Raw genomic sequence first — 57,671 nt, forward strand, 5'->3', positions numbered from 1 at the left:
AAATAAAAGGCTCAGCGGTACCAGCGCTTATTACTGTATCAACTAAATTAGCTACTGATTGGCTCAATGAATCTCAGCATGCCACAAAAGGACAATTGCGTTTAGTAACGCCTGATGCTGGCGCTACCAAACGAACAAAAGAGCTCGTTTTACATTTACAAAATATTTTAGGTAAAAAATTATGTGAATCACGCATATTAGGAGAAAAGCAACGAGATTCTCATCAAGATGATAGCGCATTGATTAGCAATCTAAATTCAGGCGATATTGGCATTAATGCTTATGATAAATATTTAATTACCGATGATGAAACAGCAACTGGAAATACGCTTTGCCAAGCTATTACAAATCTTAAGGAAAATGGTGCTAAGGATATTTCAGTTATTGTTGTACATAATAATATGCCTTTGAACTGGTTGTTACGACAACTTTGTTTAGCAAGGTTTTTGTATTTGGGAGTAAATGATTTACATTTTAGTGATACTCAAGAGATGGGTAGTTTAGCAAAAAACTATGATGATTTAATCCAAACTTATTCTCAAAAGTCTTCGTTACCCACTTCGGCTGTTGAAGAACAGGTATTTTCTTGGTTTAAGGAAAATATTAGTAAAGATTTTTCTAACCAAACATCTGACTATTTAAGTCAAGAATTTACTCGATTTAAATTCATATTTAATCAGCTAACAGATAAAATAACTGTTCATTCATTAGCCGAGGAATTTGCCAGTAAAGTCAGCAAAAAGCCTGTTAAAATATATGCCTTGGAAAAGATAGTAAATTTGCCTGCTAACGCTAGAAATTTCTATATCAATGATAGAGGGATGCTATTATTTTCTAAACCTCAACCTGGAATTCAAAAAGAAGAATCAAATAATACTACATTGCAAAGTAATTTAGGATAAAGAATTGCCCAAACTTATTTGTTCAAAGATAACATTTAATAAACCTCATTCATTTCTCTTTAAATTAAGGATATTTTAAAGAGAAATGAAAAACAAATAACTCCTATTGTTTAACTTTTTAAAAATAAAAAATAACAATGTGAACCTATTTAAAGCTTACTTTTTTAAGAAATAATAAAACTACAAATTACCCACAAGACAGATTTTGGGATAAGAACTATCCAAGCTTATTAAAATTCTAGAGTGCATATGGAGTGCAAATTCATTATAAAGACTAGCATATCTATATACATTAATGTATTTGTTTTTTTTATAACTTATTGAAATAAAAATCTATTTTGTTCATAGATGTACATGGAAATACATTATAAAAGAATTTGAATCGGTTTTTTAAGAGGTCGGTGACTCGAGTCCATCCATAACCACTTTTAAAATCGGATGATTATGAAATCTCCCCAGTTGAATTCTAGCTCTAAGTGCTACTTTATTTAGCTTTAGCTGTCGCACTTCTAGTGTTTATCTAAACTGCCACTCCCTTCCTAGAGTGCGCATAGGACACAATTTTAATCTATCTTAGCTAATTGAAGTAATAGTAACCTTAATTTTTTTGTTTTTTTATAGATCAAAATAACAATATTTTAATCTAAAAGTGCTATTATTATCTTATTGATTATGATGTAGTAGCCTCTATGCTTCCTCTAACGCCAGAAACTATTGAAGAAATCGCTAAGAAAGCCTGTAAGTATGCCCAAGGCTTTATTATTAAGGGCTCAACTCAACTTGTTAATAATACCTATGATGCTTTACAAAGGAACCATATTGCGAGGGGTTTAGAAGAAGTTAGAGATTTGTTCGAAGATTCCAAATACTCGGTTGAAGTAGATAAAATAATTTCTAAATTTTATAATATTATTACATTATGCAAAAAATTTTCTCTCGGCTCATGTACTGAATTATCGTTTATCGCTCTTGATTATGTGATTAATAATGCGCCATCAAATGTAAATGCAGAGATTTTTCAGTTAAACAATGGCGATCATCTCTTTTTAGTCATAGGTAGGAAAGAAGGAAGTGATCCGACAAAGCCTGAAAGTTGGGGAGAATGCGCCTACATTTGTGACCCTTGGTCTAATAAAGTATATCCTGCCTCTCAATATTTAACGAATTTAAAAGGCTTTTTTTCTCTAACAGAAAGAGAAGCGGATGTTGTTTCTTATAAAAACTATATAAAAGATTTTGATAAAAGCACTCATAGCGTGGAACCCTGTAAAAATTATAATGCCCATTATATTAGAGCTGCTCAGTCAAATGCACATATTCAAGAAATATCAAGTCTTTTCAAAGCTAAAGCGGAGGGGTTACTTAAGGCTGCTAGTGATTTCGAAGAAGAGCTTGTAAAATTATCTAAAGAACTAAAAGAATATGATGAGTACAGTGATGAATATAATGTTATTTTTGATTTAATAGTTAATATTCAAACTGCTAGAAGAGAAATGGAACAACGTTTTAAAATTACTAATTATGGAGAAGATTATTTAGCATTTCGTGCCAAATTAGAAAGTACATTAAAAGCTGGGCTGCAAGTTTATGCGAAATCTCTTCAGGTTATTGAAAAAAATAAAACAAAACTTGATCATAATCCAAAACCAAGTTCTCTAATAAAGGGAGTACAATATTTTTTTAAACCTCCACCGGATCCTATTGCTAGGCTAAATAGAGCATTAGAAGAAAATAAAACAAAAATAGACCAAATTCTCAAACCTTAATTAATAAATAAGGTAGAGTTATTTTTATATGACTCTTTTGATCTAACCGAGATAATAATAAAGTCGACTATATACCACATCCAGCATTGTTATTTAAATTTTAGCTGTAATAGATTAAAAACATATTTTTGACTTAATTTAACTTTACTGAATTAAAGTATCCAAGTAACTTTCTTCACTGCCGTATTTTATAATTCGGCTCGAAAGGGGCATAATGTAAAATTATTTTAACTATCACTTCATAAAAGAAACAGATTTATTTTAAATAATATCTATTTTCAAAACCTTGCTTATTAAAGACCGTACTAAATCCAGGCTATGGTAGACTAGTAATTCAGTAAACAACTGATAAGAAAAACAATACTCTAACTTACTGATTCAGAGTCAGAGAGTTCATAAACCTTACGCTGCGCTTCATCAAGGCTTGCTAAATACTTTTACTATATCTAATATATAATTAGACAGTTAGGTTAATTATATGACAATTGCACTTAAATTAATACATGTTAGTAAGAAAGAGCAAACCTCTGAGTTATTTGAAAAAGAGCAACCAAAGTTAACGATTCGTCGTCTTCAACCGCGTAAATCACAATTTTAAATCTTATTAAACTAGTTCTTACATTATTAACTCAGCTAGGATTAATATACCTACCACTTATGTTGATTTGAAGTAACTCACAATATTCATTAGGCAGGCTATGATAAAATTTAGAGTTTCCTGACCAGAATTAACTATAGACGAAGAATTATCTGGTTCTGAGATTTCTTTAATTTATAAAATTTATTTCTCCTTTATATTTCTGGAAAAATAATTGAATCTCTTAAATATTATCAAAGTACTAGAGTGCAAATTCATTATATATAGGTATATAAGGATACATACCAGTGTATTAAATATTTTCTTAAGTTATTGAAAAAAATTATTATTTTGTTCATAGATATATATGGAGGTACATTATTAAAGAATTAGAATTGCTCTCATAATGCTGAGGTGGGTAGTTCGAGTCTACCCATAGCCACCATTAATCAAGCACTTACCTTATTATTATAAATTGCAACATCCTTTTAGGGGTGGATGAAAAGCGATAGGATTGCCAAGCGCATCACAAACAGGATGAATTTTAGTACTTAGTCCGCCTTTACTTCTTCCAATAGCTTGATCTTGCCCTTCTTTTTTTGAGCACCAGTGCTATGTTGATGCGCATGAACAATAGTTGAATCAATCATGGCATATTCATTATCTGCATCTTCTGCAACAATTTGAAAACTCGCTCCCAAACGCCTATCTTATTCCAACGACTATGGCGAGTATGGATAACTCGAAAATCACCCAAGCGCTCGGGCAAATCACGCCAGGCAATCCCTGCTCTATAGCGATATAAGATGGCTTTAACAAAAGACAATTATCTTTTGCTATTACTTCAACTGTCTCTTTACGACCAGGTAACCTCTTTTATTCGTTCCCACTGTTCATGCCTTAAGCCTATCTTCGAATCATAAATCCCATTTACAAATAAGGTAGAATATCGTTTTATGAAGCAAATTAAAATCAATTTAATTGATGACACGTCCTAATATTAGATATCTATATTTTCTGTCACAAGTTATAAGTAATCTATAATTAAGCTTGATTGAGATTCATACACCGATAACAAAGAGAGGCTGATATGACATATAAGAAGATTATGCTAGCCGTTGATGGTAGCGAGGTTGGACAGGCGGCTGTAAAGGAAATTATCAAAATTGCCCATGATAAAAATGTTATTGTACGTCTTATTTATGTTGTTGATGAAACTTTTATTTACCATGGCAGTACTATTGACTATGGTGCTCTTGTTTCAGCCTATAGAGAAGAGGGAGAGAAAATACTGGATAACATTGAAAAGTTAATTACAAGCCAATCTTCAATAAAAGTTGAAAAGGTAATTGTTGAACTAAAAAAAATTCAAGTAAGAATTGCTGAGATCATTATGAAAGAGGCGCAAAAATGGTCTGCTGATTTACTGGTCATCGGCACACATGGTAGGCGAGGATTTAATCGTTTCTTTTTAGGCAGTGTGGCTGAAAGTATTATTCGAATTGCTACTGTCCCTATCCTACTTGTACGTGATCTTAGTTAATGTTAATTCAGGAACTAGGAAAGAACTACTTAAATTTTCCTAGTGACTAGTGCGGTTACAATAAAATCGACTTTTGAAACAGCATTATCCTTTCTATTAATAGCTAGTATTTTACAGAATATAAAAAATTCATCATGTACTTAACCAACGTGTTAGCTGTTTTATTAGGTTTACGTCTGTTATTTTTTATGGCTACTATGTAACGGCTCTTATGTTCACGTAGCGTAATTAAATGCTGATGATGCGTCGCGAACATGAGTAAATCACCTTCCCATGACCAAAGCGTTGCCTTTGGTTTACTTCGTCACCGTCACCGCGTTGTGCAATCCTTGCTTTTTTAACTTCTGAAGTGGGTCATTCTCGTTTACGTCGAACAGGCGGATAACGAAAACGTCTTTTCTTATGCAAGAGTTGATAGAGTTTCTGGGCTTTACCTGGCTGAACGTTTAAGTCTACCTGCAATTTGTTGAGGTGGCCCGCCTTCTTTTAAGCGCTCAATGACCAATGCTCTTAGCGAGAGTGGAGCCTAATTTATTTTACCTAACAGTCGAGTAGTAATTGTATAAAGTGAATGAAATAGTTAACTCTTTGATTTATCAGGTCTCCTTAGCGGCATAAATGACTAGAGTCGAGCTATCTCTAGTTGGCTCTTTCAGCTTAAATTTCGCCAGCACAAATTTTGTTTTCTTATAATAATTTTGTTAATTTTTTAATCATTTTGTATAAACTATAATATGTACATAGTCCATATTTAAACGCAGAAGACAGTGCATGCCGGCCCACGAAGCTCTAATAGATTTATATGAAGCTTTAAATTATCAGCAAGATTTAGAAGGATTGTGCTATGGCTTTGCTATACGTTGGTTAGAAGCTAGTCTCTTAAGTGAGGAAGAGCAACAGCGCTTTGAGAATCGAATCCAATTGATTGAATTTACTCCACTTAACATGTTGCTCAAGCAAATTGCAGAGGCAAAGGCCAAAAAAGGAAAGAATCTTACTCAATCTGATAAGGAAAATCTTGAAATACTTAGCTTTTATGACAGTTTAGAATTATTTCATAATTTAAGTAAATGGTTTTTCTTGGTAAACGAGACTAGGCAAAGTCAGGAGCGATGCGAAAATATTTCAATTATCGCCTCATCAGAGGCTATAAAAGAACGTGGCGGTTTAAAAAGGCTTTATTCTGCACCTTTTATTTTTACTAAGGAAGAACTTGAAAATTACTTAAATCAATTGGGCCAACAGCTTGAACCATTATCAATTTTTTCTAATGCTCCTATTGGTTTTTTGCTAACTAGTGATGTGCATACTGTTGCTCTGATTTATAAACCAGGACAAGGCTGGACTTATCGAGACAGTAATCGAGATGCACCCATGCGAGACAGTACTAAGTCGATAGCAGAAGCTATTTTGAAAGATATGCAAATTGCTGGAGAAAGTCCATACGTAGCCTTTAATGCAAATCTGATACTTACTGCTTCTGACCCACGTTGTACGCCTTTAGAAGAAAAACTGGCACAATTTAAACCACTGTATACTGTTACTGACGATATTGCGCGTCGCAAGACTAACACAGTAAATTTAGTATATATAGCAGCTCAGAATAACCACATTGACGACATTGAGTCTCTAGCAAGACATGGCGCTGATTTAAACCAAGAAGATGAAGTTGGTACAACACCTGTCTATATTGCCGCTCAAAATGGTCATGCTGAAACCATTAAAATTTTAGGAAGATATGGTGCTAATTTAGATCAAAAAACCCACTACGGTGTAACAGCTGCTTATATTGCAGCTCAACATGGCGATAAAGAAACGCAAAATATCTTAAAAGCTATAATAGAAGTATTCACGCCGAGTACCTGATTTTATTATTTCTTATATAGAGCTAGTTAATATGGAACCTATAAGAAAGAGCATTGATAGTTCATCTCTTTCTTTCACATATTGGTAATATCTGATTAAATAAGAATAAAATTTTTCATATAACAACCTCTTGAGCTACTTCTACAGTTAAAGAAAGCTTAATTACTCGTTGGATGTATAAAACTATTTAAATTGCTTTGCTAACATTGCTATAATGCCAATCTTCTATACAGAAGCTCTTGTACTAGTTAGATTACTTATCACTTGTTATCAATAAAACAAGTCATTATGTTTAATCATCGGTTTAATTTTCAGGACGATGCACATGCGTATATTTGTTTTCTTACTCGTATCATTTTTTTTCTTACCACTTGCAGCAAAACCTCATTGGAATCGTCATTTAATTCCTCAGGAATCAGAGTTTTCTCATGAACGTTATGTTTCGGAGAACACAATTAAATCTATCAAGCAAGAATCTAAAATTTCGGTATTACGTGTGCAAATAGACTGGCTTGCGAATAAAGAATCTTATCAATTAAATCGTGCAATCATAGAAAAATCCGGCACGACTGCACTGTTAGCTAGAAGTAAGCACAGACCTAAATGGGGAAGTTATTTAGGCATATTAAAAGATAAAAATGGCAAGCATTTATACTATGATTCCATTGGTACAGGCAAAGAATATCGCAAACTATCGCGAGCTATTAATCTACGATTTCCAGTCCCCAAAGATAACGTAATTTTTGAATTGATTGCAGAAAATCCTCAATCTGGAGTCATGGAAACAGTATTAGAACAAGAAATTATTGTAAGTGAATTATCAACAGATAATACAAGCTATCCTGAGCTCGAAGTAAAACAGTTATTAATATCCCAAAAACCTCAGTCTCTCAGAATCAATATTTATGCTGAAGGCTATCAGCTACAAGACAAAAAACGTTTTTGGCAAGATGCAATTAAAACAGTTAATGCTTTGCATAATAATCATTTTCCAGGTGTTGAGTATTTTAGTTTTTATGCTGTATTTCATCCATCAAATAAAACATTGGGTGAGCCAATAGATTTAGGGTTTCCTATTCCTAATTTTGATTCGTTTCTAGGCTTATATTATCCCTATTGGAATGGTTTTGAACGTTGGTATCATGCAGTCTATCCAACACGGGAAAATAAATTCCGTAAGGCATTGGCATCTGCACCTTATGACTATGCCTTAATTTTAATCAAGCAAGACGGCTATTGGGGCGTAGGTAATTATATGTCTCACACAGCTTTACCCGCTGGCAATAAAAAGTACTTTACCTACTTATTACTTCATGAATTTGGCCATTTTTTTGGACTTAACGAAGAATATGAAGGCGGTGGGCGTACAGAATTAGAGTTTGCCCCAGACATGGACGAACCGTGGTCGCAAAACATGACCTTTTTATCAGATCCTTCCTACAATGGTTTAAAATGGCATGCTTTGGTATCTCCACAAACCGCCATACCCACACCTACAAGCGACTGGCAACCTAATCCACCTGTCTATGGCGCCTACAAAGGCGGCTATGGTGATTCAATCAGCACAAAAGGAGCTAATCACAAACCTGGGTTACAATGCATTATGGAGGCGAGCCCTACCTTTTGTGAGATATGTAAACAAGGGATAATAAGTGTAATTTTATATAGCATAGGAAATTATAAGTAGTAGCCTGGGTGCAAGCCCATAGGGCCGAAACCCGGGTTTCATTTCGTTTCACCCAGGCTACTATTCTCTGTAACTACTTTTTCTTAGCCACGCAACAATGCCGCACAGGGATGATAATACATTTGTTGGCTAATCGATATTCACTTTCGATGACTGTTTCAGCTACTAAAATGCAGTAGTAGCCTGGGTGCAGGCCCATAGGGCCGAAACCTGGGTTTCATTTCGTTTCACCCAGGCTACTATTCTCTGTAACTACTTTTTCTTTGCCACGCAACAATGCCGCGGGGATGATAATACATTTGTTGGCTTAATCGATATTCACTTTCGATGACTGTTTCAGCTACTAAAATGCAGTTGTTATAGCTTGTAGAAAGTAAACGACAACCGGAAGAGAAATAAAAGAGCAAACTGTGCTCAACATAACCAACCCGGAACTTTCAGCCTGGTATGTATTGAATTCGACAGCCAATATTGATTGCATAACGGCAGTAGGAAGAGAAGCAATAATAACACCCATTGTTAAGAGATTCGGATCCACATCAAACAAATAAAATAAATAAAAAGCGACAAGTGGATGCAGAATTAATTTAATAGCAATTGGAGCTATAAGATTAGATAAGTTTTTAATTTTAAATATGACAAGCATCTGTCCAATGCCTAATATCGCACAAGGGATTCCTGCATCGCCAATTAGCTCTGTAGTTTTTAGTATAAAGCTTGGTACGTGCAAACTATAATAAGACGTTAAAATTCCTATTATAGCTCCACAAAGTAAAGGGTTCTTAGCAAGTGTTTGCAAGACTTGTAAAAGAGCCCTATGCAAGCCCTCTTTTCTTGCCTCTAAAATAATAATCGCTAAAGAAAACGGAGCTAAAGTTAATATAGTTGTCAAAGCTGCAGTAATCACCCCAACTTGTCCGAACAGAATGTATAAAACGGGGATGCCTATAAAGCCACTATTTGGGAATACTGAACCTAAACTTGCTAAAGCAGCTAAATTAACATTGTGCGTTTTATAATAAAGGTAACTATAAATTGGAATATATAGTACCAACATAGATAAAATGAATGCAAAAGAATAGTACTCATAACGATTAAAAGTAATAGGTGCTGAAGCAAAAGAAGAAAATAAAAGCGAAGGTACTCCTAAATAATAGGCAAATCTATTGAGTACTTTATACCCTTCATTACCTAATACCCTACTTTTTTCTAAAATCAAGCCAACTAAAATAGTAAGAATAAAAGGCAATAATTCTAAAATAATAGAATACATACTTTCCTTTTTAGACGCATATTAACTCTAGCTATACTAATAGTATTATTACTATAAACTTTCTTCTATGAATATTGCTGAGCATATTTGTAATTATTTAGCACTATATCAAGTTCGCCATATTTTTGGATACCCAGGCGCTGCAATTTTACCGCTCATGGAGGCGATTAATAAACATCCTACACTTGATTGGATTTTGATGCGAAGTGAATCAACTGCTGCCTTAGCTGCTTCGGCACAAGGCAAATTAACTAAAAGCTTAAGTGTATGTGCATCTACCTGCGGGCCAGGAGTAACTAATTTATTGACAGGCTTGCTTGATGCTCAACTGGATCATTCGCCCGTCTTGGTCATTTCAGGGTTACCTATTACAAATAAGCATAGTTTAGGACATTTTCAGAGCGTTGATCAGATAAAATTAACAGACGCCTGCTGTGGTTTTAATGCTATTTGTGAACATCCTGCCCAAGTTCCTCAATTATTACAAGCTGCAGTGGGTTATATCATCCGTTATCACCGTCCTGCACATTTAGCCATTGCACCTGATCTACAACTTACTAAATTTACTCGGCAAGAATTAAAGTCTGCTCGTCTTCATTATCAGCACTTGCACCGTAATATACAGCTTTATCGTCCACCAGAAGCTGCTCTTGAAATAGTTGCCAACACAATAAATTCTTTTAGAAAAATAGTGATTGGCGTAGGCTCCCGAGCCTATGGTGCAGGTGATGCTATCGAATACTTTGCAGAGAAAATTTCTGCACCAATAATCAGTACGTTTGCTGGTAAAGGAGTAATTCGTGAAAATCATCCCCTTTACCTAGGAATTCTGGGCTTATTTGGCGCGCCTGCAAATAGATTAGCTCTAGAAGGTATAAGAGAAGCTGAAGTCATTATTACCTTTGGCGTTGACGATCTTATCTATTTACTAACTGATAAAGATGTTGATCAAACTCGCGAATTAATACAATGTGAGTCTAATTTTTCCTTATTAGATTATCAATTCATTAAAAAAAGAATGTTGCTAGGTGATCTAGCTGAGATTGCTACAGGACTAGCAAGTAGAGTAAAGTCTCGTTCTATTATCAATAAAAAAAGCGAACATTCTCAGGAATCCTATAAGCTAAAGAAAAAATCATCTTATGTTTCACCTGAACTGTTTTTTAATAAGTTTAACCATTTTATTGATTCGCAAAAAACAATTCTAGCGCTTGATATCGGCGATTCTACTGTCTGGGCTACAAAGTACCTAGAGCTGAAACAGCGTCAATCCATTTTAGTAAGTAGTCGATTAGGCGTTATGGGCTTTTGCTTACCTGCTTTAATTGCTGCAAAATTAACCAAACCTGATTCAAGGGTTGTAGGAATTATTGGGGATGGCGCATTGCAAATGGTACTAGCTGATTTGCTTACTGCTGCCCAATGTCAATTAAATATTATAATCATTGTTTTCTGCAATAATGTATTACAACGAGTGGCAGCACAACAAAAGGAAAAATATGGTGTCGATTTAATTAATCCTGATTATTGTTCTTTAGCTAAGAGCTGCCATATTACTGGTATAGACATTAATAATAATAATGAAATAGAAGAAAAATTAAATCAGGCTTTTTCTATTTCTCAAGGCCCTATACTTGTGGCTGTTTATTCAGATCCAACTGTCTTTGCTCCAATGAGCCAATGGAATAATTAAGAAGATATAACAGCTACATATAGTATAATCACTCAGTTCTTACCTTATGCTAAAAATTTCATAAAGATAAAATAATAATACGCTATTTGGACATGCGTGTTTATTGATTGAAACTGCTTCTCTAACTTTATTAATCGAGCCGGTTGTCTCCTATCAATATAGAAGCAATATAGAACAGTATACTTATAATGATATGTAACTCTTAATTAGGAGAAACTCTGGCTGAATATATACAACTAGCCCTCAGAACTGTTCAAATCAGTAACCTTTATCTACTGCAAGTTAAGAAAGGATAACAGTTAAGCTCTGAAAGTAGTTTTCTAAGCTCATCACTTAATATCAATCAATCTTTATAACATTTTTACTTTAATCAAATAAATATTTATCTATTAAATACTTTAAATTTAATAATTCCTATCCATTACAAAAAATAGATTTTATAGAATTGTCCTTATTATAAATCACAGAACAAATTTTAGTTTTCTTTGGTAATCGTTGAATTAATTGAATAGCTGTACCTCTATAGTTACAAGCTACCCAAAAATTATTACCTTGAAAACGCCATATCATCATGTTTATTTTTATATTTTGATTATTAGGCGCAAGACTAGCATTTTCGCTAGGGTGACCAGCATAAAAGGTAATATGGCTAAATGGGTGCTCAGTTTGACTAACATCTAAATAGGCTTCCCAACCATCTAGTTTATCTTTTAAGGTTTGAGTACTTTTAATAATTTTTGGGCAATTTATAGTATGAGCTAGACTATTAGAAGACAGTATTATCCCTCCTATTAAAAGGATAGTAATCCACGCTAATTCCTTCACTTGAATCTCTTTCTTCAATATTGCAATTGCGTTTCATTATAGCATGTTATGATTGTAATTTATCAAATCAATTATTAGCTCATTTAATATCAATGAAATCTATATTTTCGACTTTAAGCTTATAAATATCTATTGATAGATATTCACCAAATAAAATAATCCTAGCCCTGTTAATCCCACTTAAAATGATAACTTTGCTTGGATTCAATGCGTTTTCTTAACCGCTCTTTTATCATAGGCCATTCGGTTTTTAACATACTAAATAAAATGGTGTCAGTAAGTTGGCCACTATGATTTATCATATGCTCACGTAAATAACCCTCTTCTTTAGCGCCTAAAGCCAAGATAGCATAATAGGAGCGCTTGTTTTTAGGATCAGTGCTAATCTCAACACGATTAATAGAGCACGTCTCAAAAGCTTGCTCTAGCATCAGCATTTTTGCTTCAGGATTAATTACGGCGCCCCATACGGCTTTAATATACCAGCTATACCCTAATGCTAAACGTCGGTGACACAAATTAATATCATAATAAGCTGTGCAACCTAATATAGTATTTTTATCTTTTTCCCGTACAACATAAGTTATTTGTTGACCTTGTTCTTGTTTTGCTAAACAGTCATCAAACCACCGATAAAAATTAGAACCAGTAGCAGAGATAGGCATAAACTGCCAAATTAACTTATCATTTGCTGCGCGTTGTAAGCCCTGCTGATGAAGGGCAGAGATAGGTTCTAAATAAATAACGGTCCCTGTTAAAGTGTTTTGATTTAACATACCAATTGCATCCTAGAATTAACCTCGTTATTGCTCAATAAATAATTCTTTTTAAACTAAATAATGTAAATTTTGTATCAGTATCATAAATATCGAGCTTTTCATAGGTTTTTAATTTTTGCACCAGATATAATGAAAAAGAAATACCTAAGCATTCTATGCTTTATGAGATCATTAAAATGTACTGGAATTAGGTGCCGGTGAAGTTAGGATTCAAATTTACCTATAACCATTATTAAGATTTGGCTCCTCTATTTAGAATTTACCCTACCAAACTTTTGATTCTCTTATTTAGGAGGGCTTTTCTAAGATATAATTCATTTTTAATGCACACTTCTTTTACTTTTAACTTAATTAATGATTTTTTAATCAATTTGTTATATAATAAGCCGATAAATCGTATTTTAGAAGAAAGATTTAGCCTATGGCACCAGAATTAAGGACTATAACTATTTTAAATTATCTATCTATTAATACTTATTAATTTAACTGCAAAGATCCGATAGGCTTTAGCTAAATTGTTAGCCAGTTTAAGCGCAGTTGTTACAAGGCCTACTAGATGAAACAGCACTCAGAGTTGTTTAATGAATTAACTAAAGAAGAGAAAACGATTACAATTCCTAATAAGGAAATTCAACTCGATCCTAAAAAAGTTCAAGAGAAGTTAAGAAATAGTCAATCAGATCATCAAGCTATTTATAGAGATATGAGCGATCTTCTGCGCGAAACGAATGACGCGCAGTATGGTATTGTCTCAACCTATGATCAAGACAAAAATGAGTGGATTAGAGACGCTACAAAAGCCATACCTCTTGATAAGCGCATGTCCCCTGACGCGCCGGTTATTACTGCTAATAATATGCTCTTACGTTGCTTATCGCGTTTGCGCCCTATTGATTATGCAATTGGTAAAAAATATAAGGATAACCATGAAGTAGCGCAACCGCTAAGAGAGGAAATTAGAGAAAACTTTAGCAAATTAGCTTTTGAGGTATTACAAATTGCTCAAAGCAAAGATAACGATCAAGTTAAACAAAAGAAAATCGCTAGGAAAGAAGAAGAATTTAACACCTTTTTAGTACAGCAACTTCATAATGCCAATTTAACAGCTGGCTGTGAAAGCAGAAAGGATGCCGAAAAACTACTTTTTCATTATCGTAATTTATCTAGCGTCCTCTATCCCGCTCGCACGATGGTTACCTTAACCTATGATGATGAAGCAAGGATTTTGCAACGTGAAACTCAATACCCCGTGACTAAAAAAACAGATCAACAAAAAGAGGAACTTGAAAAATTAGAATCTATAATACCCTACCCAGATAAAGAGCAAAAAAATTCACATACCCATCATAATCTCGCTATCCAGGAAGCAGATAAACTGTTTAAAGACTTAATCGCCAGCGATGAGACAGCCCTGCCGGCTCAAGCACGTAAAACCCATCTTGTGGGGGTAAAAAATGGTTTTATTGTTAAAGTTGAATTAACTGAAATGGAGCGAAGTCAACTTGACAATCCAGAGCCGCTCTCTCAATTACAAACTGAAGAGAAAAAAGAACATGTACTTTGGCTTGCGCGAATGGGTTCGCCGGTTTTTGTTGGTTTAGGAGAAAATGACGATAACCTGCAAACTCATACCCGTGAAAATCTAGAACAGATTCGTACGGCCGCAGCAGAAAAAATGGGTAAAGATGTAAGTTCATTGAATATTCACGTTACCACATTAAATACATATACTTTCTCTGAAGATCAGCATATCATCATTAATCACGTTTATAAGGCAACACGCGAACGCGCAGATGAAGATAAACATGATAATGTGTCCTATGTCCCCACTAATTTTGATGGCACAAACCGCGCTCTTGATATTGCCCCTGGGTTAAATTTTGATAAAGAAGAACCACAACCGAAAGGAACCTCTCCCACACAAAAGGCAACACGTGTTGAAAGTGCAGCAACAATAATATTAGCTGCAAGCAATACTCCCAACACAATTAGCCTAGTACATTGTGCAAGTGGTCAAGATAGAACAGGAACTGCAATAGAGAGAGCTATTCAAAAATGGATGCATAAAGTATATCGAGGTATGGGCTTAAAAACCGACAATATCGAGTTAACCCGAGCAGTTGGAGGTAATGCTGCGGAAATCACCTCGCATCTCGTGCATGGTTCCCCTGGCATGAAGAGCGACTCTATTGCTAATAACTTTCTTGGCAGAACAATATTCTCTCCAAAGGTTCAAGCAAGATTTTACCTAAAGAGTGCAGAAACTAATAAGCGAAACAAAGTAGGAAATGTCGATTTCCTTAAAAAGCCAAGTGATCTTGCTCTAGTTGAATACAATAAGTGGCTTAGGGAGTTTTCTGATAAATTACAGGAAGTAGCAAGACTGGAAGACTGGCAGAAAGAGAAAAACAAGAAAAACTTAGTTGTACAAGGCGATAATATTATAAAACAAGTCAAGGCATTAGCAAAAAACAACCCAGAAAAGTTAGATTCACGAAACCTTCATGATTTAACGCTAGTGCTATCTACTGCCCACGCAGCCTTAACCGATTTAAAAGATAAAAATAAAACACAAAGCCATGCTCGAGAATTAGCTAATTTAGCCCAACATGTATCTGGAAAAAAATCTTCAGGTTGGAGGACTTTGGGTATTGTCTTATTAGCTTTTTCCTGTTTAACGCTAGCAGTTATTGGCATAGCCGCAATTGGATTCTTTACTGGCGGCATTGGTTTTTTGCCAGCTGCACTTGCTGTCGCGGGGTTAGCAGGTACAATTGGCGCAGGCGTAGGCGCGACTGTAGGTGCTGGAGTAATAGGCGCTGTTGGTGCGACGTTGATTTATAAGAACCGCGAAAAGGGAGTAGCAAAATCAGTAAGTCAGTTCAAAGAGGCATTATCTGAAATTAAAGATGAATTACCAGAAGAACAAGGTGCCCAAAATTCTCATTTAAATCCAGTTATATAATTTTAACAAATCCTATCTTGTTTAAATAAAATACCTATTTTACAACCCTAAATTGCAATTTCTTTAAACTATTGGTATAAACAGCAATAAAATTTATGCTGTTTTTACATTAAGGTTGTTATAAATCTTTATTATTCTTAAGGGTAAGTTTTTTTAAGGGCTTTAATTCTTTGGTATAAAATTGTCCTTGATTTTCATCGCTCACAAATAATTGAATTTTAATTCATCGCTTATACTTCCCGCAATTCCTAGCAAAAAGGTTCTTTACATGCAAAAACTCTCGGAGCTCAACCTATGAATTGCCTTTTATCTAATCAGAAAAAAAATAATATATTTTTATACTGTATGCCCAAATGACGCGCCTATGTCATGCATGCTGTAGTATAAGCTTGCTTAATTGAATTAACTAAGCTTATAAGAAATTTATGATAGAGATATAAATAATCTTAAGATTATTTATATCAAATTTTTCTTACAAGTAAGCGATTTATTTGGAAATTAAATAGATGTATTTTTCACTTAATTAATATCGACCGCCAGAACGGTTTTGATTCATTCGATTTTGGGCCATTGTAACTTTTAATGTTCTTCCTACCCACTGCTTCCCATTCATTTCTAACGAGTTTTCTGCCTCATGCTGAGTGCTAAAGGTAATAAAGCCAAAGCCCTTCGATTGGCCCGTAAAACGATCTTTAATTAATAATAGCTCTTCAATCTTGCCATATTTACCAAATCCGTTCTCTAAAGATACTTCTGTAGTATCAAAAGGTAAGTTCCCTACATATATTTTATTTTGTTTCATTGCCGTCTCCTTAAGTTGTACGAACAATGATCTAGAGGATAGTAAGCAAGGTATAACTAAACGATCTTAGAGAATATTGTGCGCATTTATTGAAGTAGATAAGCACCTTAGCATGCCAACAGTTAATTGGCAAATTGAAATTATTTCATACTATATTAAATTCTCTGCTATGCTGCCTGTTTATTCTATGCTCCTAACGAGAATTTAAATAAGACAGATTGCAAAATCTATTGCAATAATCCTCCAATAGGGCAAAGAACTTTATATAATCTAGAGCTATGTTTACCCAGACAAAACGACTCAGCAAAAAAATTGATAATTCAAAGGGTTAACTTATTAATAATTAATCATTTTTAATTGAAAGAGAATTTACAGCTTGATTTTATAACTAGTTTTGCATAAAAAAAACTCAATTGTATTGCTATAATTAATTATGTCACTACTTATATAATAGGTAAGCAATGAAGGAAGCAATGAGCTTAAATGAGGCCCGTACACGCTTAAAAGAAGAACTCGAAGCATATAGAGATGATACTTCATCTTCCAAGCCTGGAAAAAGAGGTCGTAATAAGGCTAACTACTTTATTGAAAAAATTGATAAAGGTGATTATCGCGAAACCTTGGATTTGGTTAGGGCAATTTATGAGGATCCTCGCTATAAAGAAGGCGAAACTATGAGAGCCCGACTAAGACCGGTCATGCTCGCTGTTTTAGGTTTTGAACAAAATGATTATGATCAGTGTGCTCAACATTATACCGATATAAGTCCTAGGTTTTTGAAAGCCTCGCCAGGGGATTTTCTAGAAATGGCTAAAAAAGATTTACTTAAAGTCGCCATAGAGGGGGCGCCAAGTAAAAAATCCCTTAAAAAAAAGGAGCGAAGTGATGAAATGGAAATGGGTGAAAAGCCACCTCCACGACCTTAAAAAGTAAAATACGGTTTTTGTCTTTCAGATTGACAGCGGGCAATACTACTACCAGTCCCTAAACAATTTAGTTGTATTGATTTTTTTACTAATATTCTAACTTTAACTAATTTAATAGAACTTAATTTTTCCTTAATATTTAAAATTTATAATTTAGCCCTTTTTCTGTTTTATAAATATATTTATGATTACATTGTCTTTTGGGCAAGCAGTTTTACTCTTAATTGATTGTTACAAAAACGAGTTCATTGTTGATAGGCTTAAGAAACTATATCTTAAAGGCATTGCATCACAGAATGATTTTCAATTCGTTATAAATTTATTTAAGAAAAATCGATTAGATGAAAAATATGAAATTTCAACTAGCGCAGAAGTCATTAATGAAGATCCAACCCGGAGATATTTTGAAACTCATTTAGCTTTTGAAACTCTTTTAATTACTCTTGATCAAGTTGATTTGGCCGATCTTAAGGCTCATTACGAAGCATTATATCAGCTACTTCCTGCCAATGAACAAGCCAAATTTGATCATTATCTTAATAAAACAATTTCAGCAAGAGAAGATTACATCGTTGAAGAATATATGGATATTCTTTCTAAAATAGAATCAAATAAAAGCTATTGGGCTTTTTCTGAAGTTCAAAAAGAGAAGTTAGCATTAATGTGTAAATGCTCGTGGCTAGGTACCCTAATCGTTAAGCTAACTGACCCTGACCTACCTCTTAATAACGTCTATGGCGTAGGCTTTTTTTCTGAACAACAGCGTGGCCGTATAGTAAAATACCTTAAAGCATCTGCTGAAACGCATGGAGCTCGATTTCAAGAAGGCAGCTATTCGAACCACTTTGGGTTAATGAAAAGTTACATGCCTGTTCCAAGAAACGATCTAATCTTTACAAAAAAAGGGTTTTCTTTCATTAGACCTCCTGATAGAGTCAATTTCAATTTATCCGCGGCATGGCCAAAAGAAAATTTTTCATCCTTGGTTCACCCCTTTTCCTGTTCTGTCTCTGGAACAATGCTATGTCAAATTCGCTGTATAAAAAAATTACAGGAAGACACTCAATTATCTTTTAATGATTTAGAAAAATTCACTTCCTTTTTAAAGTGTTTTACCTCTAGTTTACTTTTTAGTAGTGGAGGTCATAGTTATAATGAATTTTTAGCTATGTTAAAAACACCTGAAATTATTGAAGCTTTTAAGTTTATTGACCATTTTGAAGAAATAGATGCAACTACTTTATTATTTCATGGCAACGAACCTCAATTTAATCAGGCCTTAAATAAAACAGTTGCTTATACAAAAGTTTTTCTTGCAAAACAGCAAGTTCATAACAGTTTGTTGGAAAAGCACAAGTAAAGTGTTTGAAGTAATTAGAATGATTGATTTTCGACAGTTGACATAGCTGTATGTGATTCTTCATTTTTATCTTGATCAGGAATATTTTTATCAAAAAAACCATAAACAGATTGTTGATTAGCTTCTGAGGGTATGTTTTTTTCAGAATGTGTTAGTTGGGTTACCTGATCGGATGTTGTTAGTACCTCGTCAAAATTAAGTGTGTCTAAGAAGTTAGCTATTTCATTTTTCTCATCTAGACTTAATTCTACCGGAGGAGTTATAGACATCGCTTTCTTGAATATATATGACTTCACACTTTCTGGAAGCCTATTCCAAACATGACTTGAGATAGTTATGCCATTATTTAATAAGTAAGACTTTACATTTTCTGGAATCTTATTCCAAAAATACCTTGATGTTTTTTTAAAAAGAGCCAGCATTAACTATACCCTTAAAAATTGAAATTTTCTGTATTATATATTTACAATCTTAAGAAGATATTAAGACAATGCAGTCAAGAAATAACTTTTAACTCACCTTGCCTATTTTCTTTATCATATATGGAAGCTTGATTGCCTCCTCCTAAATTTAGCAAATTTATTCCTTTTACAAACTCGGCCTTATATCTTCTTAAGATACGCTATTTACTTTAAATCAAACTTATCTTCATCTTTTTCTGAAATTTTCATCTTTTTTGCTAAATTAGATTTTGAATCTTGACTCCTATCAAAAAAGCCCGAATAACTGATTTGATTTTTGGTTATTCCTTCCTCATAATTATCGCTATCATTAAACTTTCTTTTACTTGCCCGTCTTTCTGGATTAGAGCTAAAAAAAGTATATTCAAAGGTAAACTCCTGAGGGATATCTGATTCATTTTGATTTATTGATGATTTTAACTCATCTACCAAAAAATCGGGTAAGGGTTCAAATTCGGTCAGCAATTTTCCCTCTTCATCTAATAAAGTAGATGTAGGTTCCATACTATTATTGTTACTATTATTATCTAAGAGGTAATAGCTATCTTCTTCAATCTCATCAGTGGTAGAATAAGTAGTTGATATTGGCTCAAGTTCAGGATTTGCTAATGGCGAATTTTTAGCCCGTAGCCGCTGAACGTCCTTGGTAATGTATTCTAACTTTTGACCATTTAAGTAACCAGTTACTATGATGCCATTTTTTTCCGTGGTATTGGTTAGCGCCTGGACATCCACAGCGCCCCCATAGCCAATGCCTGTCCCAGAATAAACCCATACGCCTTCTCGTTTTTTCTGGGCGGCTTTGGTAATGTATTCTAACTTGCGGTCATTTAAGTCGCCGGTAACTATGATGCCATTTTTTTCCGTGGTATTGGTTAGCGCTTGGACATCCACAACACCCTCATAGCAGCTGCCTGTTCCAAAATAAACCCATACGCCTTCCCGTAGACGCTGGGCAGTTTTGGTAATGTATTCTAACTTGCAGTCATTTAAGTCGCCGGTTACTATGATGCCATTTTTTTTGGTAGTATTGGTAAGCGCCTGGACATCCACAACGCCCTTATAGCTGATACCTGTCCCAAAATAAACCCATACGCCTTCTCTTTCTCGACTTTTCTGAGCCGCCTTGGTAATGTATTCTAACTTGTGGCCATTTAAGTCGCCAGTTACTATGATGCCATTTTTTTCCGTGATGTTAGTTAGCGCTTGAATATCCACAACATCCTCATAGCAGCTGCCTGTTCCAAAATAAACCCAAACACCCTTCCGTTTTTGTTGGGTGGATTTGGTAATGTACTCTAACTTGTGGCCATTTAAGTCGCCAGTTACTATGATGCCTTTTTCTTCCGTGGTATTGGTAAGCGCTTGGACATCCACAACGCCCTCATAGCTGATACCTGTCCCAAAATAAACCCATGCTGCACCTTCCCGATTTTTCTGATTGGCCTTGGTAATGTATTCTAACTTGTGACCATTTAAGTCGCCGGTAACTATGATGCCATTTTTTTCCGTGATATTGGTAAGTGCTTGAATATCCACAACACCCTCATAACCGATACCTGTCCCAAAATAAACCCAAACACCCTTCCGTTTTTGTTGGGTGGATTTGGTAATGTACTCTAACTTGTGGCCATTTAAGTCGCCAGTTACTATGATGCCTTTTTTTTCAGTGATGTTAGTTAGCGCTTGAATATCCACAACGCCCTCATAGCAAAAACCTGTCCCAAAATAAACCCAAACACCCTTCCTTTTTTGTTGGGCGGCTTTGGTAATGTATTCTAACTTGCGGTCATTTAAGTCGCCAGTTACTATGATGCCATTTTTTTCCGTGGTATTGGTAAGCGCTTGAACATCCACAACACCCTCATAACCGATACCTGTCCCAAAATAAACCCATACGCCTTCTCGATTTTTCTGAGCCGCCTTGGTAATGTATTCTAACTTGTGGCCATTTAAGTCGCCAGTTACTATGATGCCATTTTTTTCCGTGGTATTGGTAAGCGCTTGAATATCCACAACACCCTCATAACCGATACCTGTCCCAAAATAAACCCATACGCCTTCTCGTTTTTTCTGGGCGGCTTTGGTAATGTATTCTAACTTGTGGCCATTTAAATCGCCGGTAACTATGATGCCATTTTTTTCCGTGATATTGGTAAGCGCCTGGACATCCACAACGCCCTCATAGCTGATACCTGTCCCAAAATAAACCCAAACGCCTTTACGATTTTTCAGAGCATTCTTGGTAATGTATTCTAACTTGTGGCCATTTAAGTCGCCGGTTACTATGATGCCATTTTTTTTGGTAGTATTGGTAAGCGCCTGGACATCCACAACGCCCTCATAGCTGATACCTGTCCCAAAATAAACCCATACGCCTTCCCGACTTTTCAGAGCGTTCTTGGTAATGTATTCTAACTTGCAGTCATCTAAGTCGCCGGTAACTATGATGCCATTTTTTTCCGTGATATTGGTAAGCGCCTGGACATCCACAACGCCCTTATAGCTGACACCTGTCCCAAAATAAACCCAAACGCCTTCCCGACTTTTCTGATTGGCCTTGGTAATGTATTCTAACTTTTGACCATTTAAGTCGCCGGTAACTATGATGCCATTTTTTTCCGTGATATTGGTAAGCGCCTGGACATCCACAGCGCCCTCATAGCAAAAACCTGTCCCAAAATAAACCCAAACGCCTTCCCGTTTTTGCTGGGCGGCTTTGGTAATGTATTCTAACTTTTGACCATTTAAATAACCGGTTACTATCATTCCTTTTTTTTCGGTAGTATTGGTAAGCGCCTCGACATCCACAACGCTCTCATAGCAAAAGCCTGTCCCAAAATAAACCCAAACTTTGTCACCCATCTATTCTTAACCAAAAAGATCATTTTGTTCTATTATTTCACATTTTAATTAACAAATTATTAAATTAGACTATATTGTAACAACAGCTCTAAGCTTAATTTTATTATTATCTGAGAACTATAGACTAGTGCTTTCAGTATTTTCAACGAAATGTGTGATGCTTACTATCCTCTTTTTCAAGGCATGCGATAGATAAGTCTCGCGCATTATTGAGCTTTGGTTCTACAATTAGCAACTATCTTTTTAAGTTTATCTTGTATGTTGCTAGTTCGTTTTTATTATGGGGTAACGGTTCGTGGCGGATTGTGTCTTTTGCTTTTTGATAAGAGCGATTTTTATTAAGTAAAAAGCGGTTCAAGTGCTTAAAGACCTTATTCTGCCGTTTAGGACAGCCTTTTTCTAAACTTGGGTTTGCATCATTTTCTACATTAACCTTAGCAATATGGCTCAAATTATGGTTAAAAAAACGGAAGATTGGGTTTCTTGATGGGATCTTAATAATCTCATTCAGATGCGCCTTACGAAGGAGAAAAACCTCTTGGGCTAACTCGATGCCGAGGGCTTTCTTTTGTAAATATTTGGGTAATAAAGTGATAACCCGTGCTATTTCGTTCTGCTCCCTGCTGTCAATGATGATAACCTCTAAGCTTGGACAATTAATAAAGGCATTATCACTGATCCTGGTAACACTAGTTGGTAAAGTAAGAGCTCGTAAGTTGCGGCAACCGCTAAAGGCCCAAAGACCAATCTTGGTAACACTATTAGGAAGGACAAGGGTTTGTAAGCGAGTACATCCGATATACATGCCGTCACCAATTGTATCAATAGTCTCTGGAATATCAAAAGAGCCGTTTGGCTTAATATCGCTATTAAAAAACCTTAAAAGCACCTTATCGTTTTTACTTATAAGCATTGTTTTTCCTTGTTATTAGCGATTTGTTGAACTCACTCATCGCGCTATTTTTCCATTAGCAATGTTAAGTCAGGTATTTATTATGTTGATTTAGGTCGATTACCTGTATGCCATCTAAAACAATTTCTTACAATAAAACAGTTGAAGCATTTGCTCAATACTCCTTTAACTTTGGCTATTCTTTTAGATTCAACATTAACACAGCGTTGTTGCATAATCATCATCATGAATTGAGAATTTGTATAGATAGATTAAGTTCGCAATCTAACTTATTAAAAATTAAATTATTCCATCTTTTAAAAATTCAAGAAATTTAATAGACGAATTAGTAAGACCAGAATAATGCACTAAAAATATCTGATGAGTTGTTTTTAATGTATTAACACATGGTCTATATTTATACAAAGTCACTTTGTTAATTTTATAATGCCTAACGTTCATCAATCATTATTAACCTTACATAAAGCATTAGAGTATCGAACTGATTCAGATGGAGTGTGTAATGGTTATTCAGTACGATGGTTAGAAGCAGCGCTCTTAGGTGAAGAAGAGATGCAGCGCTTTGATGAACGTATGAATCTTATTAGCCAAACTCCCGCCGATCAATTAGTAAAAAGTATTAGACAAGCACAAGGCAAAAATGGTGAAAACCTGACAGAAGAAGACCGGAAGCTTCTTGATATTCTAGCTTTTTATGATTCACTAGAAATTTTTCAGTTGCCGCATCTTTATGCACATTTAGCTGAACAAAACTATATTGGCCAACAACAACTTGAACGTCTATCAGAGTTTGCTTCTTCAAAAGCTATTGAAGACCTCGGCGGCTTAACTCAACTCTATTCTTCTCCTTTCATTTTTACTAAAAATGAGTTAGAAGCCTATTTAACAACTCTAAGCCGATTACTTGATCAATCAAGTGGTAGGATTACAGAACCTATTGGATTTTTGTTGAAAAATGAAAATCATACTGTGGCCTTGATTTATAAACCTACAGTAGGATTTATTTATCGAGACGTCAATCAAAAACTACAAATTGATAAGTTAGATAGCCAGAATACTGCTGCTGCCATTGCACACGGATTTAGCAATAATAGCCCTTATATTGCTTTTAATATTCAAGCTATTCTAACCAGTAATGATAAACGTTGTGACTTTCTAGAAACAAATTTGAGCTCATTTAAGAAACAGTCACGCTTCCATCTTATCAATGAAAAAATAGCTCAACGTAAAACAGAAACCGTTAATTTAGCACATATTGCAGCACAAAATGGGCACGGTACCGTTATTGAAAAGTTGGGCGAGTGTGGATGTAATTTGAATCTGCAAGCAGGAGAAACGTACGTAACGCCAGCCTATCTTGCAGCAGAGAAGGGAAATACGGTCGCCCTGAAAGCTTTACATAAGCATAAGGCAGATATATCACAGCCTATAATAGGAAGTAATTCACCCGCTCATATTGCTGCTTTTAACGGGCATGTTGCCGTAATTAAACTATTAGGTGACCTTGGTGTCAAAGTTAATGAAACCAATGAGCAAGGCTATACTCCTGCTTGCTTTGCTGCCCAGCAAGGTCATAAGGGGGTAATTGAAGAATTACAAAGACTGGAAGTCGATTTGAAACAAGTTAATACCCATGATGAAAGCTTAGCCTATATCGCTGCAGAAAATGGGCATGATCATTTACTTGAAGTTTTAAAAAAATGGGGAGTAGACTTAGATTTTGCTACAAAACAGGGAATAACGCCTGCTATCATTGCTGCTATTAGAGGACATTCTGCTGTTATTAAAAAACTCGGTTTATTAGGTGCAAATTTAAATAAAGCCCACGATGGAATGACTCCAGCCTTTATAGCTGCAGCAAAAGGCCATCTGGACGTACTTACGGAATTGAAAAACTTAGGCGTTGATTTAAGTCAGATTTCAGAAAATGGCTTTACACCCGCATATATAGCTGCCCTTAATGGACAGGAGCTAGCAATTGCAAAATTAGCTCAATTAGGCGTTGAATTGAATCAAACTAGTCGAAATGATATATCGCCAATCTTTATTGCCGCTCAACAAGGCCATAAGAAAGTGGTACAAGAATTACTTAATAGAGGGGCTGATGATAAAAAGGCTGCTATCTTTTCTAAAACAGAATTAGAGAGGTTTGCTGGGAGCCAACAAACAGAGGTTAGGACACGTGTGTTAACTATTTTAAGTCAGTTAGATCCTGGCGAGGAGAGCGTTAAGCTAACCCCCTATCAAATTGCTACTATTATGGGACATGATGAGATCGTGAGCCTATTTAACACTCATTATCAAAAATCAAACGATTCTAAGTCTAAAGATTATGGTTTCTTTCCTAGAGAAGGTGAGACTAATAATTCTAATTTAATAGAAAATGAGAGTTTTTCATCTTCCAGTAACTATAGCAATTCGTAAATTAAATAATTATAGATTGATCCGGCCAAGATAAAACTTGCGCTAATAGCAGCTTAATTACATTTAAACTTATAATGTCTTCTTCCACCCATTATTTATACCAATTAAGGGTAGAATATTTTCTTTCTGGAAATGACTATGACTAAACATGTCGATATTTTAATTGTTGGAGCAGGGATTGGCGGGCTAACTACTGCGATTGCTTGTAATCAAGCTGGCTTTTCAACTCTAATTTTAGAAAAAGAGCCGCAATCTTCAGAAATTGGAGCAGGTATTTGGCTTGCTCCTAATGCATTGGAAGTATTTCGTGAGCTTAAGATAGTAAATAATCTCTTTGACTTAGGATTTGAAATTAAACAAATTAGGTTAGATTCCATCTCTTCAGGAAAACTACAAACCTTAACTTTTGATAGATATAGGTTTAATATTTTAGCTATTCATCGAGCTAGACTGCAAAAATATTTAACCGAGCAAATCTTACCTGAGGGCGTCTATTTTGGAAGTCATATTAATAGCATCGAGCAAAATGAAATCGGTGTAAGCGTTCAGCTTAATACAGGCAAGAGTTTTTATAGCAAAATTCTAGTGGGAGCAGATGGGTTGCGTTCCCAAGTCCGCGATTTGTTTTTTAAAAAAGATGTAATTAGGTATTCTGGCTCCAGTAGCTTTCGAGGTATTATTAACTTATCAACTGACCCAAACCCTATTGATCACACCAGTTATGAAATTTGGGCGCCTGGATGTAAACTTGGCTATTCCTTTATTAGCAACAATGAAAAATACTGGTATATCAGTTTTAAATCTAAGCCTGAAAGTTATTTTCAAAAAAATGAGGTGCACTCAGCTGCATTGGCAATCGCATCTAAATATTTTGTTAATCATCTTGAATTAATTGAGGAAACTTCGCCAAATAAGGTAATTCAAACCGATATCTCTGATTTGCTACCACTTAAAGCCTGGAGTAATAACCGAGTATGTTTACTTGGTGATGCAGCACATGCCACTACACCTCATCTTGGCCAAGGAGCAGCTCAAGCAATTGAAGATGCAATGGCTTTGGCATTTTCTTTAAAGAAATTTGGATTAAATTCTCAAGCATTAAAAAATTATCATCTAATTCGGTATAAAAGAGCGGAGTACCTTGTTAGAAAAGCAAGAACCTACGGTAAAATATCAGAATGGCGCTCTCCTATCTTACAAGCAATGAGGGATTTTATAATAATGAAAACGCCCAAGTTCCTCATTAATCAAAATACGGATAAGATTTATTTAATCTGATAAAATCAAGCTTCGTTTTAAATGATTGTAGCAGTTGCTCTTAGAAAGAAAATCTATAATCCACTTATGCCCTAGTAATAAAAGATTCTATTTAATTAGAACACTTCAGCTACGTTTTCTCTTTTTGAAAAGATTTAGGAGCCAATCATAAAGAAATAAATGGTAATTAGCCAAATTCCTTTTTATCAACCCCTATAATAAAACCTTTTATTTAATTATTAACTAAGGTATTAATATACGCCTCAGCAAATTCTTCACGTTCCTTAAGATTATATAGGTTATTTTTAAGTTGGTTGCCTCGCTTCTCTGAATAGTAAAATTTGCCATTCAAATCAACTTTAGCACTTTCTTGAAAAAATACGTAGGGACGTAATGTGCTTGCTTTTATTTTATTAATCAATTCATTAAGGGAATGCTGATGCTCTGGATAGGTACTTGAGATAGCCTGCAGTGCATTTACAATCTCATTTTCGAAAAATCCTGGATCTTTAGCAACAATTGAACGTTCTAAAATAAATTGATGATCAGTATTATAATGAGAAGTTTGAACAGTGCCATGTGTAAAGCGTTGTACCTGCACTGAATGAAAAGTTTGGGAAATGATTAAAAAAAATTGATCTTGATAGTCTGCAAATGGAGCATGGCCGCCTTCACTAGCTAATTGATTTAAAGACTTTAGGCAATTTCTTGCTGCTTCTTCTAATTTATAGGTTAAAGCAGTATTCGTTAATCGTTTTTTACATTGGTTTAAAAACCAAAATTCGTACCAGCGTGATTGCCTTTGTTGGTTGCTATTAAGATATCGAAAATTATTTTGAAATTCCTTAATGACTTCAGATAACAGAGCCATTCTTTTCCCCTCTAATTAAAAACACGCATCATAACTTGGTAGAAAAAGAATTCCTATCATAATGTATATATTTATAGTTAACCTTGAGTACAAAAAGCAGAATTGAAATCATCCTGTATTGGCATGTAAATATTGGCATTTATTGTAGATATAACTATGAAGAAAGGAATAAATTCAAGAAGCTAGCACTTAATTTTATTAATCTGAATTTTAATATAGTAAAGAGAAAGTTATATAGGCCTAACCAGTATATATGAATCATATTTATAGGTAAAAAATAATTAACCAGGTTGAGCAAATTTTCTCAACTATACTTATATTATTTAAATATTTGTGGTTTAAATATATGACTAAATCTAAGCAGGAGAGTTCCTGTGATTATCTCATTGTTGGTATGGGACCACTGGGTCTTGCTGCAGCTTATGAGCTGGCAAGAAAAAATCATACTGTCCGAATAATTGATAAGCGCTCAGAAGAAGACGTCGCTGTCAGGCCACAGCCCTTACTTATTACGCCCTCAGTAAAAAGGCAGCTCCTAGAAATGATAAGAGATGATGAACAGTTAAATGATAAAGATCTTAAATTTATAGATAATCTTTTAGTTTCATCAGAAGTTAAAATATCTAGTATACAAAAATTTATTTTACGCCGAATTGAGTCATTAAATAGCTACCAAAATAAAGATGATTTACCTCGAATAATTTTATATTTTAGTACTGAACTTGAGCATGTTAATTTAGAGATTGGTACAGCTACTTATAAAAAGAAGAGTAATGCAAGTACCTCCCATCAAATTACCATGCAAAATGCTACAGTCGAGTACTCACAAATTCTTACAGTCCTTGATGATGAAGTCTCTATTCCTCACAGTATCGTTGCTCAGGAAGATAATGTAGAGACATCGCGCCCTTCTACAACTTATGACGCTGAAATCGATACTCATCAAATTATTATAGATCAAGAAGATGAAGTAAAAAACTTACAAATTTTGGCAACCCGAGATAATGAAGCCGATATTGCCCAAAGTTCTCTGAAAGAAGAAGAACCTCAATTTTTTCATTTTAAACATCTTATTGCTGCCGATGGCGCCTCAGCGCCTACGTTAGAGCTAGTACGTAAGAATTCTAATGTGAAAATAGAACGAAAAACACCAAGTAATAAGCAATACGTAGCATCTCAGTATCATTTTGGGGCTTATTTAACTATTAAAAGTAAACATCCTTTTGCCCTTCCGGAAAGAGATCATTTAACCATTTTTTTAGATGGTAAGTTATGTTTGATACGCCTTTATCATAAAAGTCATCTAATAAACAATAAAACCTCAGTTAAACTAGGCTTTGTTGGGCAAATTCCTAGCCTTATTTATAACGAACCAAACGAAACTGAGCGTAGAACAAAAGCAATAGCATATGCAAAAATAGCGATAGCCCAGCGCCTAAAATTATCAGCACATGAATTAGATATAGAAATTACCCAAAGCCAGAAATACAAAGGCTCAAAGGAAAGAGTGAAACTGTTATTTTTTCAGGGACAAAGCCTGCAAGCGACAAGAGCTTTTGAAAATCAAGGAGGTCATTACTTTTGTTTGTTAGGTGATGCTTATTTTACACCACATTATCCCGTGGGTCATGGCTTTAATGACGGCATGGAATCTGTAAATTTGTTAGCGAAGATGCCTAAAGACAGTACAGAGTTAGTTAACTTTATGATTAGCTATCAAAAACTAGCTGAGGAAAATGCCAAAGAAGCTCAAACACAAATGGCATTTCTTAGATATGTAAGCCCTCTTCCCTTTATAGGCAGTAAGCTACTACCTGAATATTTAGAAAATTCCGTAGCAAAACGCGATGACGAGAATAAGATTAATATAACGTCTATTAACAAATCAAAACATATTAACGTCCCTGTTCAGGCCATTGAAAAAATATTTGCTGAAATAATGCTCTCCTTTTCATTAATTTATAAGGGCTCCCCACGATATGGCATTGCCTTTATATCTGCTAACAATTTAACAGAGCCTGTTAGAATAACATTAACTGATCTATCAACTATTAACGGAGGCATTCCCTTTATTATTGTCGACCAAAGAGAAAATAAAGAGATAAAAATTCAGTCTTTTACGAAAAAAGGCGCACAAAACTATTCATTAAAAGAGGAATATAGTATAGATTTTTTTCAAAACATCTATCAAAAACAATTAAAGGATACACCGATTATACAAGACTCTTTAGAGGAGTTATCTATTGTTAAAGATTCTTTAGACACTGAAGCTACTGCCAAACAACCTTTAGAAGAAATTTTTACTACCCAAGGTCATATCATAATCTATCTAGAAGAAGATTGCGCTGACTATCCTATACCGGATCATTACCAATCTTTATCCAATAACGTGATAGAGAATATAAAATCAAAATTTGTAGCAATGCAAAGTTTCGTTAAACAATATCCTAATATTGTTGTGCAATATAGTGAGCAAATAATAAATGGATTTGTTAAAACAAAAGAACTTTTAATTAAATATCCTGACCTTGTTACTCTTTATGGCGAGGAAGTTTTTCACGAAATGCGAAAAGCCACAACCTCATTTTTGTTCACTATTTTACAATCAGAAATACCCTTTGATAGGGCTAATATGCAATATTTTTTAAAAGCTGCTATCGTACTTGATATTCCTGAAGTAATTCCACTCTTAATCTTAAGAGGCGCCTCGCCTTTTGTTCCTTTAAGTCCTACCAATAAAACCCTTCTGTTTAATTTATTAAACTTACAGCCTCAAGAGGCAGGCTATCTAGCAATCTATGCAAATCAAGCCATCACTTTAGAATTTCTTATGCTCATGGCTGACCCTTCCAGTGAATTAAATAAAGCAGCTGTAAAGAATTTATCTTTAAATCTGATTGAAAAATTAATTACCCAAATTACTAATGAGGAGATATTTGACAATTTAAGTTCAGAAAATCTCTTATCTTTAGCTACACGTTATCAATTAGATATGAATGATGCGAAAAAATCCATAAGGAGTCATTTGGTTAAGTATTTAATTGATGACTTAAGACCTAAACTTATCTCAGATCAAATTAAATCATCAGCTCAAGCAAAAAACAAAGGAAGTAGCTTAACCTTTATGTCTGGTTTTAGTGAAAGTGATCTCCAAACTGAAACCAGTAGATTTTACAAACTTAAGGAATTACTTGATGCCACTTATTCTAGTATCCAACATAAAGCACCTTTAACCTGCAAAAATATCTGCGCGCAATTGTTAAACTTCTTATTAAGCTCACGCGATAACTTGCAAGAAAGCGATACTAAATTAGATGATCAAGCCATTAAACTATTAAATGAACCACGATTTAAGGATTATCGTGAGACTATATTAAAAAATTTATCTAAGCAATTATCCCAGCACATCCAAGAATCCCATCAATCACTGGATGACTTAATCAATATCTATTATTTATGCCAAAAATTGAATTTATTAAACAAAAATTATAAACCAGGGCTTTTTGACACAGCATCTAAAAATTTTTCTAATAACTTTATTGCTATACGACAATATATAAATAGGTTAGTAAATCAGGATAAACTTGCCTCAGGATTTTATACAAATGCTCAAGAAGAAGCTATTAACGAAATACTCAGTTCGTCCCCTTACCATCCTGGAAAAACATCTCTAGATGACCTGTCAAAGTCAGAATTTAGATATTTATAACTCAATAACAATAAAAAAATCTTAATAGCTAAAGGCTTAATCTAAATAAAGAAAAACTTTTGCCTGCGAAATTAACAAGTTAATTTTCAGATTCAAGTTCATATCCAGGCTTTGCATCAAGTACAACAGCCAATTGAACACAAGGCTGCTCAGTTCGGTTACTCCAAGCATGATTAGTTCCACACTGAATAACAATATTGCCAGGCTTTAATAATGTTTCTGTATCTTCCATAATAAGATAAATCTGCCCAGTTAATATAACAATATAATCGAGTGTTGGTGTTTGATGCATTAATGGATGTGGCAAACCCGGTACATCTGGAAAATGTTTCCTGGTAACGGAATCAGGTGGGATATAGACATAACGAAATAAAGTGCCATTTTTATTTAATTTTGGTAAAAGTTCATCAAATATCTGTGCGCTTTGTGTTGACTCGACAGGCATTGTATCAGTTGCCCATGGATCTGAAATAATAAACCCTGCTTCATGGCTTATAACATGCTCTACCTGCTTATCTTCTATAATAGTGGCAATCCCATTACGATAACCTGTAACAACTCGCCTTGGAATTTTTGGAACGTTTGACATATTTTTCCTTATTACTTTAAGCAACAAATCTATTAAAGCTAGTTAAATTACAGTAAAAGCTAAAAGCTATAATTAAGAGTTAAAATAAAGCTAGCAATTAGGTAAATAACTAGCTGAAGAGTAAGCTTACTTTTTAAGAAAATTTTAATTGCCATCCCTGGCTCATTATTCCACAACTAAGCATTAATTTATTTATAATTAATAGAATAATTAACTTTATCTGATTGGCTGGTTCGCGTAATAATATAATCACTCGCAGGTGAGGTATCTGTGTGTTTACAAGCTTGTTGATCGTTAACTAAATTAAATTTAATTGTAACGGTTCTTGAAGGTAAGCTAATAGTATGAAATACAATTTCTCCCTTCATTGTACCTGCTATAGAACTTTTATTAACAGTTAGCACTTGCTCAGTGTGGCTAGCTAACTTTTGCATACCACCTGGATTTAACTTGCCACCTTCTAGTTTAATAGTGGTTATTAATAAATCATCTATTAAATTATTTCTTAATTTTACTTCATATCCATCACAAGGATGCGCAGAAGCTATAAAAGGCAGAAAGGCCGCAATTAAACCGACTAATTTTACTCTTTTCATTCTTATTTTTTCCTTAAAACAATTTAACAAAGTTAAAAACAATCTGTTAAACAATAAATTAATCATTTAATAGACAAGTCATTATCATGAAAAATGGTACTTTGTTCAATAGATGAGGTTTTAATTATTTAAGGGATTAAGATGAAAAATGATAATATATTAGTTTAAATGAGAAGCTATAAATAGCCTGTTAATAACCATAGTTATATGCAAATATTAAAAGTTTAAGTTTTTATTAAATTAAACATAAAAGTCATATTTTATCAATTTATTACAAATTTTATATATGTTTACTTCATCTACTGTTAATAAAATTAAGTGCCTAGTTACTTTTTAAAAGTATAAATTTCGGATTAATTGACCTCATTATGCTCTGCTATTTCAGTAAAGTTTAATAACAGGCATTGACGGCAATCCTTATTTAATTCATCTTAATGAATTGCATTTATTCTCTTAACAATTAATAGAATAGAGGCTTAAAAAGTGAGGTAATCTTTTATAAATTAGGAGAAGATTAACAATGATGTTAAATAAGATAGCACGAACAATTAATAAAAATAAATTAGTTCCATTAATGCTCTTAAGCCTGTCATCGGCAAACTTATTTGCTTCTGTCACAGAAGGTAATGGTACTTGGGTTTATGACACGCTCTATAATAATGAGGGAAAAAGAATTGGCCACTCGCCTGGCCTTTTTGCTAATGAAATTAATAACTATAATCTATCAGCAACAGCTGATCATAATATCACTAAGTTATATAGTTATGGTGGTAGCCTTGAATTATATTGCCGAGGATCCGGTGGCACATCAACAAGTACACCATGCACCACTAGTAACATGTTTGTTTATTATGATACTGGAAAGCTCTCTACTGATGCCTACTATAATGTTTTAGGTAATGGATGCAGACCTGTATCAATTATCCCTGTGGTCGATGGTAGGCTTGATCAAACAGGTGAAGATGATTATTTAAGCGCGCTTAATAATTTAGATCAACCAACCGCCGCACTCTTCGCTGATAAAGTAGCTCGCACCCTTTGTAGTGATCCAAATGTTTCAGGTGTACAATTTGATATTGAGCCCTTTGATATCAGTAAACCAGGACAAGCTTATTTTTATCAACAAATAGCAAAAGATTTTGCAAGTCCTATGTGTATTGATAGTAACCATCCAAAAGGAAGGACATTTTCAGTTTTTACTTTCTCCGGTCGCGTGAATAGCACCCTTGCTCAGATTTTAAATAAGTATAATAATGGCTATGTTATTGATTCGCTCTATGATCTTGGTTCTAAGCCTGGCGGTAGTGTTAATTCACCAGCAGAATATCGTCAATATATTACTACTGAAATTCGTAATATGCTTGCCAAAGCTAAACAATATAATGTTAAATTTCAATTCGCTATTCCTGCTGCAGCGTCTGCACACGAATTTGAGACTAAAGATGGACGCTCTACAGGCTATGCTCAGCTAGACTATATTAAAGCGTCTTATGATGTCTTTAAACAACTTAATGTCAAAGCTGATCCAAATTATATTGGTGTAGCATTATGGGTTTGGCTTGATCAAATGTGGTGGGGAGGTTACCGATTAACACCTTCTACTCCTAATGAAGAAACTAGAGCATTTCTTGCTAATAATCTTTAAAAGCTAGGTTATTAAACGCTATCAGTAAATTGAGTCGAATAGACTCAATTTACTGATACTAAATTTTTATCTTACAATTGTTAAATAATAACGTTATATAAGCTCCGTCTTCGGAATTAATTATTTTCCATATCAACTTGATACTCAATAATATCGCCCGGCTGGCAATTCAAGTAGGAACAAATAGCATTAAGAGTCGATAAACGAATCGCTTTAGCTTTTCCATTTTTTAGTATGGATAAATTAGCTTCAGTAATACCTATTGCTTCAGCTAATTCTTTTAAGCGGCATTTCCGTTTTGCCATCATGACATCCAAATTAATAATAATTGTCATATATACTCTCTAAATTGTTAATTGCATATCTAACTTCAGTTGATTTGCTTCCTTAATAATCCAAGAAGCAACTAAGATGATCATGGCTGTAATTAGTGTTGATAAATTAGCCGAACCTAAAGTAACACTTGCTATGCGCTGCCCTGGAGGATTTGCAAAAGTAAGGGCAGCGGTTATGAGGGGTTGATAAATTAATTGTACGGCCTGTCCTACTATCATATACATACTAATCCTTTTGATTAATCTTATATTTATCTGCTCAAATAATATTCCCTCTGCATAAAGCTGAAAAAGCTTAGCTAATTTGTAGCAAATCATGACTTTTATCGATAAGGGTAATGACTGGATAGTTAAAATAACGAAACGATGGAGCAATGAAAAATGGACTGAGTCGTGAATAGACACAGTAGGCATCATTAGCATAAATGTACTCACATTTAATGATTTTGGTAAATTAAATAGAATCAAATAGATAGTAATTAATGGTATAAACCAACACAGAAATTTAAAAAAGAAAGAAAGCATACGGCTAGCTAATTGTATTTTGTTCATTAAAGCTCCTAATTTATTAATTTACTGCATTATAAAAATAAATTATCGAATTGCAACAATTTTTTATTAAATTTTGAATTTTATTAGATTTCTATATAAGAATAGATATTGGCCAAATATCTTAGTAAATAAACATATGTGAGAATTTTAAATATTGAATTCAAAGCTAAATAATAACTTTCTGTTGCAGATCAAACCTAAAAATTTTATTTTTGTAAAAAAAAATTATTTAAAGCTATGAAAAAATTCATATTTATTACTATTATTAAAGAAAAAATAATGCTGTAAGTGGTTATTTATATTTTCATCAAAGCAAGGGAATGAGTTAATGAAAATTATATCAACTCGAGTATTAAGCGGGCCCAATTACTGGTCAAATTATAGACAAAAATTAATAGAAGTACGACTTGACCTAGAAAGTTATGAGTATTCTCCAAGCAACACTCTAGAAGGTTTTAATGAACGATTAAAAAAATTAATACCAACCTTATATAATCATTATTGTTCCCCCGGTATCGCAGGTGGCTTTTTTATCAGACTTGATGACGGCACTTGGCTTGGTCATATTATGGAACATATTGCTTTGGAATTACAAAATCTTGCTGGTATGGACTGTGGCTTTGGTCGAACCTATGGAACAGAGACTGAGGGCGTTTACGATGTTATATTTACCTATGAAGCCGAAGAAGCAGGGTTATATGCGGCTACAGCTGCTTTTAAGATTATTGATTGTCTTGCCAAGGGCGAAGATTATTTAAATTTACAACAAGACATTGCTCATTTAAGAAAGATAGCAATGCATGAAAAAATAGGCCCTAGTACTGAAGCAATCCTTTTAGAAGCTAGAAAAAAAAATATTCCTATTACGCGATTTAAAGATACATCATTAATTACTTTAGGCTATGGAAAGTATCAAAAACGGGTTTGGGCTACTATTTCTTCGCAAACAAGCTCTATTGCAGTTGATATTGCTACCCATAAAGACATGACTAAACAGCTATTATTAGCAAGCTCTATTCCTGTCCCAGAAGGGCTAACTATCCATTCATTAGATGAGTTAGATGATGCTATTGATTACCTCGAATTTCCTGTTGTTATTAAACCGTTAAATGGCAATCACGGGCGCGGCGTTATTACTAACATTCAAACGAAAGAAAAGGCAATTCTAGCTTTTAATTTAGCCCAGAAAGTTTCTAAAGAAATTATTGTTGAGCAATTTATTGAAGGCCATGATTTTCGCTTTTTAGTTATTAATTATAAACTGGTTGCTGTAGCTAAAAGAACACCTGCAAAAGTTATTGGTGATGGTATAAAAACTATTCAACAACTGATTGATGAAGTTAATGAAGATCCTAAACGCGGGTTAGCGCATGAGAATTGCTTAACAGCGATTAAAATTGATGAAGAAACACATTCAATTTTAGCAGAGAGTAATCTTACCCTTCATAGCATTTTAAAACCTGGTGAAATTTTATACTTAAAATGTACAGCTAATTTAAGCTCAGGCGGCACAGCTTCTAATGTTACCCATCAAGTACATCCTGATAATATTGCGCTCGCTGAACGAGTAGCGCGTTTAATACAGCTAGATGTATGTGGTATTGATATCGTTTGCAAAAATGTTCGAGTTCCTATTAATAAACAACGAGGCGCTGTCATTGAAGTAAACGCCAGCCCTGGTTTTCGCATGCATGTTGCGCCTAATGAAGGTGATCCTATTAATGTTGGCGCGCCATTTATTGATATGTTATTTCCAACGGGAAAACCCTCCCGCATACCCATTGTTGCTGTAACGGGCACCAATGGCAAAACAACAGTTGTTCGCTTAATTGCCCTTTTTGCGAAGCAAGCAAATCATTGCGTAGGCTATACAACTACAGAGGGAATTTATTTAAATAATAAATTAGTTTATCGAGGTGACTGCAGTGGTCCTTTAAGTGCGCGGACAATTCTTTTGGAACCTTTGGTAGATTTCGCTGTGTTAGAATGCGCACGCGGAGGCATTATCCGCTCAGGCTTAGGTTTTGATCAATGCGATATTAGCATTATTACCAATATTACAGCCGATCATTTAGGTATTGACGGTATTGACACCATAGAAAAACTTGTTGACGTTAAATCAGTAGTCGCTCGTAGCACCCATAAAAATGGCTACGCTTTATTAAATGCTGAAAATGATTTGGTCTATGATTTAAAAAATGCATTAGATTGTAATATTGCTTTATTTGCTTTTGCTGAAAACGAACGAATTAAACAGCATTGTCAAGCTGGCGGCTTAGCAGCTTTTACAGAAGATGACATGATCATCGTACAAAGAGGAAGGGAAAAACTTGCAATCGCTAAAATAAAAGATATTCCACTAACTTTTAATGGTACAGCGGCCTTCATGGCTTGTAATATTTTACCCGCTGTACTAGTGGGTATTATTCGTGGCTTTTCTATTAAGATGATGGCGCAAAGTTTGTATAGCTTTCAACCTACGGTTGAAAACACACCTGGTCGCATGAATTTATTTAATCTTGACCATTGTCAAGTCATGATTGATTATGCTCACAATGAAGATGCCTATATTCAACTTAAGAAATTCCTTGACAATAAAGACTATACTAAAAAAGTAGGTATTATTGCTGCAAGCGGGGATCGCCGCGAAGAAGACATTCAAAGACTAGGCTATTATGCTGCTCAAATGTTTGATGAAATTATCATCCGACACAATAAAAATGGACGCGGAAAAACAAATGAACAATTAACTAATTTAATCATTAAAGGAATTAAATCAGTTAATCCAGCAACAAAAATACAAGTAATTTCAGAAGAATTTGAAGCCTTAAACTATGCGATGAGCCATGCTGAGAAAGATAGTTTAATTTACTGTTCAGTAGATGATGTTTTTGATTCGGTTGAATTTATGCTTGGTCAAGAGCATGTTCAGCCAGCGATGCAACTTAATGAGAACATTTTTCTATGATGAAACCCAAAGGCAAACTACTGATTATTGGCGGAGCTGAAGATAAGGCAGATGAGCCACCTGATATTTACGAACATCGGGAAGAAATGTCTCGCTATGAAATCTTAAGTGAACTTCTATCTGACTGTAGAACCAAACAAGTTGAGGTGGTGACTACGGGTTCTGAAGTTCAAGAAGAAGTAAAACGATCTTATAAGCGTGTTTTTCAGGAAATGGGATACAATAAAGTTGGTTTTCTCCAGATAACAGAACGACACGAGGCTCGAAAAAAAGAATATTTAGATCGTGTACTTAAAGCCCGCGCAATTTTCTTTACTGGTGGCGATCAATTTCGAATTTCTACCATTTTAGGTGGTACACCTATCGTTGAAATTATTAAACAACGCTACTTAGAGGATGATGACTTTATTGTCGCAGGAACCAGTGCTGGTGCTATGGTAATGTCTTCGGTGATGATAACCTCTGGCGGCTTAACCGAGGCTCTTTTGTATAGAAATTTGGCTACTTCCTCTGGCCTAGGGTTTTTACCGACTTGTATTATTGATACTCACTTTATTAAGCGAGGTCGCTTTGGCCGCCTTGCGCATGCCATTATCATGAATCCAGAACAATTAGGCATCGGCCTAGGTGAAGATACTGCTTTAATTATTAAAAATGGTACGGATGCTGAATGCCGTGGCTCAGGCATGGTTGTTATTATTGATGGTCGAAATATTAATCAAACTAACATTACTAAAGTTAAGGAAGGACAAGCTGTTTATGTAGAAAATTTAAAAGTTCACCTTTTAGTAAAGGGATGTCATTTCTCTCTAACAAAGCGTCGATTAGCAAACCCCGCAACTTCAACAAATTTCGATTAATAATATATGGATAGACTATGAAAATAGCAATTGCAGTGCATGGCGGTGCAGGTGAAAGTTCTTCTTTTCTTAAAAAAAATAGAGAGTCAATCAAAGAGGATTTAGCGAAGGCTTGCCAAAAAGGATATAAAATTTTAAAAGAAGGTGGAAGCGCGCTTGATGCAGTTGAAGAGGCTGTTAAAATACTTGAAGATAGTCCTTATTTTAATGCAGGTCGAGGTTCTGCTTTAAATTGCTGCGGCGAAGTTGAAATGGACGCTTCTATTATGGATGGTAAAGAAGTAAAAGCAGGCGCGGTTTCCATGGTTCGCGATGTTAAAAATCCTATTTCACTTGCCCGTTTAATTATGAATAAAACAAAACATGTTTTTTTATCAGGTTATGGCGCATTGGAATTTGCAAAAAAAGAAAATGTACCCTTAAAACCTCAATCTTATTTTATTACCACACATCAATATGAAGAATATGAACGCCTAAATGCTGAAGAAACCTATAAAGAATTATTAAATAAAAAAGAAACAGGTACGGTTGGTGCAGTTGCTTTAGACTCCTATGGTAATCTTGCGGCTGGCACATCAACAGGCGGCACCAGCAATAGTTTACCAGGACGCATCGGTGATAGCTGCGTAATTGGCGCCGGCTGCTATGCAAATAATAAAACCTGCGCAGTCTCTGGAACTGGCGAAGGAGAATATCTAATAACAGGTGTTATTGCTCACACCATTTCCATGCTGACAGAATTAAATTTCTCTCTTCAAGAAATATGTGAGCAGGTGCTTTATGAGCGTAATAAAAATCGAGGTGAAATTGGCGTTATCTCGGTAAATCATCGAGGTGATATTGGTATGTCATTTAACACTGAAATCATGAAACGAGCTTGGATTGGCTTAGATGGCAAACTTCATGTGAAAATTAAATAATAATTACAGCCAATAGCTACTCAATGCTTTTGGTTAAGGTTTTTCTTAACTGTTTAAATAGTAATACTATTTGTTTCTGGTTATTTTTACTATAACTCTCAGTCTGCTGGAGCCTTATCTGCTCATAGCTTAACAAGAAAGAGGAAATCTCCTCTGCAAGATGAGGTAATTTATTTACCAACATTCTACATTGTTTGCTAAGAGTCATTGCGGGGCTAAGTGGAATATTAAATCGCTTAAATTCTTTCTGTAACTTTTGATAAGCTTTTGTTACGGGGTCAACTCGCTTATACTGACTCCTAACATAAATCAATCCAGTTAATACCATGAAGATTAAAAAAGCGGCAATAGCAACTCTTAATAAATCTGTTGTGCCCCATTGCTCTAGACCTAATTTTTTTAGTAAGTCTTTTTGTGTATCTTGATTATAAAAGAGCAACCAACGCTCAGCAAAAAATCGAAGTGTCTCCATAAAAAACTGTGAGCGTTGTAACCAAGTCAAACCAGCAGAATAGTTACTATTTTGTTGTGATAAATGAGATAATTGGAAATCACGAATAGCCTTATCAATTCGCTCTGGGGCTATAAAGCTTGTTGGATCGACCAGTTGCCAGCCTAGGTTTTCTTGCCAGTATTCAATCCAAGCATGGGCATTATTTTGCTGAATATCTAAATACTGCCCAACACTATTCCATATGCCGCCTTGATACCCTATGACTACGCGTGTAGGTATTCCGACCGCCCGTAATATAATTGCCACAGCACTCGCATAATGCTCACAATAACCCCGCCTTGATTGAAACCAAAACTCATCCATTTGGTTTCTAGAGATCAATTGATTGGGTGCTAGTGTATAGTAAAAGGGTTGCTGCCTAATATATTCAGAAAGTTTCTTAATAATTTGTTCTGGATTATTTTTAAGATTTATAAAGTTTTCTCTCGCCCAGCCAATTAATTGATTATTAACATTAGGCGGCAACTGTAAATTCTGCTGCAATTCTTGTGCGCTTAAAGGATGATAAAGTTCTTTCCCTATTTGTAAGCCATAAATTAACCGCTGCTGGATTTTATCTTGATTAGCCATGACAAGGCCACTATTGGTTATAAACAGTAATTTAGGCCGAGCTGCTACGGGAAATCCTAAATAAAATAACCACTTTTTTTGATGGGGTTCTAACATGACTTCATAATCAACTTTCTGATTGGCACTTAGTTCTTTAAGTGGTCGTAAATCGTTTTGCCCTATTCTTACAGCACTCCAGCTAACACCATTATAAAAATTAAGTATCAGCCCCTGCCAATAGCCATTTAGAATAGGTTTATCACTAAATGTGACCCGCAAAGCGGTACGATCATCAGTAAATAATTGCGTAATTGAACCAGGATTCATTTTTTCGCTAAAACCTATTTGATTTGAAGAATGAGCAGGAACCTGCCAAAGCGGTTTGGCAATCCGCGGAAAAACATAAAAGAGCAACAAACTAAAAGGAACTGCTATGAGTAAATATTTTAAACTTCGAGAGCTTAAGTTTCTTAAAGAAACTTGTTGGGAATTAAGTTTTAACATTAACAGTACGTTCGCTAAAATAGCGACAAACAAATAAACAATGATCCAAAGACTTTGATCAATTATTAAAGAAGCAAGAATAAGATAAAAATTACAAATAATTAAAAACTTAATATCACGAATATTATGAATTTCAAGGCATTTTAAGCCAATAAAAGATGCTAGAAACCCTATAAAAAATCCGCTATTTATAATATTGCCATAATGAATTTTTAATAAGATTACAGTACTTATTACAAAAACTAATTTAACCCACCCAGGCAATGGCGAAAAACTAAAATAACCAGCAATAAGCTTATAAATTATAGCGCCAAGGAGTAAGAGTGTTATCCAATAAGGTGATTGAAAAAAGTGAGGTAAATAACATATTAATACGACAACTAATATATAACGGGTTAACCATAATAAATGAGAATGTTTGCTCATTGTTTTCATGAATACGTAGCCAATTGACGCAAGCATTGTTGAAGATGTAATTTGCCATGGGAAAATTTTGTCGTTAGCATCCCTAATTTAAGGCTATACAAATCATTATTAGCTTCAGCAGCTTGCAGCCAATAACTTAAGTAACGAAGTTTTCCCTCTAGGTCCATTGCGGGTAAATCCTGTAACTGAAAAAGCCAATAATCTCCTTTAGTGCTATCCATTGTTTTAATATACCAACCTTGCTCTTTGGCAACAATTTTCCAGGCAATTAAATTAGGTTGTGCCCAGGGATTTTCGACTTGTCTTAAATCATAGACTTCATTATCCCCTGCTAATGCCACTTGATTTTTATCTAAAACACTAACCGGCGTAGGCCAAAATCCTGGAAAAACCGGTTTAGGATAAACATAGAACTGCTCATCAAAATAAGCATAGCTCCAAACTTTAAACAACCCCAATGGATAAAAACTTGTAATTTTTATGCTTGGTAATTTAAAACAGCCTCTTTGTCTCGTTTTTAGAGGTAATATAAATTTAAAGGCATCTAATTGGGCTTCTTCTATAGCAATCGGCTCTTGTTGACGGCATTGTAATGACAGACAATAACGCATTTTTTTATTAGGTTGGATTGAGAGATGGATGCGAGCTAAACTTTCCTCTTCAGTATCATCAATTGCTAGTAATTTAAGTGCTAAGCCTTTAAGGTTAGCATGGGCTTCCCAAGCACTTCCCATACCGATTAAAGATAATAAAAATACCATTAAAAAAATTAAACTGATTTGATAATTAATTGCTGCGGTAAATAAAGTGATTAATACAAAAGCATAAGCCCACCCAAAGGCAGAAGGAACAATATAGATATTTTTAGAGCCAAACTCCTGCGGATTGCCCTTTTGGTTACGCGCTTTAAACCATTTATCTATTTTGTTAAGTAGCTTCTTATTCATAGGTAATTAAACAGGAACTTGCACACTATCCGTTAAGAGTTCTGCTGCTGATAAATTATTAGGCGCTTTCTTAAGCACTAATCGATGATTAACAACGGCTGGTAAAATAGCTTGTATATCATCAGGGCGAATAAAAGTGCGCCCTTCAACCAATGCATAAGCTTGTGCTGCACGAATGATGCCCTTCCCAGCTCTAGGACTAAGCCCATGATTAAACCAGTCTTGATTACGGCTCGCTGTAAGCAGTGACTGAACATAATCTAATATTAAATCAGAAATAACGATTTTCTCACATTGTTTCTGTAGCGCAATTAATTGAGAAGGCTCAATGACTGGCTCTAATGTTACTAATTTTCTATTATCTACAGGGGATTTCAAAATCTCTCGCTCGGCATCTGGAGGAGGATATCCAATGGCCAAACGCATTAAAAAACGATCTAATTGTGACTCTGGCAACAAATAAGTGCCAATATGATAAGAAGGATTTTGCGTTGCAATGACAAAAAAAGGCTCGGGTAATAATTCTGTTCCAGCATCGGTTGTTATTTGCTTTTCTTCCATCGCCTCAAGTAGAGCGCTCTGTGTTTTAGGAGGCGCACGATTAATTTCATCAGCTAAAATTAATTGTGCAAAAATGGGCCCTCGATGAAAAGTAAATGTCCTTGTTTGCGGATCAAAAATCGACACACCTAAAAGATCGCTGGGTAATAAATCGCTGGTAAATTGAATCCTTCTATATTGCATACCGGTTAATTGCGCCAGGCCATGACTGAACGTTGTTTTTCCCATGCCTGGGCTGTCTTCTAGCAGCAAGTTTCCATTAGCTATTAAACAGGTAATACCCAATTTAATAACTTCCTCTTTTCCTAAAAGAACATTGCTTAGCGCATCCTGCAAGTATTTAATCATATAAAATAAGCAATTTTGGGTAGCTATTCATTAGTATAGAACGATAAATTGGTTGTTGCTTATCATTACTAGCCCGTTGATTAATTTTTCTTTAAAAGAATGCTATGCTAAATCTTAAATCATCTGTAATTTTAAAAATATAAAACAGCATATAAGTTAAGGATAAATATGATTGATCTCTATTATTGGCCGACACCTAATGGGCATAAAATAACCATCTTTTTAGAAGAATGTGGCTTACCTTATCAAATTATTCCTATTGATATTACGAAAGGCGATCAGTTTAAGGATGAATTTTTAAAAATTTCACCTAATAACAGAATGCCGGCAATCATTGACCAAGATCCTAATCTCAGCAAACCTATTGCTATCTTTGAATCAGGCGCAATTTTAATGTATCTTGCTGAAAAAACTGGAAGATTTTTGCCCCATGATATAGCATCCCGCTCTGAATGTTTACAATGGTTGTTTTGGCAGGTAGGAGGCCTTGGCCCTATGGCCGGGCAAAATCATCATTTTACTAATTATGCTTCTGAGAAAGTCCCTTATGCTATTGAACGATATGTACGAGAAACATCAAGACTATATGGTGTTCTTAATAAGCAATTAGCAAATCGCGATTTTATTGCCACTGACTACTCCATCGCAGATATGGCTTGTTATCCTTGGATAGTTCCTTATGAAAAACAGCAACAAGATCTAAATAATTTCCCTCACTTAAAACGCTGGTTTTTAATGATGCAAGACCGTCCAGCAGTTAAGCAAGCCTATGATAAGGGAAATGAAATTAAAACAGATCCAGTTATGAGCGAGGAAGCGAAGCGTATTCTTTTCCATCGAGGAGTCGATAATCGCTCTGTGTAAATCATCTCTTTTATTTTAAATAATTGGTTTAAATTTACTTACAGGCGACTCAGAATAAGTAATTTTCTACTAACCCTTTATTAGAGCTCTATTGATTTAATTTTAATATTAAAGTTGCTCTTTAATTATAAAATTCGCTATTTTAATTAGCATTTTTTTTCTTCTTTAAAGCGAATTAATAAAAAGTCTATGGTATCTAATCAAATTTAGTTATGATGTAGCATTGCTTCTTTAATGGTTGGTTAATGCGTAGATTTGTTTTAATTCTTTTAATTGGGATTTGCTTTTCTTCTGTACAAGCTGATGATTTTAAAATCAAAAAAGTTAAGGTAGATAACAAAACAGTTTACATGGTTGATGCTGGCACTTTTCCCTATGAAAGTAATGCCCAACAGCTTAAAGTAAAGCTGTCTTCAACTTTTAAACAGCCGGTAGATATCGTTTTCGATAAAGCCAAAAAGCTTTATGTGGTAACTGTTGGCCCCATTGCAGATCTTAAATTAGCAAAAACTATTCAAAAAGAAGTCAGTGGCAGTAATACTCCACTAGCACCTCTGACTTCCGTTACCACGTCAAATGTTCCTCTTCCTTCTCTCATACCGCCTATTAGTACAATCGTAGAAAAGAAACTATGGAATTTAAGAAATGCTGATATCCGTGCTGTTATAGCTGAAGTATCGCGAGTAACAGGTAAGAACTTTATTATTGATCCTCGCGTACAAGGAAAGATATCAATAGTTTCCTCTACGCCAATCTCTGATAAAGAATTGTATCAAGTTTTCTTATCTGTTTTACAAGTATCAGGCTATGCTGCTATTCCAAGTGGCCAAGTCATTAAAATTGTACCTAATATAGATGCCAAAACAGTGTCCGCTGATTTATTAGATGACTTACGTAACCCACCTCGTGGCGATGACATGATGGTTGAAGTGGTGCCTGTGCGTTTTGTACCTGCCGAACAGCTCATTCCAGTATTAAGACCACTCATGCCTCAGTGGAGTAACGTATCTGCTTATGGCCCATCTAATATGTTAATTTTATCAGGGCGCGCAAGTAATATTCATCAACTCGCCAATATTATTAGACAGGTTGATACTTCTTCAGCAAACGGCATAGACATGGTACCTTTAAGATATGCTCTTGCTATGGATATTGCGAGTACCCTTAAAGATTTGATTAAAACGCAACCTGGCATGGCAGGTCATAGCCAAGTTATGCTTGCAGCAGACGATCGCAGCAATTCTATTTTAATTAGTGGTAGCCGAACTGAGCGTCTACGATTAAGAATGCTCATTGCTCAGTTAGATCGACAAAATTCAAATGGCCTAAACAGTAATACTCAGGTTGTTTACTTAAACTATTTAAGAGCGGAAGACTTGGTTCCTATTTTAGCAGGTATTGCACAAGCGAATTTTAGCGGTAATGTAGGAACAACAATCGGTACGATTACTAGACCCGAATTAGATAGCACCAACCCCGCCTCTAACCTAGTTAATAATAACAATCCTAACACGCAAACTACAACAACAACGACGACTCAAACTACGCCTTTTGCAGCGAACCCATCTGCAACGCCTAATACCACTGGCGCTACTACGCAAAATGAAGGGACAACTAAGCCTACAGTACAAATTATTGCTGAACCTAATACCAATTCCATCATTATTAATGCCCCCGTTAGTTTAATTCGAATTTTGAAAAACGTTATTAGTCAATTAGACATCAGACCTGCCCAATTATTAATCGAAGCTTTAGTGGCAGAAGTTGATGCAGCAGATATCAATAGTTTAGGTATTGAATGGGGAGCTAATCTTTCAACGGGTGATATCACTGAACTTACAGCCTTTAGACCAGGCTTTGCTATTATCAATTCACAAATTAGCATTGATAATTTTCAAGCACAATTATATGGCTTAGTACAAAGGCGGAAAGCTAACGTCTTATCTACGCCTTCAGTCGTTGTACTGGATAACCGCCAAGCTAAAATTCTAGTTGGTAAACAAATTTCTGTAGCAAGCACGACTTATCCTAATAATGCAGGTGGTACAACAGTGGCCAGCCCATATACTACTTTTGAGCGAGTCAATGTAGCGTTACATTTATATGTAAGGCCTCAGATTACCCGAGGTAATGGTATTCATTTACAAATTGATCAAGGCAACGACACCATTGATCCAGCAACTGCTTTGGATACCAGTAATCCTATTTTCAAAATCAGTAGCATTGTCACATCAGTACATGTTGAAAGTGGTGATGTTGTTGTTTTGGGGGGCTTAACTCAGGATAGCTTAGGGACTGATAACAACGGCATTCCAATTATTGGTGATATTCCAGGCCTAGGCAGATTTTTTCAACATAATATTCGTTCGCGTGAAAAACGCGTTTTAATGGTCTTTATTCGGCCTATTATTTTAAGAACCCCTCGGGATGCTGTACATGTAACAGGCGCAAAATATAATGATTTAAGACAAGATCAGCTTGCATTTTTACGTTCGCAGGACTATGACATAAATAATAGGAAAATGATTTTACCGCCGCTTAAAGAAACCGACTTACCAAGACCATTTAGTCGTTCTGTGCAGCAAACCGTAATTATGACCAAATGATAGAGCCAGAAACCTTAGTAGAGTTACCAAGAAAACAGTTGCCTTACGCCTTTGCTAAAGCAAATGGCGTCATAGCCACTGTAGATGAAAATGATAACGGAATTTTATTGCACTTACCTAATCCATCTTTAGCTGTATTGGCTGAAGTTTCGCGTTTTTTACAGTGCGACCTTAAGTTAAGAGAAGTGACAGAAAGTGAGTTCCAACAGCATTTAACTAACAGTTATCAATCTAAATCGTCTATTTTAGATGCTGCAGAAGGCATGGAAGGTGATATTGACTTATCATTGCTCGCAGGCCAATTACCTACTAGCGAAGACCTATTAGATAACCAAGATGATGCCCCTATTATTCGCTTATTAAATGCCCTCTTTACTCAAGCTATTAAGCAAAAAGCCTCCGATATTCATATTGAAACCTATGAAAATCGTGTATTAGTACGTAATAGAATTGATGGAGTTTTGCATGAAGTTTTAGAAATTCAGCGTGCTATCGCGCCATTGGTCATTTCTCGCGTTAAGGTTATGGCCAAATTAGATATTGCGGAGAAACGAATACCCCAGGATGGCCGAATTGCTTTGCGCATTGGTGGTCATAACGTTGATGTAAGGGTATCGACACTGCCGTCAAATCATGGTGAAAGGATAGTGCTGCGTATTTTGGATAAGCAGGCTGCACAACTTGATTTAGGTTTATTAGGTATGGCGCCAGATGCTTTAAGGATTATACGCAGTCTCATTTCACAACCTCATGGCATTATTTTAGTAACAGGTCCCACAGGCTCTGGTAAAACCACGTCATTATATGCAATGCTTACAGAATTAAATGAAGTAAGCCGTAATATTCTCACCATTGAAGATCCTATTGAGTATGATTTACCGGGTATTGGCCAAACGCAAGTCAATACGAAAGTCCAGATGACCTTTGCAAAAGGCTTAAGGGCTATTCTCCGCCAAGACCCTGATGTTGTCATGATTGGAGAAATTCGGGATTTAGAAACGGCTGAGATTGCTGTACAAGCAAGTTTAACAGGCCACTTGGTTTTATCTACATTACACACTAACAGTGCCCTCGGCGCTTTAACGCGTTTAATAGATATGGGGGTGGAGTCCTTTCTTCTTTCCTCAAGTATAATAGGTTTGATAGCTCAAAGACTTGTTAGAAAACTCTGTCCAGCATGCAAAACGCCTCATGCCTTACGTGATGATGAAAAGGAGTTAATGGGTATCACCCATGCAACAGATATCTCGAACGTATTTGAACCCAAAGGTTGTGATTTTTGTAATCAACTTGGTTATCGTGGCAGAACCGGTATTTACGAGATAATCATTATTGATGAAAATTTGCGCGGTATGATTCATAGAAATGATAGTTTACAGACAATTGATAACTATTTACGTCCGCGAATCCCAACAATCCGACAAGATGGCTTTAAACGAGTATTAGCGGGTGATACCTCCCTGGCCGAAATTTTACGCGTTACAAGCCAAAATTAATCAATATTTATACAATTTGCTATTTTTAGTTAGTCTTAGTAGTATTAAAGATAACTTTAATTAACCTGAGTTTGCATAACAGGGCAAGACGCTGTTATAGCGCTTAACGACTATTATCCCGCCAATGCAAAATAAGTAGTTTTATAGCAATGATATAATATGCATTTATATAAAACCTACGTTTAATTAATTTCTTTAGCCTTAAAATAAGAGGAATAATTATGGAAAATGAGCAAAACCCTAAAGATAAAGAGCCACATCCATCTAATAAAAAAGAAAAAAAGGAACAGACTAAGCGTGAAAATAGAAAACAGGATGAAAGACTAAAAGATTCTTTTCCTGCAAGTGATCCACCATCAACTTATTAATTTTTGGTAATCCCTTTTGTCCCTTTAAGCTGTAATTAAAATTAAACGGGACAAAATGATTACCCATACTTGCTCCATTCCTACTTCCTACGTGCCGCGAACAAGTCACAGCACATGGAGTTAGATTAGAAGATAAAAGTGAAAGCGTAAACTACAAGCACGAGCGTTTATATTCTTAAATAACCAATTTTTTACGCCAGGTAGTGCCATTGGGCCCATCTTCTAGTTCTATGTTGTGATTAAGCAAAGTTGCTCTTATTTCATCAGCCTGCTGCCAATTTTTAGCAGCGCGGGCTTCGCGACGCTTTTCAATTAAATTTTCAATAAATTCTTTATCAACTTCAGCGGACTTCGCTTGTAAAAATTCCGCAGGAGAACTTTGTAGCAAGCCTAATAGGCTGGCTAATTTTTTTAAAGTATTGGCTAGTGCAGGTTTTTTAGTTTTATTAAATTCATGACTTAACTGAAATAAAATAGACAAAGCAATAGGCGTGTTAAAATCGTCATTCATCGCCTTATTAAATTCACTTACCCATTCATCAGCCAGATCGTTCTCATTTATCTCTGTGACCTCTTTTAAAGTTTGATAAAGTCTAGATAGTCCCTTAGCTGCATTATGAAGATTGTCCTCTGAATAATTAAGCGGGCTACGATAATGGCTGCTTAAAAGGAAATAGCGAATGACTTCTGGATGATGGTGCTTTAAAACATCCTGGATAGTAAAAAAATTACCTGCTGATTTTGCCATTTTTTCATTATTGACTTGTAGCATGCCTACATGCAGCCAATAATTAGCAAAAGGTTTACCACTGGCAGCCTCACTTTGCGCAATCTCATTTTCATGATGAGGAAATTGTAAATCAAGGCCTCCGCCGTGGATATCAAACTGCTCGCCTAAAGCCTCCATAGCCATAGCTGAACATTCAATATGCCAACCAGGACGCCCTTCTCCCCAAGGCGATGGCCAACTAGGTTCTTCGGGTTTAGCTTTTTTCCATAGAACAAAATCAAGTGGTGAGTGCTTTTCTTTAACTACTTCAATACGAGCGCCTGCAACAAGGCCTTCTAAGTCTTTATGAGATAACTTACCATAATCTTTAAAATGCTCGACTTCAAAGCAAATATCACCATTTGCACTTTGATAAGCATATCCTTTAGCAAGTAAACGTTTAATTAAATCAATAATTGAATCTATATACTCTGTTGCTCGTGGCTCAAAGTCTGGTGTTAAAATATTTAAGGCAGCTGTATCAAGATGCATGGCTTTGATATATTGTTCTGTAAGCTCTTGAATAGATATACCACGTTCTCTAGCACGTAATATAATTTTATCGTCAATGTCCGTAATGTTACGTACAAACTTAACTAAAAATCCTTGGCTTCTTAAAAACCGTACAATGACATCAAAGCAAACCATCGATCGAGCATGCCCAAGGTGACAATAATCGTAAACAGTTATCCCACAAGTGTATAAGCCAATTTTTCCAGGTGTAATGGGATTGAAAACTTCTTTTTTACGGGTTAATGAATTATATAAATAAAGCATGATCCTCTCTTTCTAAGCATCTTTTATTGCTAGTTGTGACTATAAAGTAGTAAAAACTAATAACGTTTAACTTATTTTTCCCCATGTGTCTTTTAAGTCCACTACGCGATGAAAGGCAGTTACCTTATCCTTATCAATTGTATTAACACAATAATAGCCTAAACGCTCGAATTGAAATACTTCTCCTATCGGCTGATTAGCTAAAGAAGGTTCACATAGGGCTTGCTGTACTTTCAATGAATTTGGATTTAAGAATTGTAAGAAATCTTCTTCGCGAGCAGGATTGGGATCATTAAATAGCCGATCATATTGGTAAACGGTTACAAGGTGCGCATGCTTACATGAAACCCAATGAATGACGCCTTTAACTTTACGACCTTCAGGATTTTTACCTAAGGTGTCAGGATCATAGGTACAATGAATTTCCTTTATCTTGCTATTATCATCATAAACTACATTATTACAACGAATAACATAAGCATGTCTTAAACGTACTTCAGCACCCGGCGCTAAACGAAAATAACCTTTGGGGGGATCTTCCATAAAATCACTTTGTTCAATAAAAATCTCGCGCGTAAAAGGTAAGCTTCGTCCTCCTGCATTGGGATCATGTTGATGATAAGCGGTATAAAGTTCTTGGGTTTCATCTGGAAAATTATCAATGATAACTTTAACTGGATTAAGCACACATAAAGCGCGTTTAGCTGTTTTATTTAATTCATCTCGTACACAAGCTTCTAAAATAGACATGTCGATCACTGAGTCGCTACGTGAAAGACCTATTTCTTCACAAAATTGACGAATTGCAGCCGGAGGATAACCACGTTGACGCATGCCTCTTAAGGTTGGCAGGCGAGGATCATGCCAACCTTCAACAATTTTTTGCTCCACAAGGCGGCGTAATTTGCGCTTACTTGTTACGGTATGTGATAAATTAAGACGCGCAAATTCAGTCTGGATTGGCTTAGCTGGTACAGGTAGATTTTCGATAAACCAATCATAAAGTGGCCGATGATCTTGAAATTCAAGTGTACACAATGAATGCGTAATTTTTTCTAATGCATCTGAAATAGGATGAGCATAATCATACATGGGATAAATACACCACTCATTTCCTGTGCGCTGGTGATAAGCATGACGAATACGATATAAAACCGGATCGCGCATATTGACATTACCTGATTGCATGTCAATGCGAGCACGTAATACATGCGTGCCGTCAGGAAATTCCCCTGCTTTCATACGAGCAAATAAATCTAAGTTTTCATCAACAGAGCGATTACGGTAAGGACTCTCTTTCCCTGGTTCTTGTAATGTGCCCCGATAAGCCCGTATTTCTTCCATGCTCAAACTATCTACATAAGCTTTACCAGCTTTAATTAACAATACAGCATAATCATAAAGTTGTTGATAATAATCAGAAGAATGAGTTATCTCTTTCCACTTAAAGCCAAGCCATTTCACATCATCAATAATTGCTTTGACATACTCATCTTCTTCTTTAATCGGATTGGTATCATCAAAACGAAGATAACAATCGCCCTTAAATTCTTCTGCGATACCAAAATTTAAGCAAATAGATTTAGCATGTCCTACATGTAAGTAACCATTAGGCTCAGGTGGAAAACGGGTAATGACTGTTTGATGTTTCCCTGTGGCTAAATCATCTGTAATCAGTTGGCGAATAAAATTCGTACGTTTTTCATTAATTTCTGTCATGGTTTACTCTATATTATCGATAGCTTGTCGCATGTCTTTAATTAAGCTTGCACCGGCCGTATAAATATCTTTATCCGCTTGATGTGCTTCTATAATACGATTAATTAAAGCCGCTCCAACAATGATGCCATCCGCAAATGCAGCAACTTGCGCTGCAACAGCAGGCGTTTTAATACCAAAACCCACCATTAAAGGTAAATTAGTCTGTTCCTTTCTCTGCTGATAAAGAGCCTTTACATTTGTTAAATCTAAGGCATCTGAGCCTGTAACACCTTTTAAAGACACATAATATAAATAACCATGGCCATATTGGTTAATCAATTTCATGCGTTCAGCGGTTGTTGTAGGTGAGCAAAGATAAATACTATACAAATCATAAAGATCCCAAATGGCTGTCACTTCTTTTGCTTCTTCAGGCGGTAAATCAACTAATATTGTACCATCAACACCTACCTCATGGGCTCGTTTGGCAAAACACTCATAACCGTAGTATTCAATAGAGTTAGTATAACCCATAAGTACAATGGGTGTGTCATTATCTTTCCTGCGAAAATCTTCTACCATTTTTAATACATCATCACTCGTTATATTATAACGCAGCGCGCGCTCCATGGCTGCTTGAATAACAGGACCTTCTGCCATGGGATCTGAAAATGGAATGCCGAGTTCTAGAATATCTGCACCAGCAGCAACGAGGGTATGCATTAACTCTATCGTTGCTTCCGGATAGGGATCGCCTGCAGTGAGATAAGGACTCAACATCTTTTTTTTATTTGCTCGCGAGACCGATATTGTTTTTTCGATTCGACTCATTATAAACTCCAATTACCAAGCCTAAATAGTTATATGCTCAGACCATCAATACTTGCTACGGTATGGATGTCTTTATCACCACGACCTGATAAGTTGACAACAATACATTGGCTAGGTTGCATTGTTTTAGCTAATTTCATGGCATAAGCAACAGCATGGCTTGATTCTAAAGCAGGAATAATACCTTCCACTTTGGTTAAAATTCGAAATGCATTAAGAGCCTCATCATCATTTATTGCTACATACTGAACTCGACCTATATCCTTTAAGTGAGCATGTTCAGGTCCAACACCCGGATAATCTAGCCCAGCAGATACAGAATGGGTATCTTTAACCTGTCCAAACTTATCACAAAGTAGATAGGTGCGATTACCATGTAATACCCCTGGCTTACCAGCAATTAGTGAGGCAGAATGCTGACCTGTTTCAATACCTTTACCACCGGCTTCAACACCATATATTTTCACAGCTTCATCCTTTAAAAAAGGATAAAATAAACCCATTGCATTGGAGCCTCCACCAACGCAAGCGACTAAAGCATCTGGAAGACAAGTTTCTTTTTCTATAAATTGCTGGCGCACTTCTTGACCAATGACTGCTTGAAAGTCTCTTACCATTTGGGGATAAGGATGCGGACCTGCAACAGTGCCAATAATATAATAGGTATTATCGATGTTACTTACCCAATCGCGCATCGCTTCGTTGAGTGCATCCTTTAAGGTTTGGGACCCGGCTGTAACTGGAATGACTTTAGCGCCAAGTAATTTCATCCGATAGACATTAACTGCTTGCCGCTTAACATCCTCAGCGCCCATATAAACAACGCACTCAAGGCCAAGCTTTGCTGAAACAGTTGCAGTTGCAACACCATGTTGCCCTGCACCAGTCTCGGCAATAATACGTGTTTTACCCATTCTTTTTGCCAACAAGGCCTGACCTACCGTATTATTTATTTTGTGCGCGCCCGTATGGTTTAAATCTTCTCTCTTTAAGTAAATTTTGGCGCCTTCTGCCAAGTTAGTTAATCGTTTTGCAAAATACAAAGGCGATGGGCGGCCGACATAATCTTTTAATTCCTCTTTTAACTCCTCTACAAAACTCTTATCATTTCGGTAAGTAGTGTAGGCCGTTTGTAATTCATGCAACGCATGCATTAGAGTATCCGCAACAAATATGCCGCCATAAGGGCCAAAATGTCCTTTTTCATCAGGAAGTTCTTTATTCATAATTTTCTCTTAATGCTTTAACAAATTGAACCATTTTATGATGATCTTTTAAGCCTGGTGACTTCTCAATTCCACTACAAACATCAACCGCAGCTGGCGATACTTCGCTAATGGCCTGTCGAATATTAGCTGAGGTTAATCCGCCAGCTAAAATTATTGGCTTTGAACATTTCTCTGGAATGTTATTCCAGTTAAACGTTTTGCCTGTACCACCATAAGCATCTTGGGCAGGCGTGTCTAGTAAAAAAGCAGATGCTGTTGGATATAAATTCATCATTTCAGCCACTTCATCTTTATGCTTTACTGCCAGCGCTTTAATATAAGGGAGATTAAATTGATTACAAAAGGATTCCGTTTCATTACCATGAAATTGTAACCACTGAATAGGTAATTCATGTATAGTTTGCCACACTTCAGCAACATCAGGATTAACAAAGACCGCAACTATATTAATAAATAAAGGCAAAGGAATAAGAAGCTTCTTAGCGTACTCAACAGAAATAAATCGTTTACTCCCTTTATAGAAGATTAAGCCAATAGCATCAACACCTAGTGCTAGTGCCTGGTCAATATCTTCTTTGCGCGTCATCCCACACATTTTAATCCTAGTCTCATAACCTTGCATTTAACGCTCCGACAGGAATAAAGGATTAGCAACGTTAGTTATAATACCAAACTCTTTAGGATAAGTAACATTGACTAAATATAAGCCATAGGGCGGTGCAGTTTCAGCGCCTAAACGTCGATCAGTAGCCTTTAATACTTCCTGAACCCAAGTAACAGGTTTTTTTCCTGATCCTACTGCAATTAATACGCCTGCGATATTTCTTACCATATGATGCAAAAATGCATTGGCAATAATATCAATAATGACTAAATCACCTTGGCGTGTTACCTGCATATAATGAATATTACGCATGGGTGTATTGGATTGGCATTCCACTGAGCGAAATGAAGTAAAATCATTTTCCCCCAATAAATATTGGCTAGCTTCATGCATATGAAGATGATTTAATTGGCGATATTGCCAGGTGACATTACCCCGCAGCAAAGCAGGACGAATAGCTGAATTATAGATAATATAACGATAATGACGCGATAACGCGGAATAACGCGCATGAAAATGCTCAGGCATTTCTCTGCCCCATCTTATACAAACATCTTTAGGTAAATAAGAATTGGCCCCTTGAATCCATGAGCGAATAGAACGCTCTTTTACACAATCAAAGTGGATAATTTGGTTGGTTGCATGAACGCCAGTATCTGTTCGACCAGCACAAACAACACTTATCTTACAATCTGCAATACGACTAATAGCTGTTTCAATAGCCTGCTGTACAGTGTGTAGCCCTGTTTGCGCTTGCCAACCATGGTATTGGCTTCCATCGTATTCAACCCCTAAGGCGATACGCATACGCATTTCCTACTAAAATTGGCCAATGTATAACACCATACTATATTTGTCTAGGGAATAAATCCTAAACCTCTGAATATCTTAACAAAAAGAATAAATTAATCTGCTTTAGGAAAAGTTAGCTTACTTACTTAGCTTTTGTAATAATTTTTGCGCTTGTGCTTTTTGCTCGTCGTTACCAAATTTTATGACTTCTTCTAAGGATTGCCCAGCCGATTCAAAATCTTCCATAGCAATATAAGTTTCTGCTAGAGAAAGTAAAGTGTTTAAAGCTGTTTGACTTTTAACTAATTGAGATTCAGATGGCGAATTATCGGTATTGACACTTTCAGTAGAATTAACCGCATGTTTTTCTTGGTCTATTGTTTCTATTTGCTCGGTATTGGAAGTTTGCTCACCAGAATCAGATAAGTTTTCATTAGTTGAGTTTAAAGAGGTATCGGTTGCCAGTGGTATTGAAGTTTCAGCCTTTACAGAGGATGCATCAGGATTATGGTTTATATGCTTTAATAAGGCTTCGACCTGATCATCAATCACAAAATCTAAAGATTGCTCATCACGTATATTTTGTTTTGACTTAGGTTTAATGAGTTTATCTAAGCCCGGCTCAAAATCAACAGCAGAATCTTCTTCCTTATTTTGCTTAAACTGCTTAAGGGAATCTTTAGGTTGTTTAATATCGTCAAGGGGTTTATCAAAAGGTATTAGGTTATCAGGATTGAGTTCAGATTCTAGTTCATCTGATAGAGAATCATTTTCCTCTGAATTTTTGTTTTCTACGCTAGGGGCAACATTTTCTACTACATTCGTATCAGAAGACTTAGCTGCCATCATACTATTATTTACTTCCTCAATACCTATTGTCTTTGTAGAGTCTGCTTTCGCTGTTTCATCTTCTAAATTAGGCGGTTGCTTTGCAGTTGTCTCATCGTTCATAGGTTGATATTTATCACTTTCAACCCTATCAGGCCTATTTACTGAATTAGTAGATGAATTTGCTGACTTATCATTTGGCTGCTCTGTTTTTGCAGTTAGATCATTTTGATTTATGTCAAAAGTTTCATCCTTTGTATTTCCTATATGCTCTTCTTCAGTTTTAATTCTTGTTGTTTGTGCCACCTCTTTGTCATTAGTAGGCGCAGCAGATTCTATTTGCATTGCTTGTATTGTCATAGGCTCAACAACTGCTGGATTCTTAGTAGATTCTGTAGATTTATCTAATTTTGTACTTTCGGCATTGGCGTCAGTCTTGTCGCCTTCTGGCATAGCTGTTGGATTATTAACTGTAGGAGGTATAATAACCGTTTCAGAGCTTTCATTTAGCTCGTCATCCTCTTCTCGCTGTTTGAGCCAAAACCAATAAAGCAACCCATAAAGAATTACAATCGAACTCCCACCAATAATCAACCAATAAAGCCAAGAAGGACTATCAGAAGAATTTAAAGAACTAGTTTGAGCACGCAAGGCTTGGCGTTCTTGCACAATAATCCTTAACTGTTCTTGTAAAACAGCCATTTCCTTTTGCTGCTTACTCACTTGCTGCTGTAGACGATTATTAGCTGCTTTTAGTTTCTCTAATTGATCTTTTATTAATGAATTTTCTGTGCGTACAGTATCAATAGCAGCCAAGGTAACACCAAGGCCTGCACTGATAGTTACATCACTGGTTTGTGAATCTAAATTTTTAGATTGTTCTTGTGTTATAGAAGGGATGGTATTAGATGCAGTAAAGAATACCTCAGGTGCTGGTAAAGAGGTTGCAGCACTGTTTAGTCCTGGTGTTTCTAAGTTAAACTTTGGGATTGGTGCAATCTTAGATTCATAATAAGTTGTATCTAATT

The 57,671-nt window shown here is 35.4% G+C and carries 43 protein-coding genes and 1 pseudogene (2 of these 44 only partly in view); 21 read left to right on the plus strand and 23 right to left on the minus strand.

What is annotated here, in order from left to right; all coding sequences use genetic code 11:
- Both ACQUW5_RS01315 and ACQUW5_RS01320 read left to right on the plus strand, forming a co-directional pair.
- On the plus strand, positions 1-902 hold the 3' portion of the coding sequence (locus ACQUW5_RS01315) for a ribose-phosphate pyrophosphokinase-like domain-containing protein (protein ID WP_444989255.1). The gene continues 1,285 nt to the left of window position 1, outside the view; only the last 902 of its 2,187 coding nucleotides appear in the window; its start codon lies beyond the left edge, outside the window; the stop codon is at positions 900-902.
- Positions 903-1,591: 689 nt separating this feature from the next.
- Positions 1,592-2,668 carry a hypothetical protein gene (locus tag ACQUW5_RS01320; protein ID WP_444989257.1) on the plus strand — a complete coding sequence of 359 codons (1,077 nt, stop codon included), beginning with the start codon at positions 1,592-1,594 and terminating at the stop codon, positions 2,666-2,668.
- Positions 2,669-3,743: 1,075 nt separating this feature from the next.
- On the opposite strand, the pseudogene ACQUW5_RS01325 reads toward ACQUW5_RS01320, so the two are convergent.
- Positions 3,744-4,170 (minus strand): annotated as a pseudogene (locus ACQUW5_RS01325) (IS5 family transposase); the annotation flags it as partial.
- Positions 4,171-4,335: 165 nt separating this feature from the next.
- Here ACQUW5_RS01325 and ACQUW5_RS01330 point away from each other — a divergent pair.
- The 4 genes from ACQUW5_RS01330 (at position 4,336) to ACQUW5_RS01345 (ending at position 8,672) form a co-directional block, all read left to right on the plus strand.
- Positions 4,336-4,788, plus strand: coding sequence for a universal stress protein (locus tag ACQUW5_RS01330; protein ID WP_444989259.1), 453 nt, complete (start codon positions 4,336-4,338; stop codon positions 4,786-4,788).
- 771 nt (positions 4,789-5,559) lie between these two features.
- Positions 5,560-6,654, plus strand: a complete 1,095-nt coding sequence (locus ACQUW5_RS01335) for an ankyrin repeat domain-containing protein (RefSeq protein WP_444989261.1) — start codon at positions 5,560-5,562, stop codon at positions 6,652-6,654.
- Positions 6,655-6,979: 325 nt separating this feature from the next.
- Entirely contained in the window at positions 6,980-8,341 is a 1,362-nt protein-coding gene (locus ACQUW5_RS01340) for a M64 family metallopeptidase (protein ID WP_444989263.1), read from the plus strand.
- Between the two features lie 187 nt (positions 8,342-8,528).
- A complete protein-coding gene (locus ACQUW5_RS01345; RefSeq protein WP_444989265.1) occupies positions 8,529-8,672 on the plus strand; it encodes a hypothetical protein in 144 nt (47 codons plus the stop codon).
- Positions 8,673-8,684: 12 nt separating this feature from the next.
- Here ACQUW5_RS01345 and ACQUW5_RS01350 read toward each other — a convergent pair whose 3' ends face one another.
- Positions 8,685-9,614, minus strand: a complete 930-nt coding sequence (locus tag ACQUW5_RS01350; RefSeq protein ID WP_444989267.1) for an AEC family transporter — start codon at positions 9,612-9,614, stop codon at positions 8,685-8,687.
- A 67-nt stretch (positions 9,615-9,681) separates the two neighbouring features.
- Between ACQUW5_RS01350 and ACQUW5_RS01355 the strand changes: the two genes are divergently transcribed.
- A complete protein-coding gene (locus ACQUW5_RS01355; protein WP_444989269.1) occupies positions 9,682-11,307 on the plus strand; it encodes a thiamine pyrophosphate-binding protein in 1,626 nt (541 codons plus the stop codon).
- A 414-nt stretch (positions 11,308-11,721) separates the two neighbouring features.
- Here ACQUW5_RS01355 and ACQUW5_RS01360 read toward each other — a convergent pair whose 3' ends face one another.
- Positions 11,722-12,132, minus strand: coding sequence for an STY0301 family protein (locus ACQUW5_RS01360; RefSeq protein WP_444989271.1), 411 nt, complete (start codon positions 12,130-12,132; stop codon positions 11,722-11,724).
- Positions 12,133-12,302: 170 nt separating this feature from the next.
- Complete coding sequence (locus tag ACQUW5_RS01365) at positions 12,303-12,908, minus strand: GNAT family N-acetyltransferase (RefSeq protein WP_444989273.1); 606 nt, start codon at positions 12,906-12,908, stop codon at positions 12,303-12,305.
- Between the two features lie 559 nt (positions 12,909-13,467).
- Here ACQUW5_RS01365 and ACQUW5_RS01370 point away from each other — a divergent pair.
- Positions 13,468-15,876, plus strand: a complete 2,409-nt coding sequence (locus ACQUW5_RS01370; RefSeq protein WP_444989275.1) for a hypothetical protein — start codon at positions 13,468-13,470, stop codon at positions 15,874-15,876.
- Positions 15,877-16,399: 523 nt separating this feature from the next.
- On the opposite strand, the gene ACQUW5_RS01375 is transcribed toward ACQUW5_RS01370, so the two are convergent.
- Positions 16,400-16,678: an RNA recognition motif domain-containing protein gene (locus ACQUW5_RS01375; protein WP_444989277.1), complete on the minus strand. Its 279-nt coding sequence runs from the start codon at positions 16,676-16,678 to the stop codon at positions 16,400-16,402.
- Between the two features lie 473 nt (positions 16,679-17,151).
- Here ACQUW5_RS01375 and ACQUW5_RS01380 point away from each other — a divergent pair, with 473 nt between their 5' ends.
- The gene (locus ACQUW5_RS01380) at positions 17,152-17,604 is read left to right on the plus strand and encodes a hypothetical protein (protein WP_444989279.1); all 453 of its coding nucleotides are present in this window, start codon (positions 17,152-17,154) and stop codon (positions 17,602-17,604) included.
- Positions 17,605-17,788: 184 nt separating this feature from the next.
- On the plus strand, positions 17,789-18,964 hold the full coding sequence (locus ACQUW5_RS01385) for a hypothetical protein (protein WP_444989281.1): 1,176 nt from the start codon (positions 17,789-17,791) through the stop codon (positions 18,962-18,964).
- A 14-nt stretch (positions 18,965-18,978) separates the two neighbouring features.
- On the opposite strand, the gene ACQUW5_RS01390 is transcribed toward ACQUW5_RS01385, so the two are convergent.
- From ACQUW5_RS01390 to ACQUW5_RS01400, 3 genes are all read right to left on the minus strand, one after another.
- On the minus strand, positions 18,979-19,260 hold the full coding sequence (locus ACQUW5_RS01390; protein WP_444989283.1) for a hypothetical protein: 282 nt from the start codon (positions 19,258-19,260) through the stop codon (positions 18,979-18,981).
- Between the two features lie 330 nt (positions 19,261-19,590).
- Positions 19,591-22,290 (minus strand): hypothetical protein, encoded by a 2,700-nt coding sequence (locus tag ACQUW5_RS01395; protein ID WP_444989284.1) that lies wholly within the window; start codon positions 22,288-22,290, stop codon positions 19,591-19,593.
- Between the two features lie 235 nt (positions 22,291-22,525).
- Positions 22,526-23,203, minus strand: coding sequence for a leucine-rich repeat domain-containing protein (locus tag ACQUW5_RS01400; RefSeq protein ID WP_444989286.1), 678 nt, complete (start codon positions 23,201-23,203; stop codon positions 22,526-22,528).
- 426 nt (positions 23,204-23,629) lie between these two features.
- On the opposite strand from ACQUW5_RS01400, the gene ACQUW5_RS01405 reads away from it, so the two are divergent.
- Both ACQUW5_RS01405 and ACQUW5_RS01410 read left to right on the plus strand, forming a co-directional pair.
- Positions 23,630-25,627 (plus strand): ankyrin repeat domain-containing protein, encoded by a 1,998-nt coding sequence (locus ACQUW5_RS01405; RefSeq protein ID WP_444989288.1) that lies wholly within the window; start codon positions 23,630-23,632, stop codon positions 25,625-25,627.
- Positions 25,628-25,765: 138 nt separating this feature from the next.
- The gene (locus ACQUW5_RS01410; protein WP_444989290.1) at positions 25,766-26,905 is read left to right on the plus strand and encodes an FAD-dependent monooxygenase; all 1,140 of its coding nucleotides are present in this window, start codon (positions 25,766-25,768) and stop codon (positions 26,903-26,905) included.
- Positions 26,906-27,116: 211 nt separating this feature from the next.
- Here ACQUW5_RS01410 and ACQUW5_RS01415 read toward each other — a convergent pair whose 3' ends face one another.
- Positions 27,117-27,755: a hypothetical protein gene (locus ACQUW5_RS01415; protein ID WP_444989292.1), complete on the minus strand. Its 639-nt coding sequence runs from the start codon at positions 27,753-27,755 to the stop codon at positions 27,117-27,119.
- A gap of 346 nt (positions 27,756-28,101) precedes the next feature.
- Between ACQUW5_RS01415 and ACQUW5_RS01420 the strand changes: the two genes are divergently transcribed.
- A complete protein-coding gene (locus ACQUW5_RS01420; protein WP_444989294.1) occupies positions 28,102-31,464 on the plus strand; it encodes an NAD(P)-binding protein in 3,363 nt (1,120 codons plus the stop codon).
- Between the two features lie 79 nt (positions 31,465-31,543).
- Here the strand turns inward: ACQUW5_RS01420 and ACQUW5_RS01425 are convergent, their stop codons facing one another.
- Complete coding sequence (locus ACQUW5_RS01425) at positions 31,544-32,053, minus strand: cupin domain-containing protein (protein WP_444989296.1); 510 nt, start codon at positions 32,051-32,053, stop codon at positions 31,544-31,546.
- Between the two features lie 188 nt (positions 32,054-32,241).
- Positions 32,242-32,649 (minus strand): hypothetical protein, encoded by a 408-nt coding sequence (locus tag ACQUW5_RS01430; RefSeq protein ID WP_444989298.1) that lies wholly within the window; start codon positions 32,647-32,649, stop codon positions 32,242-32,244.
- A gap of 520 nt (positions 32,650-33,169) precedes the next feature.
- On the opposite strand from ACQUW5_RS01430, the gene ACQUW5_RS01435 reads away from it, so the two are divergent.
- On the plus strand, positions 33,170-34,294 hold the full coding sequence (locus tag ACQUW5_RS01435) for a hypothetical protein (protein WP_444989300.1): 1,125 nt from the start codon (positions 33,170-33,172) through the stop codon (positions 34,292-34,294).
- Between the two features lie 116 nt (positions 34,295-34,410).
- Here the strand turns inward: ACQUW5_RS01435 and ACQUW5_RS01440 are convergent, their stop codons facing one another.
- Together ACQUW5_RS01440 and ACQUW5_RS01445 are read right to left on the minus strand one after the other, a co-directional pair.
- Positions 34,411-34,629 (minus strand): helix-turn-helix domain-containing protein, encoded by a 219-nt coding sequence (locus ACQUW5_RS01440; RefSeq protein ID WP_444989302.1) that lies wholly within the window; start codon positions 34,627-34,629, stop codon positions 34,411-34,413.
- Positions 34,630-34,638: 9 nt separating this feature from the next.
- On the minus strand, positions 34,639-35,181 hold the full coding sequence (locus ACQUW5_RS01445) for a DUF2975 domain-containing protein (RefSeq protein WP_444989304.1): 543 nt from the start codon (positions 35,179-35,181) through the stop codon (positions 34,639-34,641).
- 328 nt (positions 35,182-35,509) lie between these two features.
- Here ACQUW5_RS01445 and cphA point away from each other — a divergent pair, with 328 nt between their 5' ends.
- Genes cphA through ACQUW5_RS01460 form a run of 3 tightly spaced genes read left to right on the plus strand, consistent with a single transcriptional unit; the run spans position 35,510 to position 39,929 of the window.
- A complete protein-coding gene (cphA, locus tag ACQUW5_RS01450; protein ID WP_444989306.1) occupies positions 35,510-38,149 on the plus strand; it encodes a cyanophycin synthetase in 2,640 nt (879 codons plus the stop codon).
- On the plus strand, positions 38,146-39,009 hold the full coding sequence (locus ACQUW5_RS01455; RefSeq protein ID WP_444989307.1) for a cyanophycinase: 864 nt from the start codon (positions 38,146-38,148) through the stop codon (positions 39,007-39,009). Before cphA ends, ACQUW5_RS01455 begins: the two co-directional genes overlap by 4 nt.
- Positions 39,010-39,026: 17 nt before the next feature.
- The gene (locus ACQUW5_RS01460; RefSeq protein ID WP_444989309.1) at positions 39,027-39,929 is read left to right on the plus strand and encodes an isoaspartyl peptidase/L-asparaginase family protein; all 903 of its coding nucleotides are present in this window, start codon (positions 39,027-39,029) and stop codon (positions 39,927-39,929) included.
- 16 nt (positions 39,930-39,945) lie between these two features.
- Here the strand turns inward: ACQUW5_RS01460 and ACQUW5_RS01465 are convergent, their stop codons facing one another.
- From ACQUW5_RS01465 to ACQUW5_RS01475, 3 genes are read right to left on the minus strand one after another with little or no spacing between them, the layout of a single operon-like run.
- Positions 39,946-41,931 carry a transglutaminase TgpA family protein gene (locus tag ACQUW5_RS01465; RefSeq protein ID WP_444989312.1) on the minus strand — a complete coding sequence of 662 codons (1,986 nt, stop codon included), beginning with the start codon at positions 41,929-41,931 and terminating at the stop codon, positions 39,946-39,948.
- Positions 41,928-42,869: a hypothetical protein gene (locus ACQUW5_RS01470; RefSeq protein WP_444989314.1), complete on the minus strand. Its 942-nt coding sequence runs from the start codon at positions 42,867-42,869 to the stop codon at positions 41,928-41,930. The genes ACQUW5_RS01465 and ACQUW5_RS01470 overlap by 4 nt, the downstream gene beginning before the upstream one ends.
- Before the next feature lie 6 nt (positions 42,870-42,875).
- A complete protein-coding gene (locus ACQUW5_RS01475) occupies positions 42,876-43,778 on the minus strand; it encodes an AAA family ATPase (RefSeq protein ID WP_444989316.1) in 903 nt (300 codons plus the stop codon).
- 168 nt (positions 43,779-43,946) lie between these two features.
- Here ACQUW5_RS01475 and ACQUW5_RS01480 point away from each other — a divergent pair, with 168 nt between their 5' ends.
- The 4 genes from ACQUW5_RS01480 (at position 43,947) to ACQUW5_RS01495 (ending at position 49,112) form a co-directional block, all read left to right on the plus strand.
- Positions 43,947-44,642: a glutathione S-transferase N-terminal domain-containing protein gene (locus ACQUW5_RS01480; RefSeq protein WP_444989317.1), complete on the plus strand. Its 696-nt coding sequence runs from the start codon at positions 43,947-43,949 to the stop codon at positions 44,640-44,642.
- Positions 44,643-44,887: 245 nt separating this feature from the next.
- Positions 44,888-47,248: a GspD family T2SS secretin variant LspD gene (lspD, locus tag ACQUW5_RS01485; RefSeq protein ID WP_444989319.1), complete on the plus strand. Its 2,361-nt coding sequence runs from the start codon at positions 44,888-44,890 to the stop codon at positions 47,246-47,248.
- Entirely contained in the window at positions 47,245-48,744 is a 1,500-nt protein-coding gene (lspE, locus tag ACQUW5_RS01490; RefSeq protein WP_444989321.1) for a GspE family T2SS ATPase variant LspE, read from the plus strand. Before lspD ends, lspE begins: the two co-directional genes overlap by 4 nt.
- A gap of 221 nt (positions 48,745-48,965) precedes the next feature.
- On the plus strand, positions 48,966-49,112 hold the full coding sequence (locus ACQUW5_RS01495) for a hypothetical protein (RefSeq protein ID WP_444989323.1): 147 nt from the start codon (positions 48,966-48,968) through the stop codon (positions 49,110-49,112).
- A 175-nt stretch (positions 49,113-49,287) separates the two neighbouring features.
- Here ACQUW5_RS01495 and cysS read toward each other — a convergent pair whose 3' ends face one another.
- The 7 genes from cysS to ACQUW5_RS01530 all read right to left on the minus strand — a co-directional run.
- Complete coding sequence (cysS, locus tag ACQUW5_RS01500) at positions 49,288-50,658, minus strand: cysteine--tRNA ligase (RefSeq protein ID WP_444989324.1); 1,371 nt, start codon at positions 50,656-50,658, stop codon at positions 49,288-49,290.
- A gap of 66 nt (positions 50,659-50,724) precedes the next feature.
- On the minus strand, positions 50,725-52,377 hold the full coding sequence (locus ACQUW5_RS01505; RefSeq protein WP_444989325.1) for a glutamine--tRNA ligase/YqeY domain fusion protein: 1,653 nt from the start codon (positions 52,375-52,377) through the stop codon (positions 50,725-50,727).
- A gap of 3 nt (positions 52,378-52,380) precedes the next feature.
- Complete coding sequence (gene trpA, locus ACQUW5_RS01510) at positions 52,381-53,190, minus strand: tryptophan synthase subunit alpha (protein WP_444989327.1); 810 nt, start codon at positions 53,188-53,190, stop codon at positions 52,381-52,383.
- A 29-nt stretch (positions 53,191-53,219) separates the two neighbouring features.
- Positions 53,220-54,419, minus strand: a complete 1,200-nt coding sequence (gene trpB, locus ACQUW5_RS01515; protein ID WP_444989606.1) for a tryptophan synthase subunit beta — start codon at positions 54,417-54,419, stop codon at positions 53,220-53,222.
- Positions 54,409-55,041 carry a phosphoribosylanthranilate isomerase gene (locus ACQUW5_RS01520; protein ID WP_444989329.1) on the minus strand — a complete coding sequence of 211 codons (633 nt, stop codon included), beginning with the start codon at positions 55,039-55,041 and terminating at the stop codon, positions 54,409-54,411. Before ACQUW5_RS01520 ends, trpB begins: the two co-directional genes overlap by 11 nt.
- Complete coding sequence (truA, locus tag ACQUW5_RS01525; protein WP_444989331.1) at positions 55,042-55,830, minus strand: tRNA pseudouridine(38-40) synthase TruA; 789 nt, start codon at positions 55,828-55,830, stop codon at positions 55,042-55,044.
- Between the two features lie 123 nt (positions 55,831-55,953).
- Positions 55,954-57,671: the 3' portion of a motility hub landmark protein FimV gene (locus ACQUW5_RS01530; protein WP_444989332.1), read on the minus strand. 850 nt of this gene lie beyond the right edge of the window; only the last 1,718 of its 2,568 coding nucleotides appear in the window; its start codon lies off the right edge, out of view; its stop codon occupies positions 55,954-55,956.

It is taken from the genome of Legionella pelazae, from assembly GCF_052527395.1.

Excerpts from the sequence above, each read along its gene's own strand:
- ACQUW5_RS01320 (WP_444989257.1), top strand. The coding sequence starts at position 1,592 with ATGCTTCCTCTAACGCCAGAAACTATTGAAGAAATCGCTAAGAAAGCC.
- ACQUW5_RS01330 (WP_444989259.1), top strand. The coding sequence starts at position 4,336 with ATGACATATAAGAAGATTATGCTAGCCGTTGATGGTAGCGAGGTTGGA.
- ACQUW5_RS01335 (WP_444989261.1), top strand. The coding sequence starts at position 5,560 with ATGCCGGCCCACGAAGCTCTAATAGATTTATATGAAGCTTTAAATTAT.
- ACQUW5_RS01340 (WP_444989263.1), top strand. The coding sequence starts at position 6,980 with ATGCGTATATTTGTTTTCTTACTCGTATCATTTTTTTTCTTACCACTT.
- ACQUW5_RS01350 (WP_444989267.1), bottom strand. The coding sequence starts at position 9,614 with ATGTATTCTATTATTTTAGAATTATTGCCTTTTATTCTTACTATTTTA.
- ACQUW5_RS01355 (WP_444989269.1), top strand. The coding sequence starts at position 9,682 with ATGAATATTGCTGAGCATATTTGTAATTATTTAGCACTATATCAAGTT.
- ACQUW5_RS01365 (WP_444989273.1), bottom strand. The coding sequence starts at position 12,908 with ATGTTAAATCAAAACACTTTAACAGGGACCGTTATTTATTTAGAACCT.
- ACQUW5_RS01370 (WP_444989275.1), top strand. The coding sequence starts at position 13,468 with ATGAAACAGCACTCAGAGTTGTTTAATGAATTAACTAAAGAAGAGAAA.
- ACQUW5_RS01375 (WP_444989277.1), bottom strand. The coding sequence starts at position 16,678 with ATGAAACAAAATAAAATATATGTAGGGAACTTACCTTTTGATACTACA.
- ACQUW5_RS01380 (WP_444989279.1), top strand. The coding sequence starts at position 17,152 with ATGAGCTTAAATGAGGCCCGTACACGCTTAAAAGAAGAACTCGAAGCA.
- ACQUW5_RS01385 (WP_444989281.1), top strand. The coding sequence starts at position 17,789 with ATGATTACATTGTCTTTTGGGCAAGCAGTTTTACTCTTAATTGATTGT.
- ACQUW5_RS01395 (WP_444989284.1), bottom strand. The coding sequence starts at position 22,290 with ATGGGTGACAAAGTTTGGGTTTATTTTGGGACAGGCTTTTGCTATGAG.
- ACQUW5_RS01400 (WP_444989286.1), bottom strand. The coding sequence starts at position 23,203 with ATGCTTATAAGTAAAAACGATAAGGTGCTTTTAAGGTTTTTTAATAGC.
- ACQUW5_RS01405 (WP_444989288.1), top strand. The coding sequence starts at position 23,630 with ATGCCTAACGTTCATCAATCATTATTAACCTTACATAAAGCATTAGAG.
- ACQUW5_RS01410 (WP_444989290.1), top strand. The coding sequence starts at position 25,766 with ATGACTAAACATGTCGATATTTTAATTGTTGGAGCAGGGATTGGCGGG.
- ACQUW5_RS01415 (WP_444989292.1), bottom strand. The coding sequence starts at position 27,755 with ATGGCTCTGTTATCTGAAGTCATTAAGGAATTTCAAAATAATTTTCGA.
- ACQUW5_RS01420 (WP_444989294.1), top strand. The coding sequence starts at position 28,102 with ATGACTAAATCTAAGCAGGAGAGTTCCTGTGATTATCTCATTGTTGGT.
- ACQUW5_RS01425 (WP_444989296.1), bottom strand. The coding sequence starts at position 32,053 with ATGTCAAACGTTCCAAAAATTCCAAGGCGAGTTGTTACAGGTTATCGT.
- ACQUW5_RS01430 (WP_444989298.1), bottom strand. The coding sequence starts at position 32,649 with ATGAAAAGAGTAAAATTAGTCGGTTTAATTGCGGCCTTTCTGCCTTTT.
- ACQUW5_RS01435 (WP_444989300.1), top strand. The coding sequence starts at position 33,170 with ATGATGTTAAATAAGATAGCACGAACAATTAATAAAAATAAATTAGTT.
- ACQUW5_RS01440 (WP_444989302.1), bottom strand. The coding sequence starts at position 34,629 with ATGACAATTATTATTAATTTGGATGTCATGATGGCAAAACGGAAATGC.
- ACQUW5_RS01445 (WP_444989304.1), bottom strand. The coding sequence starts at position 35,181 with ATGAACAAAATACAATTAGCTAGCCGTATGCTTTCTTTCTTTTTTAAA.
- cphA (WP_444989306.1), top strand. The coding sequence starts at position 35,510 with ATGAAAATTATATCAACTCGAGTATTAAGCGGGCCCAATTACTGGTCA.
- ACQUW5_RS01455 (WP_444989307.1), top strand. The coding sequence starts at position 38,146 with ATGATGAAACCCAAAGGCAAACTACTGATTATTGGCGGAGCTGAAGAT.
- ACQUW5_RS01460 (WP_444989309.1), top strand. The coding sequence starts at position 39,027 with ATGAAAATAGCAATTGCAGTGCATGGCGGTGCAGGTGAAAGTTCTTCT.
- ACQUW5_RS01465 (WP_444989312.1), bottom strand. The coding sequence starts at position 41,931 with ATGAAAACAATGAGCAAACATTCTCATTTATTATGGTTAACCCGTTAT.
- ACQUW5_RS01470 (WP_444989314.1), bottom strand. The coding sequence starts at position 42,869 with ATGAATAAGAAGCTACTTAACAAAATAGATAAATGGTTTAAAGCGCGT.
- ACQUW5_RS01475 (WP_444989316.1), bottom strand. The coding sequence starts at position 43,778 with ATGATTAAATACTTGCAGGATGCGCTAAGCAATGTTCTTTTAGGAAAA.
- ACQUW5_RS01480 (WP_444989317.1), top strand. The coding sequence starts at position 43,947 with ATGATTGATCTCTATTATTGGCCGACACCTAATGGGCATAAAATAACC.
- lspD (WP_444989319.1), top strand. The coding sequence starts at position 44,888 with ATGCGTAGATTTGTTTTAATTCTTTTAATTGGGATTTGCTTTTCTTCT.
- lspE (WP_444989321.1), top strand. The coding sequence starts at position 47,245 with ATGATAGAGCCAGAAACCTTAGTAGAGTTACCAAGAAAACAGTTGCCT.
- ACQUW5_RS01495 (WP_444989323.1), top strand. The coding sequence starts at position 48,966 with ATGGAAAATGAGCAAAACCCTAAAGATAAAGAGCCACATCCATCTAAT.
- cysS (WP_444989324.1), bottom strand. The coding sequence starts at position 50,658 with ATGCTTTATTTATATAATTCATTAACCCGTAAAAAAGAAGTTTTCAAT.
- ACQUW5_RS01505 (WP_444989325.1), bottom strand. The coding sequence starts at position 52,377 with ATGACAGAAATTAATGAAAAACGTACGAATTTTATTCGCCAACTGATT.
- trpA (WP_444989327.1), bottom strand. The coding sequence starts at position 53,190 with ATGAGTCGAATCGAAAAAACAATATCGGTCTCGCGAGCAAATAAAAAA.
- ACQUW5_RS01520 (WP_444989329.1), bottom strand. The coding sequence starts at position 55,041 with ATGCAAGGTTATGAGACTAGGATTAAAATGTGTGGGATGACGCGCAAA.
- truA (WP_444989331.1), bottom strand. The coding sequence starts at position 55,830 with ATGCGTATCGCCTTAGGGGTTGAATACGATGGAAGCCAATACCATGGT.